The 56,566-nt window shown below is 64.1% G+C and carries 55 protein-coding genes (1 of these 55 cut by a window edge); 21 read left to right on the forward strand and 34 right to left on the reverse strand.

Going from position 1 to position 56,566, the window contains the following annotated elements; genetic code table 11:
• From H0485_RS13285 to H0485_RS13295, 3 genes are all read right to left on the reverse strand, one after another.
• A partial coding sequence (locus H0485_RS13285) for a GTP-binding protein (protein WP_226936321.1) occupies positions 1-349 on the reverse strand: 349 nt, incomplete at its 3' end.
• A 294-nt stretch (positions 350-643) separates the two neighbouring features.
• Positions 644-1,327, reverse strand: a complete 684-nt coding sequence (locus H0485_RS13290) for a hypothetical protein (RefSeq protein ID WP_226936323.1) — start codon at positions 1,325-1,327, stop codon at positions 644-646.
• Positions 1,328-1,537: 210 nt separating this feature from the next.
• A complete protein-coding gene (locus H0485_RS13295) occupies positions 1,538-3,853 on the reverse strand; it encodes a DNA topoisomerase IV subunit A (RefSeq protein ID WP_226936325.1) in 2,316 nt (771 codons plus the stop codon).
• A gap of 197 nt (positions 3,854-4,050) precedes the next feature.
• Between H0485_RS13295 and H0485_RS13300 the strand changes: the two genes are divergently transcribed.
• From H0485_RS13300 to H0485_RS13330, 7 genes are all read left to right on the forward strand, one after another.
• Entirely contained in the window at positions 4,051-4,719 is a 669-nt protein-coding gene (locus tag H0485_RS13300) for an SH3 domain-containing protein (protein WP_226936539.1), read from the forward strand.
• Between the two features lie 96 nt (positions 4,720-4,815).
• Positions 4,816-5,643, forward strand: a complete 828-nt coding sequence (locus tag H0485_RS13305) for an SDR family NAD(P)-dependent oxidoreductase (RefSeq protein WP_226936328.1) — start codon at positions 4,816-4,818, stop codon at positions 5,641-5,643.
• Positions 5,644-5,733: 90 nt separating this feature from the next.
• On the forward strand, positions 5,734-5,934 hold the full coding sequence (locus tag H0485_RS13310; RefSeq protein WP_226936330.1) for a twin transmembrane helix small protein: 201 nt from the start codon (positions 5,734-5,736) through the stop codon (positions 5,932-5,934).
• Between the two features lie 57 nt (positions 5,935-5,991).
• The gene (locus tag H0485_RS13315; RefSeq protein ID WP_226936331.1) at positions 5,992-6,570 is read left to right on the forward strand and encodes a cob(I)yrinic acid a,c-diamide adenosyltransferase; all 579 of its coding nucleotides are present in this window, start codon (positions 5,992-5,994) and stop codon (positions 6,568-6,570) included.
• A 351-nt stretch (positions 6,571-6,921) separates the two neighbouring features.
• Positions 6,922-7,683: an electron transfer flavoprotein subunit beta/FixA family protein gene (locus H0485_RS13320; RefSeq protein WP_226936333.1), complete on the forward strand. Its 762-nt coding sequence runs from the start codon at positions 6,922-6,924 to the stop codon at positions 7,681-7,683.
• Positions 7,683-8,594, forward strand: a complete 912-nt coding sequence (locus H0485_RS13325) for an electron transfer flavoprotein subunit alpha/FixB family protein (protein WP_226936335.1) — start codon at positions 7,683-7,685, stop codon at positions 8,592-8,594. The genes H0485_RS13320 and H0485_RS13325 overlap by 1 nt, the downstream gene beginning before the upstream one ends.
• Positions 8,595-8,709: 115 nt before the next feature.
• Positions 8,710-9,585 (forward strand): 3-hydroxybutyryl-CoA dehydrogenase, encoded by an 876-nt coding sequence (locus tag H0485_RS13330; protein ID WP_226936336.1) that lies wholly within the window; start codon positions 8,710-8,712, stop codon positions 9,583-9,585.
• A 96-nt stretch (positions 9,586-9,681) separates the two neighbouring features.
• On the opposite strand, the gene H0485_RS13335 is transcribed toward H0485_RS13330, so the two are convergent.
• The 7 genes from H0485_RS13335 to H0485_RS13365 are packed head-to-tail and all read right to left on the reverse strand — an operon-like array spanning position 9,682 to position 15,037.
• Complete coding sequence (locus tag H0485_RS13335) at positions 9,682-10,560, reverse strand: lysophospholipid acyltransferase family protein (protein ID WP_226936338.1); 879 nt, start codon at positions 10,558-10,560, stop codon at positions 9,682-9,684.
• A 60-nt stretch (positions 10,561-10,620) separates the two neighbouring features.
• On the reverse strand, positions 10,621-10,884 hold the full coding sequence (locus H0485_RS13340) for an HPr family phosphocarrier protein (RefSeq protein WP_226936340.1): 264 nt from the start codon (positions 10,882-10,884) through the stop codon (positions 10,621-10,623).
• Positions 10,885-10,895: 11 nt separating this feature from the next.
• Complete coding sequence (locus H0485_RS13345; RefSeq protein ID WP_226936342.1) at positions 10,896-11,291, reverse strand: PTS sugar transporter subunit IIA; 396 nt, start codon at positions 11,289-11,291, stop codon at positions 10,896-10,898.
• Complete coding sequence (gene rapZ, locus H0485_RS13350; RefSeq protein ID WP_226936344.1) at positions 11,288-12,193, reverse strand: RNase adapter RapZ; 906 nt, start codon at positions 12,191-12,193, stop codon at positions 11,288-11,290. Before rapZ ends, H0485_RS13345 begins: the two co-directional genes overlap by 4 nt.
• A 2-nt stretch (positions 12,194-12,195) precedes the next feature.
• Positions 12,196-12,621, reverse strand: coding sequence for an HPr kinase/phosphorylase (locus H0485_RS13355; RefSeq protein WP_255613612.1), 426 nt, complete (start codon positions 12,619-12,621; stop codon positions 12,196-12,198).
• Positions 12,622-12,650: 29 nt separating this feature from the next.
• Positions 12,651-14,339, reverse strand: a complete 1,689-nt coding sequence (locus H0485_RS13360; RefSeq protein ID WP_226936345.1) for a sensor histidine kinase — start codon at positions 14,337-14,339, stop codon at positions 12,651-12,653.
• On the reverse strand, positions 14,336-15,037 hold the full coding sequence (locus H0485_RS13365; RefSeq protein WP_226936346.1) for a response regulator transcription factor: 702 nt from the start codon (positions 15,035-15,037) through the stop codon (positions 14,336-14,338). Before H0485_RS13365 ends, H0485_RS13360 begins: the two co-directional genes overlap by 4 nt.
• Positions 15,038-15,390: 353 nt before the next feature.
• Between H0485_RS13365 and H0485_RS13370 the strand changes: the two genes are divergently transcribed.
• Positions 15,391-16,986, forward strand: a complete 1,596-nt coding sequence (locus tag H0485_RS13370) for a phosphoenolpyruvate carboxykinase (protein WP_226936347.1) — start codon at positions 15,391-15,393, stop codon at positions 16,984-16,986.
• 78 nt (positions 16,987-17,064) lie between these two features.
• On the opposite strand, the gene H0485_RS13375 is transcribed toward H0485_RS13370, so the two are convergent.
• The 6 genes from H0485_RS13375 to H0485_RS13400 all read right to left on the reverse strand — a co-directional run bounded on the left by H0485_RS13375 (position 17,065) and on the right by H0485_RS13400 (position 23,688).
• Positions 17,065-18,678 carry a 5-guanidino-2-oxopentanoate decarboxylase gene (locus tag H0485_RS13375; RefSeq protein ID WP_226936349.1) on the reverse strand — a complete coding sequence of 538 codons (1,614 nt, stop codon included), beginning with the start codon at positions 18,676-18,678 and terminating at the stop codon, positions 17,065-17,067.
• The gene (locus H0485_RS13380) at positions 18,675-19,487 is read right to left on the reverse strand and encodes an ABC transporter permease (RefSeq protein WP_226936352.1); all 813 of its coding nucleotides are present in this window, start codon (positions 19,485-19,487) and stop codon (positions 18,675-18,677) included. Before H0485_RS13380 ends, H0485_RS13375 begins: the two co-directional genes overlap by 4 nt.
• Positions 19,484-20,296, reverse strand: a complete 813-nt coding sequence (locus H0485_RS13385) for an ABC transporter permease (RefSeq protein WP_226936353.1) — start codon at positions 20,294-20,296, stop codon at positions 19,484-19,486. Before H0485_RS13385 ends, H0485_RS13380 begins: the two co-directional genes overlap by 4 nt.
• Positions 20,297-20,373: 77 nt before the next feature.
• Positions 20,374-21,486 (reverse strand): ABC transporter substrate-binding protein, encoded by a 1,113-nt coding sequence (locus tag H0485_RS13390; protein WP_226936355.1) that lies wholly within the window; start codon positions 21,484-21,486, stop codon positions 20,374-20,376.
• A gap of 66 nt (positions 21,487-21,552) precedes the next feature.
• Complete coding sequence (locus H0485_RS13395) at positions 21,553-22,629, reverse strand: ABC transporter ATP-binding protein (protein WP_226936357.1); 1,077 nt, start codon at positions 22,627-22,629, stop codon at positions 21,553-21,555.
• Between the two features lie 150 nt (positions 22,630-22,779).
• On the reverse strand, positions 22,780-23,688 hold the full coding sequence (locus tag H0485_RS13400; RefSeq protein WP_226936359.1) for a LysR substrate-binding domain-containing protein: 909 nt from the start codon (positions 23,686-23,688) through the stop codon (positions 22,780-22,782).
• A gap of 170 nt (positions 23,689-23,858) precedes the next feature.
• On the opposite strand from H0485_RS13400, the gene H0485_RS13405 reads away from it, so the two are divergent.
• Positions 23,859-25,472 (forward strand): zinc-binding metallopeptidase family protein, encoded by a 1,614-nt coding sequence (locus tag H0485_RS13405; protein WP_226936361.1) that lies wholly within the window; start codon positions 23,859-23,861, stop codon positions 25,470-25,472.
• A gap of 23 nt (positions 25,473-25,495) precedes the next feature.
• On the forward strand, positions 25,496-26,419 hold the full coding sequence (locus tag H0485_RS13410; protein WP_226936363.1) for a dimethylarginine dimethylaminohydrolase family protein: 924 nt from the start codon (positions 25,496-25,498) through the stop codon (positions 26,417-26,419).
• 116 nt (positions 26,420-26,535) lie between these two features.
• Here the strand turns inward: H0485_RS13410 and moaB are convergent, their stop codons facing one another.
• From moaB to H0485_RS13425, 3 genes are read right to left on the reverse strand one after another with little or no spacing between them, the layout of a single operon-like run.
• Positions 26,536-27,063: a molybdenum cofactor biosynthesis protein B gene (moaB, locus tag H0485_RS13415; RefSeq protein ID WP_226936365.1), complete on the reverse strand. Its 528-nt coding sequence runs from the start codon at positions 27,061-27,063 to the stop codon at positions 26,536-26,538.
• Positions 27,060-27,683, reverse strand: coding sequence for a LysE family translocator (locus tag H0485_RS13420; RefSeq protein ID WP_226936367.1), 624 nt, complete (start codon positions 27,681-27,683; stop codon positions 27,060-27,062). Before H0485_RS13420 ends, moaB begins: the two co-directional genes overlap by 4 nt.
• Before the next feature lie 6 nt (positions 27,684-27,689).
• On the reverse strand, positions 27,690-28,523 hold the full coding sequence (locus H0485_RS13425; RefSeq protein WP_226936369.1) for a uracil-DNA glycosylase: 834 nt from the start codon (positions 28,521-28,523) through the stop codon (positions 27,690-27,692).
• A 118-nt stretch (positions 28,524-28,641) separates the two neighbouring features.
• Here H0485_RS13425 and H0485_RS13430 point away from each other — a divergent pair, with 118 nt between their 5' ends.
• The 6 genes from H0485_RS13430 to H0485_RS13455 all read left to right on the forward strand — a co-directional run bounded on the left by H0485_RS13430 (position 28,642) and on the right by H0485_RS13455 (position 33,492).
• Complete coding sequence (locus H0485_RS13430; RefSeq protein WP_226936371.1) at positions 28,642-29,604, forward strand: aspartate carbamoyltransferase catalytic subunit; 963 nt, start codon at positions 28,642-28,644, stop codon at positions 29,602-29,604.
• Positions 29,605-29,606: 2 nt separating this feature from the next.
• Positions 29,607-30,095 (forward strand): hypothetical protein, encoded by a 489-nt coding sequence (locus H0485_RS13435; protein ID WP_226936373.1) that lies wholly within the window; start codon positions 29,607-29,609, stop codon positions 30,093-30,095.
• A gap of 121 nt (positions 30,096-30,216) precedes the next feature.
• Positions 30,217-30,843, forward strand: coding sequence for a hypothetical protein (locus H0485_RS13440; protein ID WP_226936375.1), 627 nt, complete (start codon positions 30,217-30,219; stop codon positions 30,841-30,843).
• A gap of 141 nt (positions 30,844-30,984) precedes the next feature.
• Positions 30,985-32,262 carry a dihydroorotase gene (pyrC, locus tag H0485_RS13445; protein WP_226936377.1) on the forward strand — a complete coding sequence of 426 codons (1,278 nt, stop codon included), beginning with the start codon at positions 30,985-30,987 and terminating at the stop codon, positions 32,260-32,262.
• 3 nt (positions 32,263-32,265) lie between these two features.
• Positions 32,266-32,883: a glycerol-3-phosphate 1-O-acyltransferase PlsY gene (gene plsY, locus H0485_RS13450; protein ID WP_226936541.1), complete on the forward strand. Its 618-nt coding sequence runs from the start codon at positions 32,266-32,268 to the stop codon at positions 32,881-32,883.
• Positions 32,884-32,895: 12 nt separating this feature from the next.
• Positions 32,896-33,492 carry an NYN domain-containing protein gene (locus H0485_RS13455; RefSeq protein ID WP_226936380.1) on the forward strand — a complete coding sequence of 199 codons (597 nt, stop codon included), beginning with the start codon at positions 32,896-32,898 and terminating at the stop codon, positions 33,490-33,492.
• Between the two features lie 30 nt (positions 33,493-33,522).
• Here the strand turns inward: H0485_RS13455 and H0485_RS13460 are convergent, their stop codons facing one another.
• The 3 genes from H0485_RS13460 to H0485_RS13470 form a co-directional block, all read right to left on the reverse strand.
• Positions 33,523-34,869, reverse strand: coding sequence for a glutamate--cysteine ligase (locus H0485_RS13460; protein WP_226936382.1), 1,347 nt, complete (start codon positions 34,867-34,869; stop codon positions 33,523-33,525).
• A gap of 121 nt (positions 34,870-34,990) precedes the next feature.
• The gene (locus tag H0485_RS13465; protein ID WP_226936384.1) at positions 34,991-35,545 is read right to left on the reverse strand and encodes a hypothetical protein; all 555 of its coding nucleotides are present in this window, start codon (positions 35,543-35,545) and stop codon (positions 34,991-34,993) included.
• Positions 35,545-36,270 (reverse strand): 16S rRNA (uracil(1498)-N(3))-methyltransferase, encoded by a 726-nt coding sequence (locus tag H0485_RS13470; protein WP_226936386.1) that lies wholly within the window; start codon positions 36,268-36,270, stop codon positions 35,545-35,547. The genes H0485_RS13465 and H0485_RS13470 overlap by 1 nt, the downstream gene beginning before the upstream one ends.
• A gap of 11 nt (positions 36,271-36,281) precedes the next feature.
• Here H0485_RS13470 and ubiA point away from each other — a divergent pair, with 11 nt between their 5' ends.
• The 3 genes from ubiA (at position 36,282) to H0485_RS13485 (ending at position 39,820) form a co-directional block, all read left to right on the forward strand.
• Positions 36,282-37,253, forward strand: a complete 972-nt coding sequence (gene ubiA, locus H0485_RS13475) for a 4-hydroxybenzoate octaprenyltransferase (protein WP_226936387.1) — start codon at positions 36,282-36,284, stop codon at positions 37,251-37,253.
• Positions 37,254-37,347: 94 nt separating this feature from the next.
• Positions 37,348-39,408, forward strand: a complete 2,061-nt coding sequence (locus tag H0485_RS13480) for an OmpA family protein (RefSeq protein WP_226936389.1) — start codon at positions 37,348-37,350, stop codon at positions 39,406-39,408.
• A gap of 82 nt (positions 39,409-39,490) precedes the next feature.
• A complete protein-coding gene (locus H0485_RS13485; protein WP_226936390.1) occupies positions 39,491-39,820 on the forward strand; it encodes a hypothetical protein in 330 nt (109 codons plus the stop codon).
• Positions 39,821-39,995: 175 nt separating this feature from the next.
• Here H0485_RS13485 and H0485_RS13490 read toward each other — a convergent pair whose 3' ends face one another.
• From H0485_RS13490 to H0485_RS13530, 9 genes are all read right to left on the reverse strand, one after another.
• Complete coding sequence (locus H0485_RS13490) at positions 39,996-41,285, reverse strand: YfbK domain-containing protein (RefSeq protein ID WP_226936391.1); 1,290 nt, start codon at positions 41,283-41,285, stop codon at positions 39,996-39,998.
• The gene (locus tag H0485_RS13495; RefSeq protein ID WP_226936393.1) at positions 41,282-41,818 is read right to left on the reverse strand and encodes an RNA polymerase sigma factor; all 537 of its coding nucleotides are present in this window, start codon (positions 41,816-41,818) and stop codon (positions 41,282-41,284) included. Before H0485_RS13495 ends, H0485_RS13490 begins: the two co-directional genes overlap by 4 nt.
• A 157-nt stretch (positions 41,819-41,975) precedes the next feature.
• Positions 41,976-42,494 carry a peptidoglycan-binding protein gene (locus H0485_RS13500; protein WP_226936395.1) on the reverse strand — a complete coding sequence of 173 codons (519 nt, stop codon included), beginning with the start codon at positions 42,492-42,494 and terminating at the stop codon, positions 41,976-41,978.
• 333 nt (positions 42,495-42,827) lie between these two features.
• Complete coding sequence (locus H0485_RS13505) at positions 42,828-44,306, reverse strand: NAD-dependent succinate-semialdehyde dehydrogenase (protein WP_226936397.1); 1,479 nt, start codon at positions 44,304-44,306, stop codon at positions 42,828-42,830.
• Positions 44,307-44,531: 225 nt separating this feature from the next.
• A complete protein-coding gene (locus H0485_RS13510; protein WP_226936399.1) occupies positions 44,532-45,008 on the reverse strand; it encodes an Hsp20 family protein in 477 nt (158 codons plus the stop codon).
• Positions 45,009-45,258: 250 nt separating this feature from the next.
• Complete coding sequence (locus H0485_RS13515) at positions 45,259-46,107, reverse strand: trypsin-like serine peptidase (RefSeq protein WP_226936401.1); 849 nt, start codon at positions 46,105-46,107, stop codon at positions 45,259-45,261.
• 177 nt (positions 46,108-46,284) lie between these two features.
• Entirely contained in the window at positions 46,285-47,580 is a 1,296-nt protein-coding gene (glcF, locus tag H0485_RS13520; RefSeq protein WP_226936403.1) for a glycolate oxidase subunit GlcF, read from the reverse strand.
• Positions 47,580-48,737: an FAD-binding protein gene (locus tag H0485_RS13525; RefSeq protein ID WP_435531504.1), complete on the reverse strand. Its 1,158-nt coding sequence runs from the start codon at positions 48,735-48,737 to the stop codon at positions 47,580-47,582. The genes glcF and H0485_RS13525 overlap by 1 nt, the downstream gene beginning before the upstream one ends.
• Before the next feature lie 6 nt (positions 48,738-48,743).
• A complete protein-coding gene (locus H0485_RS13530) occupies positions 48,744-50,216 on the reverse strand; it encodes an FAD-linked oxidase C-terminal domain-containing protein (RefSeq protein WP_226936405.1) in 1,473 nt (490 codons plus the stop codon).
• Positions 50,217-50,379: 163 nt separating this feature from the next.
• Between H0485_RS13530 and H0485_RS13535 the strand changes: the two genes are divergently transcribed.
• Together H0485_RS13535 and H0485_RS13540 are read left to right on the forward strand one after the other, a co-directional pair.
• A complete protein-coding gene (locus tag H0485_RS13535) occupies positions 50,380-50,793 on the forward strand; it encodes a CopD family protein (RefSeq protein WP_226936407.1) in 414 nt (137 codons plus the stop codon).
• A 94-nt stretch (positions 50,794-50,887) separates the two neighbouring features.
• A complete protein-coding gene (locus H0485_RS13540) occupies positions 50,888-51,586 on the forward strand; it encodes a DUF599 domain-containing protein (RefSeq protein ID WP_226936409.1) in 699 nt (232 codons plus the stop codon).
• A 46-nt stretch (positions 51,587-51,632) separates the two neighbouring features.
• Here the strand turns inward: H0485_RS13540 and H0485_RS13545 are convergent, their stop codons facing one another.
• The 3 genes in view from H0485_RS13545 to H0485_RS13555 are tightly spaced (each overlapping or abutting the next) and all read right to left on the reverse strand, a layout consistent with a single transcriptional unit that may run on beyond the window.
• Positions 51,633-53,726: a hypothetical protein gene (locus tag H0485_RS13545; RefSeq protein WP_226936543.1), complete on the reverse strand. Its 2,094-nt coding sequence runs from the start codon at positions 53,724-53,726 to the stop codon at positions 51,633-51,635.
• The gene (locus tag H0485_RS13550) at positions 53,726-56,563 is read right to left on the reverse strand and encodes a DUF4159 domain-containing protein (RefSeq protein ID WP_226936410.1); all 2,838 of its coding nucleotides are present in this window, start codon (positions 56,561-56,563) and stop codon (positions 53,726-53,728) included. Before H0485_RS13550 ends, H0485_RS13545 begins: the two co-directional genes overlap by 1 nt.
• Positions 56,563-56,566, reverse strand: partial view of a DUF58 domain-containing protein gene (locus H0485_RS13555; protein WP_226936412.1) — the 3' end only. Its footprint extends 869 nt past the window's final position; only the last 4 of its 873 coding nucleotides appear in the window; the start codon falls outside the window, past its right edge — the gene reads right to left on this strand; the stop codon is at positions 56,563-56,565. Before H0485_RS13555 ends, H0485_RS13550 begins: the two co-directional genes overlap by 1 nt.

The raw sequence follows: 56,566 nt of genomic DNA on the forward strand, positions 1-56,566 counted from the left end.
GCAGGATGTGCTCGCGGGTCTGCGGCATCGGGCCGTCAGCTGCGTTCACCACGAGGATCGCGCCGTCCATCTGCGCCGCACCGGTGATCATGTTCTTAACATAGTCAGCGTGGCCGGGGCAGTCGACGTGGGCGTAGTGACGGTCAGCGGTTTCATATTCAACGTGCGAGGTCGAAATGGTGATGCCGCGTGCACGCTCTTCCGGCGCGCCGTCGATCTGATCGTAGCCTTTGAAGTCACCAAAATATTTGGTGATCGCAGCGGTCAGCGTGGTTTTGCCGTGGTCAACGTGGCCGATGGTGCCGATGTTGACGTGCGGTTTGTTCCGTTCAAACTTTGCCTTTGCCATAGGGGCCACCCTTAATTTCTGCGGGCCCCGGCAGGGGACCCTAGCTTCTCTCGGGCGGCGATCTATAACTGCGGGCAAAGAAAATCAAGGGTTGCTCGGGGAAAAGCCGGGGATTTGAACGCGATTTGCGCCGCTGTGCCGCCTCTGACGCAGCGCCAGAGAAAAAGCCCCGGACAAGCCCGGCTTCCGGCCCGGCGAGGCGGCTGCGCCAGAGCCTGCCGCGCCGCACGCAGCCGCGGCTTTCCGCCCCCGGCTGCGTGCGGTGCGGCGGAGCAAAGCCGCGCCGCGCCTCCCTCAGCGGCCGAAGTTACTTTTGCCCTTCTGCGCCGTTTTTCCTTCGGCAGCCGCATCAGCCTCTGCCGCCCTGGCCGCAGCTTTATCGGCTTTGCTCTGCCCCTCGATCTGCAGTTCGCGCTCTGCCATCAGCGCCTCCTGCTGCGCTTTGGTCATGCCAAACCATTCGGGATGTTCGAGCAGCCAGCCCTCGACCTTTTTGGCCGCGTTAAAGCTCAGCGCTTCCATCTGCTGCGCCTTAGTGCTGGTCAGCCCGGTGCCGATCACCGTCTCACCCGACAGACTTTCGAACACAGTGAAGGACTTACCCTCGGGGTTCAGTTTGGTCGCCGTGGCGTCATCCCAGATATTGGCCGTGATCGCGAGCACCGATTTCGGCGCGGCCACCACCGGAATGCCGGGCGGTGCCAGCGCATAGCCATCGACCGAAATGCCGATATTATAGATACGGCTGCCCTCATAGCGGCCAAAGCGCGCCGCCACCGCCTCTTTCATCGAGGCCTCCCATTCGGCCGGGCTGGCATCGCGCGAGATCGGCACTTTCTGCACATTCTCGGCCACGATGATATTATGACCCAGAACGAAGTCTCCCAGCGGCACCGGCGGGTCCTTCAGGTCATTTTTACCACCGCAGGCGGCGAGCAGAATGAGGGCAGTCAGGCAGGCCGGAAGACGCAGAAACAAAGCCAGGCTCTCCTATATATGGCCGCGCCGACCGGCGCGCCCGTGTCCTGTCAGCGGGGATAAACGACTGTAGCCGCTGCCGCAACCGGACTGCCGGGCGAGCGGCGGCCCGCCTCCGGCCTGGCCTGAAGCCTGAAGTTTGCGCCTGAAAGAAAAACGCCCGGATCCTGAAGGGCCCGGGCGTCAGATCTGAATCAGGCAGCGCCTCTCTCAGGCAAAGCGATTGTCCCGCGGGAAGCCACGCGGCGCCATCTTGCCCGTTCCGGCGCGCGGCCCCAGCCATTCGCTCAGATCGGTCTCGCTGCGGGTGCGTCCGGCCGGATCCTTCCAGCTGAGACCGTCGCTGAGCGCAAAGGTGATCGCATCAGACAGGCCACCGTCTTTGTATTTCTGCAGCCGCACGCCCTTGCCCTTGCCCATTTCCGGCAGCTGCTCGAGCGGGAAGACCAGCAGTTTGCGGTTTTCGCCCACCACAGCGACATGATCGCCGGTGATCTTGCGGCACAAAGCCGATCTGGCGCCATCTTTCACCGTCAGCACCTGTTTTCCGGCCTTTGTCTGCGCCACCAGCTCTTCGGCGCTGACCACGAAACCATCGCCCGCGGTCGAGGCAACGAGATATTTCTCGCCCGCGCGGAACAGGATCATATCGGTGATATCGGTGTCATTGGGCAGATCGACCATCAGCCGCACCGGCTCGCCCATGCCGCGCCCGCCCGGCAGATTGGCGCCGATCAGGGTGAAGAAACGCCCGTTCTCGGCCACCAGCAAAATCTTATCGGTGGTCTCGGCATGGAAGGCAAAGCGCGGCCCGTCACCGTCTTTGAACTTCTGCTCAGCCGAGAGATCGACATGGCCTTTCAGCGCCCGGATCCAGCCCATTTTCGAGCAGATCACCGTGATCGGCTCGCGCTCGATCATCGCCTCAAACGGCACATCCTCAATCTCACCGGCATCGGCAAAGGCCGAGCGCCGCGCGCCCTCGGCCCAGGTCTTGCCGAACTTTTTGCGGATTTCTTCCAGCTCCTGGCTGATTTTCTTCCACTGCCGTTTATCGCTTTCCAGCAGATCGGCCAGTCCGGCGCGTTCCGCCATCAGCGAATCACGTTCCTGACGCAGCTCAATTTCCTCGAGACGCCGCAAAGACCGCAGGCGCATATTGAGGATGGCCTCGGCCTGGATCTCAGAGAGTTCCCCCTCGGCGCCTTTGGCCAACGGCTGAGGCGCCCGGTAGTCCTTCTCTGACAGCGCGCGCGGGAAGGTTCCGCCCCAGCTCTCGCGCATCAGCGCCTGTTTGGGATCCTCATCATAGCGGATGATATCGATCACCCGGTCGAGGTTCAGATAGGCGATGATAAAGCCTTCGAGCACCTCAAGGCGGTGATCAATTTTTTCAATGCGATGCCCGGAGCGGCGGCGCAGAACATCGCGGCGGTGATCGAGGAAGGCCCGCAGAATTTCCTTAAGCGAGCAGACCTTAGGCACCCGGCCATCGATCAGCACGTTCATATTCAGCGAGAACCGGGTCTCGAGATCCGAATTGCGGAACAGCATGCCCATCAGCACCGCCGGATCGACATTGCGCGCCCGGGGTTCAAGAATGATGCGGACATCCTCGGCGGATTCGTCGCGGACATCAGCCAGCAGCGGCACTTTTTTCAGCTGGATGATCTCGGCCAGCTTCTCGATCAGGCGCGATTTCTGCACCTGATAGGGGATCTCGGTGATAACGATCTGCCAGGCGCCACGGCCCAGATCCTCAATCTCCCATTTCGCCCGCAGGCGGAATGCACCGCGCCCGGTCAGATAGGCGTCACGGATCGACTCGCGCGGCTCAACAATCACCCCTCCGGTCGGAAAATCCGGGCCCGGGATGAAGTCCATCAGCGCCTCGACACTGATCTCAGGGTCTTTCAGCATAGCCTGGCAGCCGAGGATCAGCTCATCCAGATTATGCGGCGCGATATTGGTCGCCATGCCCACGGCAATCCCCGAGGAGCCATTGGCCAGAAGATTGGGGAAAGCGGCGGGCATCACCACCGGCTCTTCCAGAGTGCCGTCGTAATTCGGGCGGAAATCGACCGCGTTCTCGGTCAGCCCTTCCATCAGCGTCTCGGCCAGAGCGGTCAGCCTGGCCTCGGTATAGCGGCTCGCGGCGGGGTTATCGCCGTCAATATTGCCGAAATTGCCCTGGCCATCCACCAGCGGATAGCGCACGTTGAAATCCTGTGCGAGGCGCGCCATCGCATCATAGATCGCCCCGTCGCCATGCGGGTGGTAGTTGCCCATCACGTCACCGGAAATCTTGGCCGATTTCCGGAAACCGCCGGTCGCAGTCAGCTTCAGCTCACGCATCGCATAGAGGATTCGCCGGTGAACCGGCTTCAGCCCGTCACGCGCATCGGGCAAAGCCCGGTGCATAATGGTCGAGAGCGCATAGGTCAGGTACCGCTCACCAATCGCACGCGACAGCGGCTCGGCTACGGTAAGACCATAGGATTGGATATCGTCATCTTCTTCGGACATGTATCTTGTGTATGCGCCCCCCGTTTCCGGGTCCAGCCCCCTTTCTGACCTGAGCCGTTTCTGCCGCTCTGCCTGGCGGAAACCGCCCCTTCGCCTGTGGCTTCAGCCCCCCTGATCTCCTCAGGATTTTATACCTGACGATTTCTTACCCTTGTGTTAAAGCTCACGCTGCTGCTGCCTGAAATCTGGTGTTTTCAATGCTTCGCCCGACATTATTGCTGTCTGCGACCCTCTTTGCCGTTTTGCTGATCGCCGGCCGGGACCATGGCCAGCTGCGCCCCGGCCTTGCCGCCGCCGAGGCCAGTGGCCAGCCAGTCATCGCGCTCAGCCGCAGTTTCTCTCCCACAGTGGCCGTGGCAGCGGCGGATCAGCCGGTGAAATCTACCCTGAGCGATCTGCCGCCGCCGGTTGAGCTGATTGCTGCCCCGACCATCGGCACCCTGCCCGAGCCGGAAACCGCCCTGCCCGAAGCGCAGCCGGTTTTCACCCTTTCAGCACTGCCTGGCCTTGAGGGTGCAGTCACGCCCCTCGCGCCGCAAACCCCGGCAGCATCAGAGCCCTCGCTCTATGCCGATCCAAGCGATGGCGGACGCCTTGTCACGAGCAGCACCCTGTTACAGCCCCTTGATGAGGCACTTGCTGATGAGGCGCCTGGCACCGCACGCGAGTTGCGGGTGGTTCAGGCCAGCTCAGCCAATGTGCGCCTCGGCCCCTCGACTGACAGTGAAGTGGTGGGCCGGCTCTATGGAGGCGAGGTCGTGCAGGTGGTCGGGACCAGCGACAGCGAATGGGTCGAGGTCTCCATCGAAGGCGACGGCATTCACGGCTTTGTCGCCGCGCGGCTGCTGCTGCCGGTTGAAGACTGAGGCCGCCACCCCGGGCCCTGGCAGCCTGCGTCCTATCTGCCATTTGACCTATGCCCGGCCTGCCCCTAATCCTTTGAGAAAAAAGCGGGCAGATTTATGGATAAGTCGATTCTGATCACCGGATGCTCCTCGGGCATCGGGCTGGATGCCGCGCTCGGGCTGAAAGCGCGCGGCTGGCGCGTCTTTGCCACCTGCCGCCAGGAGGCGGACTGCGCCCGGCTACGCGATCAGGGGCTGGAGAGCTTCGCGCTCGATTACGCCGATGAGGCAAGCATCAGCGCCGCCGTGGAAGAGCTGCGCAGCCGCAATAATGGCCGGCTTGGCGCGCTGTTCAACAATGGTGCCTTTGCCTGCCCCGGCGCGGTAGAGGATCTGCCGCGCGGCGCTCTGCGTGAGATTTTTGAGGTTAATCTCTTTGGATATCAAGATCTTACCCGTCGCATCATTCCCATGATGCGCGAAGCAGGTGCTGGCCGGATCATCAATTGCTCCTCGGTGCTGGGGCTTGTAGCCATGAAATGGCGTGGCGCCTATGTCGCGACCAAATTCGCCATGGAGGGCATGACCGATGTGCTGCGGCTGGAAATGCGCGGCACAGGCATTGAGGTGGTGTTGATCGAGCCCGGGCCGATCACCTCGCGCATTCGCGAAAACTCGATTCCGCATTTCGAAAAATGGGTCGACTGGGAGCATTCTGCCCGGGCCGAGGAATATCGCGGCCTGCTGCACCGGCTGTATCATTCAAAAAACGCGCCCGACCGCTTTGAGCTGCCGCCCTCGGCGGTAACGGCTAAACTGGTGAAAGCGCTGGAAAGCCCGCGTCCCGCTGCGCGCTATTATGTGACCAAAGCCACGACGCTGATGGCCTTTGCCCGCTGGATTTTGCCCCGCCCCGCGCTGGACTGGCTGATCACGAAAGGCTGATCCCCCGGCCCGGCTGCCGCCTGCGGCACTTTCGCGCTTCGCATTTGCAGGCTTTGCGCCTAAAATGCGGCACAGAACAGGAGCCTTGCCATGCTGAACGATCCGCTGTTTCTTGCTGCTGCGTTTATGGCGCTGGTCGTCGCGGCCATTCTGATGTTTGGCATCGGCGTTTTCGCCAGGGGCGGCGAATTCAACCGCCGCCATGCCAACCGGCTGATGCGCTGGCGGCTGATAGCGCAATTCATTGCCGTGGTCCTGATTGTCGCCTTCGCCTGGTTCATGCGCGGCTGACCGGATTGACCAGGGTTCGGACTGGTCGCGCAAACGCGCGGCCTGAGGGAGAGAACTATGGTCGTTTTGTCGAAAATTTACACCCGCACCGGCGATAAGGGCGAGACCGCTTTGTCCAATGGCGCGCGGGTGGCCAAGCATGATCTGCGGGTCTCGGCCTATGGCACCGTAGATGAGACCAATGCCACGGTTGGCCTTGCCCGGCTGCATGCCGGGGGTGAGATTGCCGAGGGGCTGGCCCGTATTTCCAATGATCTTTTCGATCTGGGCGCGGATCTTGCGACCCCGGATCAGCATCTCGACCATACGCTTTCCTATACCCCTCTGCGTATGGTCGCCGCTCAGGTCGACCGGCTCGAGCGCGAAATTGATGCGCTGAACGCCCGTTTGCAGCCGTTGCGCAGCTTTATTCTGCCCGGTGGCTCGCCGCTTGCGGCCCAGCTTCACCTCTGCCGCACCGTCTGCCGCCGCGCCGAGCGGCTTGCAACCGAGCTGGCGGCACATGAAGCGGTGAACCCTGAGGCGGTCCGCTATCTGAACCGTCTGTCAGACTGGTTCTTTGTCGTCGGCCGTATCGCCAATAATGACGGGGCTGATGATGTGCTCTGGGTGCCGGGCCTGACCCGGGAGAACTGAACCTTCCCCCCCAGTCCCTGCGAACGGCCCCCGCCGGGGGCCAGTTCCCTTCAGGGCTGCAGAAACAGCCGGTTTTTCTCGCCGCGCCCACAGCTGTGCTGCGGGCGTTCTCGCAGGGATACCCGCCCCCCGAATTTGGGCTGCGTCAGGCAGGTGGACAGGGGCAATCCCTTTTTTTCCCGGGACCGGTATGCAGCAGGGCTGATCGGAAACGGGCATCACTAACGCGACGTTGTGCGATGGTATCGGTCGCATTTGCTCTGTTTAAACGCCCCCCCCTGCGCTAACACTCCTGCCGGGAGCTTGTGAGGGCCGGTAACGCCCCCCCCTCAGATCAAGGAGATATGCCGCATGAAGGTCCTAGTACCTGTCAAACGGGTGATTGACTACAACGTTAAGGTTCGCGTGAAGGCCGATGGCTCGGGCGTTGATCTGGCCAATGTCAAAATGTCGATGAACCCTTTCGATGAGATTGCTGTGGAAGAGGCGATCCGTCTGAAGGAAAAAGGGATCGCCACCGAGGTGGTCGTGGTCTCGATCGGCGTCAAGCAAGCCCAGGAAACCCTGCGCAATGCGCTCGCTATGGGCGCAGACCGTGCGATCCTGATCGAAGCCGCCGCCGATGTTCACACCGATATCGAGCCGCTCGCCGTTGCCAAGCTGCTGGCAGCCGTGGTGAAGGAAGAGGCCCCGGGCCTGGTCCTCGCCGGCAAGCAGGCGATCGACAATGATATGAACGCCACCGGCCAGATGCTGGCGGCGCTGCTCGGCCAGGCCCAGGCGACCTTCGCCTCGGAACTGGTGATTGAGGGCGACAAAGCCAAAGTCACCCGTGAGGTCGATGGCGGCCTGCAGGTCATCGAAGTGAAGCTGCCGGCGGTCGTCACCGTCGATCTGCGCCTCAATGAGCCGCGCTATGCCTCGCTGCCGAATATCATGAAGGCCAAGGCCAAGCCCCTCGCCACCAAGACCCCGGGCGATTACGGCGTTGATGTTACCCCGCGTCTGACCGTGGTGAAGACCACCGAACCGGCCGGCCGCAAGGCAGGTGTCAAAGTTGCTTCGGTTGAGGAGCTGGTGGCAAAACTCAAAGACGAAGCGGGAGTGATCTGATGGCTGTTCTCCTGATTGCAGATGTCAACAATGGCCAGCTTGCTACCGATTCGGTTGCCAAAGCACTAACGGCAGTAAAATCGCTGGGCGAGGTCCATATCCTCGTGGCAGGTCCGGCTTCGGCTGCGGCCGAAGCGGCAAAGCTTGAGGGCGTGGCAAAGGTGCTGAATGCGGGCGAGCTGAATGGTCTTGCCGAGCCGATGGCCGCCCTGGTCGTGTCGCTGGCGGGCAATTACAGTCATATCCTCGGCGCCTCGACCGCTTATTCGAAGAATATCCTGCCGCGCGTCGCAGCGCTTCTGGATGTGATGGTGATCACCGATGTGACCGCCGTTATCGATTCTGAAACCTTTGAGCGGCCAATCTATGCCGGCAATGCGATTCAGACCGTAAAATCTTCGGACGCGAAGAAGGTCTTCTCGGTGCGTACGGCTGCTTTCGCGGCAGCGGCTGAGGCGGGTGCGGCTGCGGTTGAGACGGTGGCGGATCTTGCTGACGAAGGCCTGTCGGGCTTTGTCGAAAACCGGGTGGCGGCCTCGGACCGCCCGGAGCTGACCTCGGCGAAAATCGTGGTTTCGGGCGGCCGTGGTGTCGGTTCGAAAGACAGCTTCGCGATCATCGAGCAGCTGGCAGACAAGCTGAATGCCGCCGTGGGCGCCAGCCGTGCAGCGGTCGACAGCGGCTTTGCCCCCAATGACTGGCAGGTCGGCCAGACCGGCAAGGTGGTGGCCCCCGATCTCTATGTCGCGGTCGGCATTTCGGGCGCGATCCAGCATCTCGCCGGGATGAAAGATTCGAAAGTCATCGTCGCGATCAACAAAGACGAAGAGGCTCCGATCTTCCAGGTGGCCGATTATGGCCTCGTCGGCGATCTGTTCAGCCTCGTGCCGGAGCTGACGGCAAAGCTCTGAGCTTTCAGAGCTGATTTATTCGCAAAGGGGCGCCGGCGGCGCCCCTTTTTTCTGTGGGGATTGCGGTAGCCTCAGGCTGCGCTTAACCTCGCATCTGCAGAATATGAGGCAAAATATGGCTATTCAGACAGTCGGAATTGTTGGCGCCGGGCAGATGGGCAGCGGGATTGCCCATGTCTTCGCGCTTGCCGGCTATGACGTCCTGCTGAACGACGTGAATGCGGATTCGCTCAGCAAAGGCCTCGACACCATCCGGCGCAATCTGGAGCGTCAGGCCAGCCGGGGCAAAATCACCGAGGCGGAGCGCGATGCCGCGCTTGCCCGAATCCGCACCACGCTGACCCTGGCAGAGCTCGGCCCGACCGATCTGGTCATCGAGGCCGCAACCGAGCGTGAAACCGTCAAACAGGCGATTTTCGATGCGCTCCTGCCGCATCTGAAACCTGAGACCATCCTCACCTCGAACACCTCTTCGATTTCGATCACCCGCCTCGCCTCGCGTACCGACCGGCCTGAGAAATTCATGGGCTTCCATTTCATGAACCCGGTGCCGGTGATGCAGCTGGTTGAGCTGATCCGCGGCATTGCCACTGACCAGCCGACCTATGACGCGCTGCTGGAAGTGGTGGGCAGGCTGGGCAAAACCGCAGCCTCGGCCGAGGATTTCCCGGCCTTCATCGTGAACCGGATTCTGGTGCCGATGATCAATGAGGCGGTCTATACGCTTTATGAGGGCGTGGGCAATGTGCGTTCGATTGATGAGGCGCTGAAGCTTGGCGCCAATCACCCGATGGGGCCGCTGGAGCTGGCCGATTTCATCGGCCTCGACACCTGCCTTGCCATTATGAACGTGCTCTATGACGGGCTTGCCGACAGCAAATACCGCCCCTGCCCGCTCCTGACCAAATATGTCGAGGCAGGCTGGCTGGGCCGCAAGACCCAGCGCGGCTTTTATGATTACCGCGGCGAAACCCCGGTTCCGACACGCTGAAACGAAAAACGGGGGCCCTGCCCCCGTTTTTTATCTCAGCCAGCGGGCATTGCCACAGTGCCGGGTCAGGGTAGGGTCAAGCCCCCCCCCCCGCATTCAGATTTTCTTTGCCAGATCCAGCGTATGCTGACGCAGCCAGGCGAGGAAGCCGCGCGGATTGCCCTCCCAGTTCTTCAGCTCCTCGGCCGGGATCGGCTCACCGATCACCGGGCGCTGCGCTTTAAACAGGGATCGGCGGATTTCATAGAGCAGCAGCCCCTGACGGATGGTGTCCGAAATTTTATTGGCGATCAGGAAGATACGGCTGTTCTGACCAGGGAAATAGATCGGCAGAATGGTGGCGCCCGTGGATTTCACGATCTTATGGGTGAAGACATTCCATTCCGCCTCGACTGCCGGGCCGAAGAAGGTCTCAGACATCGCAACCTTTCCGGCCGGGAACAGGATGATCACCCCCCCCGCCTTCAGATGCGCCATGGTCGCATTGCGCATTTTTAGCCCCTCTTCGCGCGCATTCTCTTCATGCGGGAAGGGCACCGGGATCATGAATTCTTCGACCTCGGGAATGCCGGTCAGCAGCGAGCGGGTCAGGATTTTGAAATCCGGCCGCACCCGGGCCACCATCTCGGCCATCACCATCCCATCGACAAGGCCGGAAGGGTGATTTGCCACCACCACCACCGGGCCTTTGGCCGGGATGCGGGCAATCTCGGCCTCGGGCGTGTCGATGCGGATGCCCATATGGCGGATCGCCTTGGGCCAGAACGGGGCGCCAAAGGGCGCTCCGGATTTCTCGAAACTGCGGATCAGCCGCAGCAGCGTCACCTTCGCCGTCAGCCATTCGATCGCGCGGATGCTATTGGCCTTGAAGGGGTTCTTAAAGGTGCCGGCATAGGACAGCCGGCGCATATCATAGGCCTTGTCCGGCGCAGATGAAGCGGGTGCCTGTTCTGGTTTTGGGGGTTCTTCGGTCACGGAACGGCAATCCTCAGCGTCTGGCCGGGGTCACGAGAACCGAGCCCGGGGCAAGGGCTTTCAATAATCCTCTCCGAAGCGGGCGGCAACCAGAGCCTCAAGCGCATCGGCGAGTTTCTCCGCTTCGGGACCCGAGGTCGTCACGGCAATGCTGGTGCCACGCGATGCCGCGAGCATCAAAAGCCCCATGATCGAATCACCCGAGACCTCCATCCCGTCCTTCTCGACCGTGGCGCGGGCATCATGCGCCTCGACCGTCTCGACAAATTTTGCCGAGGCACGGGCATGCAGCCCCTTTTCATTGACGATTTTAAACTGACGCAAGCCCCGCCCCCTCAGGCACCGCCCCCGAGATCGAGGCTGTTGATATATTTGCGCCCGGCATCAAGCGCCGCTGTCACAGCGACGCTGACCGGCAGATCACGCGATTTCGCCAGTTTGATCAGCATTGGCAGGTTTGCGCCATAGACAATACGCCGTCCCGAAGCCGTACAGGCCGGCAAAGACAGGTTTGAGGGCGATCCGCCGAACATATCGGTGACCACGACCACCCCCTCACCGCTATCCACCGAATTGGCGGCTGCGATAATCTCAGCCTGTTTCAGGCTGCGATCATGCTCATCCTCGATAGCGATGGCGATCATGCCAGTCTGTGGTCCGACCACATGTTCGACGGCGGAGAGATATTCCCGCGCCAGCCCGCCATGAGCGACGATGACAATCCCGATCAACTATCTGACACCTTGCCAGCTGGGGCGGCATTTGCCGCGGCCTTGCGTTCCAGTTCCCTGTGCCGTTTTGACACCGGCCAACCCTCTTGTGCAAGGGCAGTGCCGATCAGCTCTGCCAGTGCAACCGAGCGATGTTTACCGCCGGTGCAGCCAAAGGCAATGGCCAGATGTGCCTTTCCCTCCTGCAGATGCGCCGGCAGCAAAAACCCGATCAGATCCTGCAGCTTGCGGACGAAAGGCTCAAAGTTCGGATCCGTGCGCAGATAGGCCAGAACCTCAGGGGCGCGGCCATCGAAATCGCGCAGATGCGGCTGCCAGTGCGGATTGTTCAGAAAGCGGCAGTCAAAGACCATATCCACGCCGCGCGGCAGGCCACGGCGATAGCTGAAAGACTGCACCGAAACGGCAAGCCTGCCACTGCCGCCCAGATCGAACCAGCGCGACAGCTCGGCCTTCAGATCATGCGGCGAAAGATCAGTCGTATCAATCAGATGATCTGCCCTGGCCCGGATCGGTGCCAGCAGATCGATCTCGCGCTCGACGCCCTGATCGGGGCTATCCCCGGCCAGGGGATGGCGGCGGCGGGTCTCGGAATAGCGCCGGACCAGCTCTCCGGCCTCGCAGTCGAGATAGAGCACCTGGAGCACCACTGCCGGATTGCGCCCCATAGTATCGATCAGCTCGACCAGGGCGCCGGCATTGAAATCACGGTTGCGGATATCAAGACCAAGCGCGATCGGACGTTCGGGCGGGGCCCCTTCCAGCAGCCGCGGCACCAGGCTGAGCGGGATATTATCAACCACCTCATAGCCGAGATCTTCCAGCACATGGACCGCTGTGGTCCGCCCTGCCCCGGAGGGTCCCGTGACAAAGACAACACTGATTTCCGGACCTTCGCCCATAACTACTCCTGCCGCCCGCCTTTCATCCAGGCGAGCAATCCTTCTGCAAGATGGTCATTCTGTGCGCCCAGCACAAGCGGAAGGAGACAGCCGGCAAGGCTGATTGTACGGCGAGGCGGCAATCGGTCCTGCTCTGGCTGAGCCAGATCGACCACCAGAACAACCTCAGATGGTATCGCGGCCGGACTGCGCAACAGGCCGATGCCGCGCGCCTCGATCAGCCCGCGAATCGCTGCCGAAGGGCAAAAAGCGATCAGCCTCACGCCCTCACGCCGTAAGCCGGTCTGATCATCTGAAATCAGCCCCGCGCCATAGGCCATAAGCTTCAGCGCGAGGGCCGATTTCCCCGACCCCGAAGGCCCGAGAATCAGCAGGGCTTTGCCGGCAATCGCAATGCAGCTGGCATGCAGGATCATGCTCTGTGCCATGCTCTCTACCGGATCCGTCACCGCCCGGCTCAGACCGGCAGACCGACAACGAAGCGCGCGCCAAGCGGGGGCGAAGCGGCATCGACGCCGGGCTGACGGATATTCTCGGCCCAGATTACCCCGCCATGCGCCTCGACGATCTGTTTTGAGATCGACAGGCCAAGGCCCGAATTATTTCCGAAATGGGTTTCCGGCCGGTCGGAATAGAAGCGCTTGAACACCTTGGTCAGGGCCTGTTCCGGAATGCCCGGCCCGGTATCCTCGACCACCACCAGCACACGGTTGTCGCGCTGGCGCGCCCAGACCCGCACCGCATCCCCTTCCTCGCAGAAAGAGATGGCATTGGTGATCAGATTGACGAAGACCTGCGCCAGACGCGCCTCAAGCCCGCGGATCACGATCCGGTCCGGCGGCAGATCCGAGATGAAATCGACGCCATCCTCTGCGGCCTGCTGGCCCAGATATTGCGACAGATTGCCAAGGGTGCGGACGAGGTCAAACTCCTCCTCCTCTTCTTTCACCAGCTCGGAATCGAGGCGCGAGGCATTGGAGATATCGCTGACCAGCCGGTCGAGCCGGCGCACATCATGCTCGATCACATCCAGCAGTTTCTCGCGGTGCTCTTCCTTACGGACGAAGCGCAGCGAACCGACCGCCGAGCGCAGGCTGGCGAGCGGGTTCTTGATCTCATGCGCCACATCGGCCGCGAACTGCTCATTGGCATCGATCCGGTCGTAAAGCGCCGAGACCATGCCCCGCATCGCCACCGACAGCCGGCCAATCTCATCGGGCCGCGCCGCCAGATCCGGGATCCGCACCCGCCCGGTCGAGACCTTGCCGCCATCGCGGTCACGCCCCACTTCGGCCGCTGCGGCCAGATCCGACAAAGGATTGGCAATGGTTGAGGCCAGCACCAGCGACAGACCGACCGAGGTCAGCAGGGCGACGAGGAAGACCTGCAGGATCTGCTCGCGCTCATAGCGCACCAGCGCGTCAATCTCGCCCGCAGCCGAGGTCAGGGCGATGGCGCCGATCATCGCATCGCCGCTGCGGATCGGGGTTGCCACCGAGAACAGCGTCCCGCCTTCGGCATCGGGGCCGGTGACCGAACGGGTCTGACCGGCGATCAGATCGGGCAGCATATCCCGCGCCAGGGTCTCTCCATCAAAGGCCTGTTCCGGCGGGCGGCTGAGCGAGAGCACAACCGCGACCCCATCCCAGACCGAGTTCAGGAAATCAGTGATCAGCGTCGGGCGCGGCTTGCCCGCCGCCGCACTGGCCGGGCCGGTACGGCTGGCCAGAAGATTGCCCTCGGTGTCAAAAACAAAGGCATCGACGCCCGGCGCAAGGCTGATCCGTTCCAGCACCGCAGCCGGTGCCTCTGGTTCGGCACCTGCACTGCGGCTGGTCTCAAAGATGCTGGCGATCAGCTCTGCCTCACGGATCAGCCCGGCCTCACGCGACAGCACAAGGGAATCGCGGAACGGGTTGAGAAACAGCACCCCGGCCACCAGCAGCACCAGGGCCATCAGGTTAAAAATGATGATCTTGCGGGCCAGCGGGCTGCGATTGAGCGAGACGAAACCGCCGCGGGTGCGGCGGTCGCGCTGCTCATCAGGAATGCTGTCCGGAGAATCCCAGTCCTCGCCCAGCAACACATCCCCGGCTTTGGGTTTGCGGCTGGCCTGCTCCGGATCAAGGCGCGGGGTTGCGCTCATTCTTCGTTATAGCGGTAGCCGATGCCATAGAGCGTCTCGATGGCGGTAAATTCCTCATCCACCGAGCGCATTTTCTTGCGCAGCCGCTTGATATGGCTGTCGATGGTGCGGTCATCGACATAGACCTGATCATCATAGGCCACATCCATCAGCTGATCGCGCGACTTCACAAAGCCCGGACGCTGGGCAAGCGCCTGCAGCAGCAAAAACTCGGTCACGGTCAGCGAGACATCGCGCCCCTTCCAGCTGACGGCATGGCGCAGCGGATCCATGCGCAGATTGCCGCGCTCAATCACCTTATTCTCTTCGGTAACCGGCGTATCCACCCCGGCGCCCGCCTCCTGGCGCCGCAGCAAAGTCCGGATCCTTTCGACCAGCAGGCGCTGGCTGAAGGGCTTTTTGACGTAATCATCGGCCCCCATACGCAGGCCGAGCACCTCGTCGATCTCATCATCCTTGGAGGTCAGGAAGATAATCGGCATCGAGGTCTTCTGGCGCAGGCGCTGCAACAGGTCCATCCCGTCCATACGCGGCATTTTTATATCCAGCACCGCCATATCCGGCATGCGCCGGCTGAAGGCATCAAGCGCCGACTGACCATCATTATAAGTTTCGACCTCAAAGCCCTCGGCCTCAAGCGTCATCGATACCGAAGTCAAAATATTGCGGTCGTCGTCGACTAAAGCAATTCGCGACATGACTGATCCTGCTCTGCTCAATAAATTTTGCGTCATTCTCTGCTGCCCAGGTCACGGAATCAATATAAATCCGAATCACTCCCTCCGCACTCGCCTCAAAGCGGAGCGGATTCGCCACAGGCATGTGATATCTGCCCCAGCCGGCGCCTCAGCGCAAAATGGTTGCGCTAACCTGAGCGTGATTGCGCTAACTACACGAAATCGCGCTATTTTCCTTTCCGGCGACCATGATATAGCCCGCCACATGGTCAACCAGGGTTGGCCTTTAGTGCTTTGCACCCATGGCCCGGGTGCAGCCTTACCCTCACGCCGCGCGGGAGGCCCGCGGCAAACGGAGCTTGCAGCAGATGACTATGAACGGACGTGTGAACCCTAAACGTACGTTGGAACACCAGGGCATCAAAGGTGCCGCCGCCGTTCACTATAACTATCTGGAGCCTGCACTTGTCGAAGCCGCGGTCAGCCGCGGCGAGGGCCATCTTGGCAAGGGCGGCGCTGTTCTCTGCAATACGGGGAAATTTACCGGCCGCTCGCCGAAGGACAAATTTGTCGTGCGCAGCGCTGCCACCGAAGACAGCATCTGGTGGGAAAACAACGCCCCGATGACGCCGGAGGCCTGGGCGCTGCTCAAAGCGGATATGCTGGCCCATATCGAAGGCCGTGAGCTTTTCGTCCAGGATCTTTACGCTGGCGCCGATGCGGCCCACCGCGTTGACGTGCGTATGGTCACCGAGCTGGCCTGGCATAACCTCTTCATCCGCCACCTGCTGCGCCGCCCCGAGCGCGCCGAGCTTGATGCGTTTGAGCCGGAATGGAGCATCATCAACCTGCCGTCGTTCAAAGCCGATCCGGCCCGCCACGGCTGCCGCAGCGACACGGTCATCGCGCTGAACTTTGAGGAAAAAACCGTTCTTATCGCCAATACCGCCTATGCGGGCGAGAATAAGAAATCGGTCTTTACCATCCTGAACTACCTGCTGCCTGCCAAGGGCGTGATGGCGATGCATTGCTCGGCCAACCATGCCATCGGCAATCCCGATGACACCGCGATCTTCTTCGGCCTGTCGGGCACTGGAAAAACCACGCTTTCGGCAGATCCCTCGCGCATCCTGATCGGCGATGATGAGCATGGCTGGTCGGATGAGGGCACCTTCAACTTTGAGGGTGGCTGCTACGCCAAGACCATCAATCTCTCGGCCGAGGCCGAGCCCGAGATCTATGCGACCACGCATCGCTTTGCGACCGTGATCGAAAACATGGTCTGGGACAAAGACACGTTTGAGCTGGATTACGAAGACAATTCGCTCACCGATAATATGCGTTGCGCCTATCCGCTGGATTACATCTCCAATGCTTCGGCAACCGGCCTTGGGGGCCAGCCGAAGAATGTGGTGATGCTGACCTGTGATGCTTTCGGCGTGCTGCCTCCCATCGCCCGCCTCACCCCGGCCCAGGCGATGTATCACTTCCTCTCGGGCTTCACCTCGAAAACCCCGGGCACCGAGCGCGGCGTGACCGAGCCGACCCCGACCTTCTCGACCTGCTTCGGCGCGCCCTTCATGCCGCGTCGTCCCGAGGTTTATGGCAAGCTGCTGCAAAAGAAGATCGCCGAAACCGGCGCCGAATGCTGGCTGGTCAATACCGGCTGGACCGGCGGCAAGCATGGCACCGGCAAGCGTATGCCGATCAAAGCCACAAGGGCTTTGCTGACGGCCGCGCTCGACGGCTCGCTGTCGAAGGCAAAATTCCGCAAGGATCCGAATTTTGGCTTTGAGGTTCCGGTTGAGGTGGCAGGCGTCGATGCAACTCTGCTGAACCCGCGCGAGACCTGGGCCGATCAGGCCGCCTATGACGCGCAGGCCAGGATCCTGGTCGATATGTTCTCGAAGAACTTTGCTCAGTATGTCGAGCATATCGACGAGGATGTGAAAGCCGCGGCAATCGGCTGAACTGTTCGATAAGTGAAAATCAAAAGCCCCGGATCCGTGCTGATCCGGGGCTTTTTGTTCGTTCTTTCCCTGAAACCGTCAGACGATGCCGGTCTGTCTGCGCAGCTCATCGCCAAAGATCAGCATGGTGGGGCCTTTGCGCGATGCCCCCGCCTTCAGGAAATCCGGCAGATCGGCAAGCGCGCTCACCCGTTCCACATGCCAGCCCGAGGCTTTGGCAATCGCCGCCAGATCGGGCGTATAGATATCGACGCCCAGCGGCGGGATATTCTTCGCCAGCATATAGCTTTTGATCTCGCCATAGCCCTTATTGTCATGCAGCAGCAGGATCACCGGCAGCTCAGCCTCGGTTGCCGAGGCCAGTTCCGAGAGCGAAAACTGCAGCCCGCCATCGCCTGAGATCGCCACCACCGGCCGGTCATCGGCCAGTTTCGCGCCAATCGCGGCCGGCAGACCATAGCCGAGCGTGCCATAGCCCGTGGCCGAATTGAACCAGCTGCCCGGCGTCGCGGCGGCAAAGCCCATATTGCCGGCATAGACCAGCTGGGTGCTGTCACCGACAAACCGCGCCTCAGGCAGGGTGTCGCGCGCCAGGTCGAGCAGGGCCAGATCCTGTCGATAGGCCAGAGGCAGCGGCCCGCGCGCCGCTTCCGCCCGGCCTGCCGCCGCCGCGCCTGCGCCACATGCACCGCCCAGCGGCAGCGCTTCGGCCAGCACCGCCTCCACAAAGGCACTGGCATCGCCGACGATCCGGCTGCCCCCAGCCTCACCCCGCACCATATGGCGCGGGTCCAGATCGACCTGCACCACCCGCTTCGGCAGCTCGAACCCGCCATCCTCATTCATATCGTAATCGGTCGGTCCGAATTCGGTGCCAAGCGCCAGAATACCATCGGCCCCCCGGATCAGCGCCCGCACTTCGGGCAGAGAGGGCGAACAGGCCACCGCCAGCGGATGGCCCGGCGGCAAGAGCCCGCGCGCATTGGTGGTCATCACCACCGGCGCATCCAGCCGTTCCGCCAGATCCTGCACCCGGGCGCCCTTCGCGCCGCCCCCGGCCAGAATGACCAGCGAACGGCAGGAGGCCAGGCGTTCCCCCGCCTCTTCCAGCGCGGTGCGTGAAGGGGCAGGACGATGGATCTTCGCCACCTCGCCTACCAGCAGATGCCCGGCCGGGGCCAGCATCACATTAATCGGCAGCTCAATATGCACCGGGCGCGGGCGCCCGCCCTCAAACACCGCGAAAGCCTCAGCAAGCACCGATTCCAGCTCTTCGGGCGCATTGACCGTGCGTGAAAAGGCCGAGACGCCGGAGACCAGGGCCTGCTGGTCCGGCAGCTCATGCAGCCAGCCGCGCCCCGACCCCATCCGGCCATGCGCATTCACCGTCGAGATCACCAGCATCGGCACGGAATCGCCGTAGGCCTGGCCCATAGCCGTGACGATATTGGTCATGCCAGGCCCGGAAATGATGAAACAGACCCCGGGTCTGCCGCTGGCACGGGCATAGCCATCGGCCATAAAACCGGCGCCCTGCTCATGGCGGGGGGTGATATGGCGGATCCCGGACCCGGCAAGGCCACGGTACAGCTCAACCGTATGTACGCCCGGGATGCCGAACACCACCTCCACCCCACGGGCGCGCAGGAGCCGCGTCAGATAGACGCCGGTGGAAATATCATCTGTAGTCACGTCTCACTCCTTCCCTGCCGCAAAGCGACAGCCGTTCTGACCAGCACCACCAGCACCACAATGGCAATCAGCACCACCGAGATTGCGGCAATCGCCGGATCGATATTATCGCGCAGCCCCATCCACATCATGCGCGGCAGCGTCACCGCATTCACCGAGGTGATAAAGAGCGTGACCCCGATCTCCTCCCAGGAGAGCACGAAAGTCAGGAAAAACGCGGTGATCAGGCCAAAGCGGATATTGGGCAGGATCACCCCGAAAATCCGGCGCCCCAGCCCCGCCCCCATCGAGCGGGCCGCAAGGTCAATACGGCGGTCAACCTGGCCCAAAGCCACGCTCAGCAGCACCACGGCAAAAGGCGCGACCATCACCACATGCGCCATCACGACGCCAAAGAACGTGTCATAGCCGACCACTCCATTCCATTGCCCAAGCGTGGTCAGGAAGAAATAGAGGGTCAGGGCCGAGACCACCGGCGGCGCCACCATCGGCATCAGCGCCAGCCCCATATAAAGCCCGGCAAAGCGCGGCCGCAGCATCCAGATCCCCAGCGCGAACAAAGCCGCAAGGCTGGTGGCGATCACGCTGGTCACAAGGCCAATCCTGACCGAAAGCCAGATCCCCTGGCCCCAGGCCGGGTTATCAAGCAGCGCCTGATAATGGCGCAAAGACCATGTGCCCCCCGGCAATGAGAGGTAGCGGTTCGGGGTAAAGCTGACCGGCACCACCGCAATCAGCGGCATCAGCAGGAACAAAGCGACGAAACCGGCCAGGATCGTGGCGAGCAGCGAGGGTTTGAGACGGATCATTGCGGGCCGCCTTTCGCATATTTCATCGTCAGCCCCATCAGCACCGCAATCGCCGCCATCAGAATGACCGAGATTGCCGCCGCAAGGCCCCAGTCCGGGCTCTGGAAGATGCGCAGCCAGATCAGTTCGGCCACCAGAACCGAACGCCCGCCGCCGAGGATGGCCGGGGTGACAAAGAAGCCAAGCGAAAACACAAAGACCAGAAGCGCCGCGCCAAAGATCCCGCCCCGGGTCATCGGCACGAAGAGCTGCCAGAAAATCCGGCTGCGCGAGGCGCCCATGCCGCGCGCAGCCAGCAAGACCCGCTCATCCACCGCCCGCATGGCCGAGGCCAGCGGGAAGACCGCGAAGGGAATCAGGAAATGCACCATGCCAACCACCACGCCGAATTCATTGCGCACCATGGTCAAAGGCTCGCTCAGCAGCCCCAGATCCTGACCAAGCGTATTGAGAATGCCGCGGTTTGACAGCATTGCCAGCCAGCCAAAGGCCCGGGTCAGCACCGAAATCCAGAAGGGGATCAGAATGCACAGCTCGACAATGAGCCGCATCACCGCCCCGCCCCGGATCCAGATCAGCGTGATGGCATAGGCCATAATCAGCGTGACCACCGTCACCAGGGCGCAGATCCGCAAGGTGCGCCAGAGCACGCCAAGGATCAAAGGATCACTGAGCGCGGTCTGATACTGGCCCAGCCCCGGCTCTGGCAGGGTGACGCTCCAGCGCATCACCCCAAGAAAGGGGATCAGATAGGCTGCCACCAGAAACAGCAGCAGCGGCGCCAGCAGGATCAGACGAGAGCGGGTCATATCGGCCCCCCAGAGGTGGTGCTTGGATCAGAAAACACCGCGCGGAACCTCAGTTGTCCCGCGCGGCCCTGCCCGGCTCAGGCCGAGATGATCTTCAGATATTCATCGAGGGTGGGGCCGTAATGTTCCTCATACCAGGCCATATCCAGCGGGATCTGCCCGGCGGCATTCTCGGCCGCGACCGGGTTAAACCGCGCATCCTCTGCCGGGATCAGCGCATCGGCTGCCGGATTGGCCGGCCCCTGGCCCAGCATATTGAACATGACAACCTGCTTTTCCGGGGCCTGAACCGAGGCGAGGAACTGCATCGCCGCCTCGGTCCCGCCGGGATTGCCCTTCAGCACACCAAGCGAACCGGGCGAGATCATGCCATCGGTCCAGATGAATTTCACATCGCCGCCGCTGTCTTCCTCGATCAGCCGGCCACGGGTCGACCAGATGATCGCCATCGAGGCCTCGCCCTCGAGCAGCAGGCTCTGGCTCTCGGAACCGCCGCCCCAGTAGCCGACCACATGCTCCTTGAACGCGGCCAGCTTCTTATGCGCGCGCGGGATATCCAGCGGGTAGAGCTGATCTCTGCCGACGCCATCGGCCAGCAGCAGCGCCTCCCAGACCCCGGTACCCCATTTGTAAAGCGCACGCTTGCCTGGAAAATTCTCGGTGTCGAAGAAGTCTTTCAGATTTTTCGGCGGGTTATCACCATATTTGGTGGAATCGTAAGCGATGACATATGAGAAGAAATACGAGGAAGAGGCATATTCCCAGCCAAAGCCCTCGCGGAATTTCGTTTTATCGACCACATTATAGTCGATTTTCTGCATGATATCGCGCTTGCCGAGCGCCTCGGCCGAGAAAGCATCGACATCGACCACATCCCAGGTCGGGCTGCCGCTTTCCACCTGGGCCTGGATCGCGCCCTCGGTCGGGCCCGAGCCATCCAGACGGACGGTAATGCCGGTCTCTTCCTGGAAAGGTTTGCCATAGGCCGCATCATAGGCGGTCATCGCATCGCCGCCCCAGTTCACCATCACCAGCTCTTTGGTCTGAGCATCGGCCCGGCCGGCAAGGCCGAGGGCAGAGCTGCCCAGCAGCATGGCAAGGCCGAGGTTGAAATCACGCCGTGAAATCCGGCCGGCTTTCGCCCTTGCCGCCAGGATTTCCAGCTGGTCTCGCTGAAACGCACCGTTCATTCTGTATCTCCCTGTCAGGATGTGAGCCGGTGGCCGCTCTGCTGGCGGTCCTTACCGGCGGGGTAATCAGAGCAGAAAACCGCGACCCGCCTCCCAGGAGGTCCAGAGCTCTGCGCCCGGGTTCAGGCCCTCGGGCAGGCTGGCCGTGGGCCGCTGCAACACCACCGGCACGCCGCCGGCCGTGGTCAGCGCCAGACGGGTGGTCGCGCCGAGATAGGTCAGATCGCTCAGCCGCAGCGGGATGGCATTACCCTCCGCCGGTTGCGCAAGGCTCAGCTCCATATATTCCGGCCGGATCGCCAGATTGCTGCCCTGGCCCGGCGGCAGGCGGAGGCTGCGGCCCTCAAAGCCTCCGGCCTCCAGCGGCAGAATATTGATATCGCCAAGAAATTCCGCAACGAAGCGATTGGCAGGCCGCTCATAGATCTCGCGCGGCGGAGCGATCTGCTGCAGCTGGCCGCGCTCAAAAATGGCAATACGCGACGACAGGGCCAGCGCCTCTTCCTGATCATGGGTCACGAAAACAAAGGTGGTGCCGGTATCCTGGTGGATACGCCGCATCTCTTCCTGCATCTGGCCGCGCAGATTCTTATCCAGCGCCGAGAATGGCTCATCAAGCAGCAGAACCGGCGGCGCATAGGCCAGCGCCCGCGCCAGAGCCACGCGCTGCTGCTGCCCGCCCGAGAGCGACGCGGGCTTTTTATGGCCATGTCCGCCCAGCCCGACCATTTCCACCATTTCCTTAACCCGGGCGGCAATATCTTTAGCCGACCGCCCCTGAACCTTCAGCGGAAAGGCGATGTTTTCCTCGACCGTCAGATGCGGGAACAGCGCATAGCCCTGGAAAACCATGCCAAAACCGCGCGCCTCGGGCGGGGTTTCGGTAATATCGCGGCCATTCAGCGTCAGCCGGCCCGCACTGGCCGGCTCAAAACCCGAAAGCACCATCAGGAAGGTTGTCTTGCCCGAGCCGGAAGGGCCAAGCAGGGTCAGAAACTCTCCCCGACCGATGGTCAGCGTGATATCCTTCAGCGCGGTAAACCGCCCGAAGCTTTTGCCGATACCGCTTGCGCCAATCTCTGCTGCCTCAGTCAATGCGCTGCCCTTGTCGCTATGCGAAATCCGCTGTTCGGTCCTGCTCACCCGGCCCTGCGTGCTGACCGGGGTATTTTTCTGCGGTTCAGACCAGCCTCGCCGCTAGCCGGATCCGGTGATCTGAGCCAGCCTGGAATGGCTGGCCTGCGAAAACAATAGAAAGTTTTTCGCGGCTTCAGGAAATGAAATTTGTCTTTGTCAGAGACGCCGATCAGTAAAGGCATCTTTACCGATCAGAGACTCCATCAGCCATTCCCTGAAAGCCGCCACCGCCGGATTGCCGGTTTTTTCGGGCGGGATCACCATGAAATAGGAGCGCGCCGAGCGCACCGAAAGATCAAAGGGCCGCACCAGCTGGCCGCTCTGCATGGCATCCTGGCAGATAAATTCATCGCCCATCGCCACGCCCTGCCCGCCCAGCGCCGCCGAATAGACCAGATTCATATCGGAAAAACGAATGCCCTGCTGCGCCATCGGCTCGGGCAGACCGGCAAGGCGGAACCAGGTCTCCCAGTCCTCATAATCGCCCAGATGCAGCAGACTGGCACTCAGCACCGTCGCCGGATCCCCCTTCAGCTCAAAGCGGTTCAGATAGGCCGGGCTGCAAAGCGGCGTAAAATCAACATGCTGCAGCAGTTCAACCTCCATCCCCGGCAGATTACCAAGGCCAAAGGTAATGAAAATATCGACATCCGGATTGGACACATCATCCAGCCGCCGCGGGGTCAGCACCGAAAGTGCAATATCCGGGCAGGCCTCGGTAAATCCCGCCACCTTGCCGCAGAGCCAGCTTGAGGCAAAGCCCGGAGGACAGCTGACCGTCAGCGCACCGCTTAACCCACGTGAGGCATTGCGCATCGCCGAGCCCGAGATCATCGATAAAGCCCGGCGGATATCCAGCGCATAGGCCAGGCCCTGGGGCGTCAGCTCCACCCTGGTGCCGATCCGGTTCATCAGCCGGAACCCCAGATCGCGTTCGAGCAGCCGCAGCTGATGGCTGACCGCGCTGCGTGTCAGGTTCAGCTCATCCGCCGCCTGCCAGACCGTGCCATGCCGGGCAAAGCTCTCCAGCGCACGCAGGGCCTGGGTCGAGGGGATACGCGCCATGGTTGAGATCCTGTTTTATCCCGCCACATCCGCGAGGTGAATTTCGTTTCACGTTCGCGCGAAAAGCTTTCACTATCTGAACCCGCCGCACCACTGTTAGCCATAGAAAAAGCACCAATCCAGCGCATCAGCCCGATGGATTGCGCAAATTCTGACAGACAGGCGCCCCGATGACCGCAGCCCCCCTTCCCGCCCTCACCGCAGCTCAGCAAACCGCTCTTGCCGCCCTCGCCGCCAGGGCGGGCGAACATTCGGACTGGTGCGCCACGATTTTCGGTTTCGGCGAGACCGCCTGGCGCGAATATCGCTCGGCCGCCTGGTATGTGGAACGGTTGCGCTCCGAGGGCTTCACGGTGGAGGAAGGCTCGGGCGGCATGCCCACTGCCTTCTGCGCCACCTGGTCAAATGGCGAGGGGCCGGTGATCGGCATGTATGCCGAATATGATGCGGTGCCGGGCAATTGCCAGGCCGCCTCGACCCGTCGCGAGCCGCGTGCGGGCCTGGGCTTCCAGGCCGGCGGCCATACTGATCCACATTCGGGCCTTGGCATTGCCGGCCTCGCCGCTCTGCTGGCCACCAAAGCGGCAATGGAGCAACACGGCATCAGAGGCGGGCTGCGCTTTACCGGCGAGCCGGCCGAAAAGGTGCGTGGCTCCAAGCCGATCCATGCCGCGAAAGGCTATTATGACGGGCTGACAGCCATGCTGTCCTTCCACCCGTTCTACATGCTGCCAATGTGCAATACCGTGCGGCTCGACACCCATTGTGGTGCCGCCTATGCGATGATCTACCGCTTCATATGCGACGCGCCCGAGGCCTGGGGCGCGGGCATGATGGCCTCAGACGGCGCGCCGATCCCGCAATCGCATTCGGCGGTGCGCGCGCCTGGCGCGGGCGAGGCGCTGATCCAGATGTTCAATGCCTCAAAGGCTTTGCGCGAATCGATGCTGCCGCATCAGGGCGGCTGGTCAATCTCTGAGGCGGTGCTGACCGCAGGCCAGGCCACCGCCGATAACCTGCCCGCGGGCCTCGCCGAGATCCAGTATATGATCCGGGTGCCGACCCTCGCCATGGCCGAGGCGGTGACCTCGGTGCTGGACCGCAATGCCCGCCATATTGCTGAGATGACCGGCTGCCGGGCCGAGCGGCACTGGGTCTGCAAATCGCGTCCCGGCCTTGCCAATCACGCCATTGCCGGGGCGGTCTGGCAGGCGATGCAGCAGGCGGGCGCGCCGCAATGGGGCGAGCCCGCCCGCGAGATCGCCCGCGACATCCAGCGCGAACTGGGCCTTGCGCCAATGGAGCGCCCCTTCATCGCCGAGATGGAGCGGTTGCAGGATCCGCGCGAGGCCGAGCGCATCCTGCGCCAGGACCTGCCGCCCTCGCAGCTGAATTCCACCTCGGATGACTATACCGATATGAGCTGGCAGGTGCCGACCGCGCGCTTTTATATCGCCCGCCCGGCGCTGCAGGCCCCCGAAGGCTATAGCTACCCGGCCTGGGTGATGAATGCGCTTGGCGGCATCCCCACGACCATCGACCCGATGGTCGCCAAAGCCGCTGAAGTCCTCAGCCTCTCGGCCCTGCGCATCCTGACCGATGCCGGTCTGCGCGCAGAGATGCAGGCCGAATTTGACGCCCGCACCGGCGGCGGCATCGGCGGCAGCGCCTGGATCCCGCCGCTCTGCGACTACCCGGCACCGGTTAATTTCCGTTGGCCCGAATATGTCACCACGCCGCGCGGGCGCGACTGGTGGATCCCCTCATCCATGCCCGGCGCCTGACCGGCAGCTCAAGGAGAAAGACGATGAACGTACAGACCCGTAATGAGCCGTTTTCGCTGCAGCGCCGCAAGGCGGGGGGCGGCACCGCGCCGCTGAGCCACTGGGGGTTTCAGAATGAAACCGATGCGCTGACAGATGTGCTGCTCGGCGATCCGGCCTATCTGCGCCATATGGCGACCTCCTCGCTGTCGCGCAAACATCTGCGCGAGAATCCCTGCAATATCCAGATCGCCCAGGCCCAGCATAAAGAGCTGAAAGCGGCCTATGAGAGCTTTGGCGTAACCGTCCATACCGTGCCGCCCGAGCCGGAACTGGCGATGCAGGTCTATACCCGTGACAGCTCGGTCATGACCCCCTACGGCGCGGTGATCACCGCGATGAGCCAGCCCTGGCGGCGCGGCGAGAATTACGCGGCGATCCGCCATTATGAAAGCCTCGGCATCCCGGTCTATGACATGGTGACCGCCGGCACGTTTGAGGGCGGCGATTTCAATGTGATCGAGGAGGGCGTGCTGCTCATCGGTTGCGGCGGCGCGCGCTCGAATGAGGAAGGCTCGCGCCAGGTCGCCTCCTGGTTTGAGCAGGAGGGCTGGGAGGTCCGCCTCGCCTTTATCGACGAATATTATGTGCATATCGATCTGATGGTGGTGCCGGTTGCACCGAAACTGACCGCGGTCTGTCTCGCCTGCACCGAGCCGGGCATCGTCAGCTGGCTGAAAAACAAAGGCCATGAGATCATCGATGTGCCCTTCGAGGACACGATGGCGCTTGGCTGCAATTTCATGTCGCTCGGCGGTGACCGCATCATCGCCCCGACCAGCTCGCAGAAACTGATCGGCCAGCTGAAGGCACGCGGCTTTGACGTGGCCGAGGTCGAAACCGCCGAGATTTCCAAAACCGGCGGCGGCATTCACTGTATGGCTCAGGCCCTGCGCCGCGCGCCCTGAGACCGGCATGAGGGGGGCGCGGCCCCCCTGCCCCCCCGGGATATTTTCAGACAGATGAAGGGCAGCAGAGCCGCGCGCTTTTCATCTGTCCTTAAATATCCCCGCCGGAGGCCCTGTTACTTGCGGCGTTTATGCTCTTCGAGACGCGGGAAGATCTCGACGAAATTGCAGGGGCCGTGCCGGTAATCGAGCTGTTTCACCAGGATCTCATCCCAGGCATCCTTACAGGCCCCGGTCGAGCCGGGCAGCGCGAAGAGATAGGTTCCGCCCGCCACCCCGGCACAGGCGCGGCTCTGCACCGCCGAAGTGCCGATCTTCTGCATCGAGACGATGGTGAAGACGGTCGAAAAGGCGGTGATTTCCTTTTCATAGACATCGTGATGCGCCTCGACGGTCACATCGCGGCCGGTCAGCCCGGTGCCGCCGGTGGAGATCACCACATCCACCTCCGGATCGGCGATCCAGGCCCGCAGCTGCGCCGCGATTTTTGCGCGATCATCGGTCAGAATGGCGCGGGCTGCCAGCAGATGCCCCGCCCCCTCCAGCCGCGCCACAAGGCTATCGCCCGAGCGATCCTCGGCGAGGCCCCTTGTGTCGGAAACCGTCAGCACCGCAATGCGACAGGGGATAAATTCGCGGCTCATGCACGCTCCATCACAGCCAGGCGCAAAGCCAGCCCGGCGAAAACAAGGCCAGAAATCCGGTTCATTGCCCGGGCAAAGCCCGAAGACTGCGCCAGTTTCGCGCCGATCCGCCCGGCAAAAAGCCCAACCAGCCCGTTGATCAGCAGCCCGCCGGCACAGATCACCAGGCCGAGGATCAGAAACTGCGGCAGAACGGCCTGCGCCGGAGAGACGAATTGCGGCACGAAGGCAAGGATGAACAAAGCGACTTTCGGGTTCAGCAGATTGACGACCAGCGCCTCACGGAACACCCGCAACGCCGGGGCCGGGCTGACCCGGCCGGGCTGCGGCGGGCCTGCGCGCCAGGATTTCACCGCCAGCCACAAAAGATAGAACACCCCGCCCCAGCGGATCAGCTCAAAGGCCGCCGGATGCGCTTTCAGCAGCGCCGCAAGACCGAGCCCCGCGATCAGAACATGGACAAAACAGCCCAGCGCAATGCCCAGATTGGCCGCCATCCCCGATTTTGCCCCGCCGCGCAGCCCCTGGGCCAGCACAAACATCATATCGGCCCCCGGCGTCAGATTCAGCGCCAGCGCGGCGGGCAGAAAGGCCAGAAGCGTCAGCAGATCAACCGGCATGGCCCCTCAGCCCTTCCCGCGCAAAAAAGCCTGCAAAGCCAGCAGATCCGCCCAGGCATCGCGTTTTGCCTCCGGGCTTTTCATCACCATCGAGGGATGCAGCATCGGCAGAACCGGCTTGCCATAGGCCTTCAGCCATTTGCCCCGCGCCCGCAGAACTGAGCGCTGCCCGGTCAGCGCCTCCAGCGCCACCGAGCCCATGACCACGATCACATCCGGATCGGCGAGCGCGATATGGCGGGCGGTAAAGGGCATCAGCATCGCGATATCGGCGGGATCAGGGGCGCGGTCGCCGGTCGGCTTCCAGAACACCACATTGCTGAGATAAAGCGCCTTCGCTGCATCCGGGGTTTCCCGCGCGAGGCCAATCGCGGCGAACATCCGGTCGAACAGATGGCCGACCTGACCGGCAAAGGGGCGCCCGGCAATATCTTCCTCACGCCCCGGCGCCTCGCCCAGCACCATTACCCGCGCTGCCGGATTGCCTTCGGCAAACAAAGTATTGCGCGCGCCTTTTTTCAGCTCGCAATGCGGGAAAGCCCCGACCGCCGCCTTCAGCGCCTCCAGACTGCCCGCCGCAGCGGCTGCGGCCTCGGCCAGCGCCACCGGATCCGCTTTCGGAGCGGGTGGGCTCTCTTCCAGAGTGGCCCCGCCCCTGAGCTGAGACTTGGCCACGGCCTGATGCGGCTGAGATGCATGCGGCGCGGGCTTTTCAGCCACCACCTCATAGCGATTGACCGGCGCCTCGCCCAGCGCTTCGTCAATGCCGCAATCGAGCTGCCATGCCAGTGCAGCAAGGCTTGCTTCCCAGTCGGCGCAGATATCGGCTTCGAATCCCATGGCCCAAGACTAAGCCCCGCCCCGGGCCACAGCAATCCCGATTGCTTTACCCCGTCCCGCTTGCCCCGCACCCCCGGCTTTGCCATAAGCGGAAACGTAATCTCAGGGATCTTTGCCCATGGCCTTCCGCGCCCGTCACCTCCTGGGGATCGAACAGCTTTCACCGCTCGAGATCACCACCATCCTCGATCTTGCTGACCGCTATGTCGATCTGAACCGCAAAACGGTGAAACAGAGCGATGCCCTTGCCGGTATGACGCAGATCAACATGTTCTTCGAGAACTCGACCCGCACCCAGTCGAGCTTTGAGATCGCGGGCAAGCGGCTTGGCGCTGACGTGATGAATATGAATATGGCGACCTCTTCGGTGAAGAAGGGCGAGACGCTGATCGATACCGCCATGACGCTGAACGCCATGCATCCCGATCTTCTCGTGGTGCGCCATGCGGCTTCGGGTGCGGTGAACCTGCTGGCGCAGAAAGTCGATTGCGCGGTGCTGAATGCCGGCGACGGCCGCCATGAACACCCGACCCAGGCTTTGCTCGATGCCCTGACCATCCGCCGCGCCAAAGGCCGGATTGAGCGGCTGACCATCGCCATCTGCGGCGATGTCACCCACAGCCGTGTCGCGCGCTCGAACCTGATCCTGCTGGGCAAGATGGGCAATAACCTGCGCCTGATCGGCCCGACCACGCTGGTGCCCTCGGGCTTTGCCGAGCTGGGCGCCGAGATCTATGAGGATATGCGCGAGGGGCTGAAAGGCGCCGATGTCGTGATGATGCTGCGGCTGCAGAAAGAGCGGATGGATGGTGGTTTCGTGCCCTCGATGCGCGAATATTACCACCGCTTTGGCCTCGATGCGGAAAAGCTCTCCTATGCCAAACCCGATGCCATCGTTATGCATCCCGGCCCGATGAACCGCGGTGTCGAGATCGATGGCGAGATTGCCGATGACATCAACCGCTCGGTCATCCAGGACCAGGTCGAGATGGGCGTCGCGGTGCGCATGGCCTGTATGGATCTGCTGGCCCGCAATCTGCGCGCCGAGCGTGGCCGCAAAATCGCCGAGACCTATATCTGAGCGTGGCACAGGATCCGGCCAGCCCTGAGGCGCCCGAGCAGCTGCTCTGGGAAGGGCGGCCGCATCCGCTTTATCTGTGGCTGCTGGCGCTCGGCGGGCTGGCGATCGGGCTGATGCCGCTCTGGTCTCTGACCGATCCCGGCCCCTGCAGCCATGACTGCCCCGGCACAACGAGCTGGTGGCTCTTTGCGGTGCTTTCAGGCCTCATCGGACTCATTTCTTTGCCGGTGGTGGTCCTGCTGCCCTTCGGCGGGCTGAAAATCCGCTATCAGCTGACCGACCGGCGTTTTATCATCCGCCGCAGCCTGCCAGGGCGGAAGTCGAGGCGCGATCTTGCGCTGGCGGAACATAGCTTCGGCGCTGGCCGGGGCAATCAGATCTGGATCCGTAACACCACTGCCGGGCGTGGCACTGTGACCATATTGTTCTGCCTGACCCGGAGCAGCCGTGATGCCTTGCGCGATGCTTTACCTGAAGGAACCTGGCAATGACCCCGAGCAACCCCAAGAAGCCTAAATCTGACGCCAGGATGAGCGGCATGGTCGCCACCGCCGCCCTGGTGGTGCTGGCGCTGCTGACCGTGGTCTTCGTCTGGGTCGGAGGCTGACCGCCTTGACCGATCCCGATCAGTCCAGACCGCCGCCGCCCGGCTGGGAGGATATTCTTGATCCCGGCGAAGTGATCCTCTGGCAGGGTCAGCCCGAGGCGCGGTTTGATCTTTCGATCCTGATCCGGCCCCAGGTTCGCGCAAACCTCATCATGAGCGGCTTTGCCCTGTTCTGGCTCACCCTTGCCTTCTTTATGACCTCAGGCGCGCCCTTTGTGGTGCGGCTGTTTCTGATCGGTATTGGCCTGTTCACCTTGCTGCAGCTGCTCGGCCAGAGCATCGCCCCGGCGCTTTACCGCTGGCTGCGGCTGCGCGGCTCTTATTACACCCTCACCGACCGCAATGCCTTCATCGCCACCTCGGTCCTGGGTCGCAGGGGGCTAGAGCGCTATCCGCTCGACAGTCAGCTGAGCCCGCAACTCGAGGAAGGCCTGCCCGGCAGCGTCTGGCTGACCCGCCGCAAGGCTGAGGCCGGAGCGCTGTTTCGCGGCGATCTGCCGGGCTATTTCGCCAGCCTTGCCCGCAGCGGTGAACAGATCGGCTTTGAGCAGATCCCCGGGGCCCGCCGGGTGTTTACCCTGGTCCGCGACACCATCGCCGCCCGCCAGCCACCGCGCGGGCGCCGGGAATGAAAGCCCCGCAATAACAGGCCCGCCCTGCGTGAACAGGATCTACACCCGCGCTGGTTTTCAGCGTATAGCCGATAAGACAGCGGTCTCAGACCTGCCCCGGCAGCCCTGGCGCCCTCACCTTCATTCCCGTCCGGATCCGCAATGACCGTTCTCCATTTTACCAATGCCCGCCTGATCAACCCTGAAACCCTGTCTGATGCGCCCGGCAGCCTGACCGTGGTCGATGGCGTGATCCGCGAGGCCTGCAAAAAGCCCGCCAAAGGCGCGGTGGTGATCGATTGCGGCGGCAAATGCCTTGCGCCGGGGATCATCGACTGGGGGGTCAAAATCGGCGAGCCAGGCGAGCGTCACCGCGAGAGCTTCCGCTCGGCCGGTCTGGCGGCTGCCGCCGGTGGCGTCACCACCATCATCGCCCGCCCCGATACCAATCCGGCGATTGATACCCCCGAAACCCTGGAATTCGTGACCCGCCGTGCGGCAGAAAGCGCGCCGGTGCGCATCCGCCATATGGCGGCGCTGACCAAGGGCCGCGACGGCCGCGAGATGACCGAGATCGGCTTCCTGCTCGATGCCGGTGCCCTGGCCTTTACCGATGTGTTCCGCGTCTCGGCCGACAGCCGCGCGCTCTCGCGCGCCATGACCTATGCCCGCTCGCTCGGCGCGCTGATCGTCGGCCATCCCCAGGAGCCGGTCCTGTCAAAAGGCGGCGCGGCGACCAGCAGCAAATTCGCCAGCTTCCGCGGCATTCCCGCCGTCTCGCCCATGGCCGAGCGCATGGGGCTTGAGCGCGATCTCGCGCTGGCCGAGATGACAAAGGTCCGCTACCACGCCGATCAGATCACCACCGCCCAATCCCTGCCCGCGCTGGCGCGCGCCAGAGCAGCAGGGCTTGATGTGACGGCGGGCACCTCGATCCACCACCTGACGCTCAATGAGCTGGATGTGGGCGATTACCGCACCTTCTTCAAAATGACCCCGCCGCTGCGCTCGGAAGAGGATCGCCAGGCCATTATCGCCGCTCTGGCGGATGGGCTGATCGATGTCATCGCCTCGTTCCACAGCCCGGCGGATGAGGAATCAAAGCGCCTGCCGTTTGAAGAGGCCGATGCCGGTGCGGTCGGGCTGGAAACCCTGCTGCCGGCGGCCATGCGGCTCTATCATGCCGGTCATTTGAGCCTGCCGCAGCTGTTCCGCGCCCTGGCGCTGAACCCCGCAAGCCGCCTTGGCCTGGCCCAGGGCCGCCTCAGCGAGGGCGCGCCCGCCGATCTGGTGCTGTTCGACCCGGATGCCCCCTTCCTGATGGACCGTTTCAAACTGCGCTCCAAATCCAAAAACACCCCCTTCGACGGCGCACGGATGGAGGGTCGGGTGCTGGCCACCTGGGTTGGCGGCGCCGAAGTCTTTCGCAGCGGAGAGTGAATGATGCCTGAACTGATCACCCCCGGCACGACCCTGGCGCTGGTTGCCCTCCTCGCCTATCTGCTCGGCTCGGTGCCCTTTGGCGTGATTGTGACCCGGGTCATGGGGCTTGGCGATCTGCGGCAGATCGGCTCGGGCAATATCGGCGCGACCAATGTTCTGCGCACCGGCAATAAGGGCGCGGCCCTGGCCACGCTGATCCTTGACGGTGCCAAAGGCGCGGTGGCGGTGCTGCTCGCAAAAGCGCTGATCGGTCAGAATGATGCGATGCAGCTGGCAGGGCTTGCCGCCTTCATCGGCCATATCTTCCCGGTCTGGCTGAAGTTTAAGGGCGGCAAGGGCGTCGCCACTTTCCTTGGCACGATGCTGGCTTTGTCCTGGCCGGTCGGGCTTTGCATCTGCGCCACCTGGCTGGCCTGTGCCTTCCTGACCCGCATGTCCTCGGCCGCGGCGCTGCTTGCTGCCGCCACCTCGCCGCTCTGGCTGGTGCCCTTTGAGCGGGGCGATCTGCTGATGCTGACCCTGGTGCTGACGGCACTGATCTATATCCGGCACTGGGGCAATCTGGCCCGGATCAAAGCCGGGACCGAGCCGAGGATCGGCGCAAAGAAACAGGCCTGAGGGAAACGGCAGATGGCAGAACTGGCAGAATTATGGCCCCTTCTGCTGCCTGCTGTCCTGCTCGGGCTTATCCTCTGGCTGCGCCATCTCTGGCTCAGCCGCCCTGCCCCCGCGCGCCGCCGACGCATCCGCCCCTCGCGGCGCGCCGGCCATGGCGCGCCACGGCGCGGCAAGCAGCCCCCTGCGCCACGACCGGGATGGCGCAAAGGTCGCCGCGATCTGGCGGTGATCGACGGCTCAAATCTGATGTACTGGCGCGACAATCAGCCTGACCTGACCCCGGTCCGGGCGGCAGCCCGCGCCTGTAAGGCAAAGGGCTATAAGGTCGGCGTCATCTTCGATGCCAATGCCGGTTATAAGCTTTACAACGCCTATATGCCGGCGCACCGCCTTTCGGCTGAGCTTGGCCTGCCGCCGGATCAGGTCTTTGTGGTGCCGAAAGGCGAACAGGCAGACCCGTTCCTGCTGGATTTTGCCAGCGAAGAGGGCGGTATCATCCTCTCAAATGACCGCTTCCGCGACCGTATTGCCGCCTATCCCAAATTAAATACCCCCGGACGGCTGGTCCGGGGGCATTGGGATCAGGGCGAAATTCATCTGAATTTCTGAAAGTTCCGCAGCCTCCCGGCCCGGAGCCGCTCAATAGCTCGAAGCGGCATAGAGGGGTTCGAGCGAGCCGCCCCATTCGTCTTTGTACAGATCAAGCCAGCGGTCGGCCTGGACCTTGCCTGCCTTCAGGCTGGTCACCAGCGGTGCGAGCAAAGCCTCTTCGCCATAGCCGCGCGCGCTGAGCCCGGCATGGGACAGCGAGACCGCCGCCTGTGCCAGATCGGCGATCCTCACATCGCCCGCCACCCCCTGCAAAGCATCGACCGAGGCGGCAATGCGCAGCTCTTCGCGGCTGGCCTGATCGAGATGGCGCACCAGCTCCCAGGCCGCATCCAGCGCCGCATCATCATACATGATCCCGGTCCAGAAGGCGGGCAAAGCCAGAACATGCGCCCTATCGCCACAATCGGCGCCGCGCATCTCGATATATTTCTTCACCCGCGCTTCCGGGAAGACCGTGGTCAGATGGTCGGCCCAGTCCGACAGGGTCGGCTTCTCGCCCGGCAAAGCCGGCAGCTCGCCCTTCAGAAAGTCGCGGAACGACTGACCCAGCGCATTGTGATAAACCCCGTCGCGATAGACGAAATACATCGGCACATCGAGCACCCAGTCGACATAGGCCTGGAAGCCCATGCCCTCATCAAAGACGAAGGGCAGCATTCCGGTGCGGCTGTTATCGAGGCCGCGCCAGATCCGCGAACGCCAGGATTTATGGCCGTTCAGCTTGCCGTCAAAGAAGGGCGATGAGGCGAAGAGCGCGGTTGCCACCGGCTGCAGGGCCAGCGCCACCCGCATCTTCTTCACCATATCCGCCTCGGAGGCGTAATCGAGATTCACCTGCACCGTCGAGGTGCGGTACATCATCTGCGTGCCATGGGTGCCGACCCGGCCCATATAATCGGTCATCAGCCGGTAGCGGCCCTTGGGCATCACCGGCATATCCTGATGCGACCATTCCGGCGCGGCACCGATTCCCATGAAACGGATGCCCAGATCTTCGGTCACCGCCGCAACTTCGGCAAAATGCTGATCCAGCTCGGCTGCGGTTTCGGTCACCGAAACCAGCGGCGCGCCCGAAAGCTCAAACTGCCCGCCCGGCTCGAGGCTGATGTTCGCGCCATTGCGCGTCAGCCCGATGATATTCTCGCCCTCTTTCACCGGCTGCCAGTTAAAGCGTTGTTCCAGACGGGAAAAAATCGTCGAGATCGAGCGCTCACCGGCATAGGGCAAGGGGCGGCGGCTGTCGGTCAGCCAGCCGAATTTCTCGTGCTCGGTGCCAATGCGCCAGTCCGAGGCAGGTTTACAGCCGCTTTCCAGCAGCCCGGCCAGCTGGGCGAAATCTTCGATCGGGCCGCCACCGGACTGGGGTATCGACATCAGGGCTAACTCCGGTTGGTGGCTCTTTATCTTTGCGCGCGGTTTCGCGGGCCTGACCTGTCCCTTTGCCGGGGCTTTTTGTCAAGAGAGGGAGGCCCGCTTCATCATAAAGGCCGAGGCCTCAGACCTGGCGCAACCCGCTGCCTTTGCGGCTCCAGACCCGGGTTTCCTGTAAATTCTGCACCGGAAGTGAGCTGCCCGTCGCCCTTGCAGTGCCACGGTCCAGCGCCCCGACCAGGGCGGCTGAATTCAGCCCTGGCAAAGCCGAAAGCGCATCGAACAGCCGTTCCGCGCCCGAGGCCTCGAGCGGCACCAGCATCGCCTGGCCCGAAAGATCTTTCAGCCGCCAGACCCGGCGGCCCTGCAGTTCCAGCAGATGCAGATCAGCAAGATCATTCAGGCTGATCTCACCGCCGAGGGTGGGATGCAGAAACCTCAGCCGCCCCTCGTCGATCTCGACCAGCCCCGGCGCCGAAGGATCGCCCGCAAAGCGCATCCGCCGCCAGGCGAGCAAAGCCCATGAGGCACCGAGCGCCGTCAGGCTGCCACCGAGGATCAGGGTGATCCAGCCCGGATGGCTGATGAGCCAGAGCCCGGCGAGACTGAGCAGACCGCCCTCCAGCACCCCGGACCAGCGCCTGAACAGCGTCAGCACTTCGGGGCGCAGGAAAGCCATCAGCGCCAGTCTCCGAAACGCGTCTGCCAGAGGGTGATCGCCGCCATGGCTGCCGTTTCAGCGCGCAGGATGCGCGGCCCGAGCGCGATCGGGGTGACAAAGGGCAAAGAGTGCAGAAGCTCCCGCTCCTCGGGGGTAAAGCCGCCCTCGGGCCCGATCAGAATCGCGGCAGGCGCGCCCGCCTCGCCCCGCCAGGCCTGATCCTCTCCGGCGCGGATCTCATCGGCCCAGTAGATGCGCCGCTCTGCCGGCCAGTCTGTCAGCAGCGCCGCCAGCGGCGTCAGCGCCGCCACTTCCGGCACCGAGGTCGCGCCGCATTGCTCGGCTGCCTCAACCGCATGGGCCTGCTGCTTATCCTGGCGCAGCCGCTCGGAATTCATCCGCCGGGTCGAAACCGGCAGCACCCGCGCCACGCCCAGTTCCACCGCCTTTTCGACGATGAAATTTGTGCGCTCTTTTTTGATCGGGGTGAACAGCAGCCACAGATCGGGCGGATAATCCTGTGCCCGGCTCTGCTCACGGCAGATCAGGGTGCCGCGACGCTTATTCGCCTCGCCCACCTCGGCCAGCCATTCGCCATCGCGTCCGTTGAAAACATGCACCACTGCCCCTGCGCCAAGGCGCATGACAGCAAAGAGATAATTCGCCGCCCCCTCTTCAACGAGGATGACTTGCCCCTGCCCGAGGGGCTGCTCTAGATAAAGTCTGACTTTCGGCCCTGCCATAGAGGCAAGTTATGATCCCCACGAATGAAATGCCAGAGGCCGCGCGCGGCCATGTTGCAGATGCCGCCCGCGGCAACTGGGTGGACCGGCTGGCCCCGCCTGCCACCCGGCCCTGGCTGCGGCTGTCGCGGGCGGATCGCCCGATCGGCACCTGGCTGTTGTGGATCCCCTGCCTCTGGGCGGTGGTGCTTGCCGCCAATGAGGGTGGGGGCTTTGCCTGGTCTGACCTCTGGCTGGTGATCTCTTCCGGCATCGGTGCCTTTCTGATGCGCGGCGCGGGCTGTACCTGGAATGACATTACCGACCGCAATATCGACGGCGCGGTGGCGCGCACCCGCTCGCGCCCGATCCCTTCGGGTCAGGTGACGGTGAAAGGGGCGCTGCTGTGGATGGCCGCCCAGGCGCTGATCTCGGCGCTGATTTTGCTGAGCTATAACTGGCTCTCGGTCTGGCTTGGCGTGGCCTCGCTGGCGCTGGTGGCGATCTATCCTTTTGCCAAGCGCTTCACCTGGTGGCCCCAGGTCTTCCTTGGCCTCGCCTTCAACTGGGGGGCGATTCTGCTCTGGGCCGCGCATTCGGGTGAAGTGCCGCTGGCCGCGGTGATCCTCTGGCTTTCGGGCATTTGCTGGACGCTTTATTATGACACGATCTATGCGCATCAGGATAAAGAGGATGATGCGCTGATCGGGGTGAAATCCACCGCCCGGCTGTTTGGTGACAACAGCCCGCGCTGGCTGCTCGGTTTTCTGATCCTGACGATTTTGCTGATGATGGCAGCGATTATCCTGACAATTCCCGCCTCGCGTGGCCCGGCTCCGCTGCTGACCGCCCTGGTCGGGGTCTGGCTCTTTGCGCTGCATATGGGCCTGCAGATGCGGCGCATGGATCTGGATGATCCGGCGGTCTGTCTGCGGATTTTCCGCTCAAACCGCGATGCCGGGCTGATCGCTGTGCCATTTCTTGCCGTCGCCGCTCTGCTCTGATTGATCCGCCGGGGCAGAGGGCCTAGGAAGCTGACAGCGGCCTGATGGCATTCTTTCCTGCCCGTATAGCGGGTGTTCCCAGACTGAGACCCCCTTGCCCCAGCGAATTCTTTCCCTCCCCCGTGTCGCCCTGGCCATTCTCGCCTTCATTGTGGCGGGGCTGACGATGCTGGGGATCTCGCTGGCGACGGTGCTGATGATCGAGAGCCGTTCAGCCAGTGTGATCCGCGAGCGTCTGACCGAGGCGCGGATCGACTGGGTTGAGGTGGCGACCGATGGTATGCTGGTGCAGCTGAGCGGCACCGCGCCGAATGAGGCCGCGCGCTTTCGCGCCCTGAACCTCGTCGGCACGCTGATCGACAGTGGCCGGGTGCGCGATCTGCTGGATGTCACACCAACCACCGCCATCCAGGCGCCGCGTTTCTCGGTTGAGATGCTGCGCAATGATGACGGTATCCAGCTTGGCGGCCTGATCCCGGCCGCCGGCGAGGGCAATGGCTTTGACCTTGACAGTCTGATGGAGGCAGCCGGCGCCCTGACCGCTTCGGGCAGCGAGCCCGCCAATATGCTGCAGACCGCCAACTGGCCCGCCCCCGAGGCCTGGGAGGATTCGCTGCGCTTCGGCATTGATGCGCTCGGCCTGCTGAAACGCTCAAAAATCTCGGTCTCGGCCGGGCTGGTTGAAGTCACGGCCATTGCCGACAGCCCCGCCGAGAAGCGCCGTTTTGAAACCGAGCTGGACCGGCGCAAACCCGCGGGCGTGACGCTGGAGGCCGCGATCTCGGCGCCGCGCCCGGTCATCACCCCCTTCACCCTGCGCTTTATCAAAGATGCCGAGGGGCTGCGCTTTGACGCCTGCTCGGCCGATACCGAACGCGCCCGCTCGGCGATCCTCGCCGCCGCCGCTGCCGCCGGGATGGAGGGGCCGACGATCTGCACCATCGGCCTTGGCACCCCGACGCCACGCTGGGCCGAGGCCGCCGTGGCCGCGATCCGGGCCGTCGCCTCGATGGAAGCCGGTTCGGTCACCTTTAAGGATGCTGATGTCACTTTCGCCGCCGGCGAAGGCGTGACCGAAGCCGCTTTTGAGAACAGCCTCGGTGATCTGCGCGCCGGCCTGCCCGATCTGTTCTCAATCGACCCGCTGCCGCCGACCCCGGAGGCCGAGGCGCGTGGCCCGGCCGAATTCACCGCCCGCCTGCTGCCCTCGGGCCGGGTCGAGCTGCGCGGGCGTCTGGTCGATGAGCGCCAGCAAAACGTGGTTGAGGCCTTTGCCCGCGCCGCCTTTGGCGCCTCGAATGTCTATGTCGGCACCGTGCTTGATCCCACCCTGCCCGATGGCTGGCCGGTGCGGGTGCTCTCAGGCCTGGAATCCTTATCCCAGCTGGAAGAGGGCAATCTGCTCGTGCGCTCGGAAACCGTCGAGGTGAAGGGCGTGACCGGCAGTATGGATGCGCGCGGCCGGGTCACGCAGATCCTGTCCTCGGGGCTGGGCCAGGGGCAGAGCTTCCGCGTTGATGTGAAATATGACGAGAAGCTTGACCCGCTGGCGGCCCTGCCGACACCAGAGGAATGCGCCGCAGATGTGGCCAGGCTGATGCAGGGCTCAAAGATCACCTTCCAGCCCGGCTCGGCCGAGATCGTGCCCGATGCCTCGCCGCTGGTCGGCAAAATCGCCGAAGTGCTGCTGACCTGCCCGGGCATCGCGCTGGAAATTGCCGGACATACCGATTCCCAGGGCTCGGCCGGCGGCAATCAGGCGCTGAGCCAGGCCCGGGCCGAGGCAGTGCAGATGGCCCTGCTGGGCCGCCGCGTCGATACGTCGAATATGATTGCCAAAGGCTATGGCGAAAGCACCCCGATCGCCGATAACACCACCGAACAGGGGCGCGAGGCCAATCGCCGGATCGAATTTACCCTGATCGGCGGCACGCCCGCTCCGCAGGCAGCGGAAAGTGACACCGAAGCAGATGCGGCTGCAGAGACTGCGGCTGACGACGCAGCCAGACCGGAGGCAGCGGCGCCACCCGCCCCGGTCAGCGCCGGGGCAGAAGCGGCGGAGCCAGGCCCGGATTTCTCGCAAGATACCGGCCCCTCCCTCGCCCCCGAGGAAAAAACCATCCGCCCGCGTACCCGCCCGGCCGATAAGAACTGAACCAGGACTGCGAAAGCCTGGCCCCGCTGCCCGGGATATGGCACAAAAACAGCGCCGAAAGAGCCGAGGGACTGACCGCCGCATGAACCGCACCGAATTTGTAATCGCCACCTCGATCATTCTCCTGCTCGCTTTCGGTATGGGCTGGCTCTGCCACTGGCTGCTGCATCGCTTCTCGCGCAATGCCGGAACCGATCTGTCCGAGCTGGAGCGGCTGGCCCAGTCGCTGCATGAGGCCGAGGAAGAACGCGATCAGGCCGTGCTCTATCTCGAGACCCGTGAGACCGAGCTGAGCAATCAGATCGCCCAGACCGAGGCCGAGCTGCGCGCGGCCATGGAGGGGCTGCGCGATGCCCGCCAGCAGGGCGAGGAAATGCGCGCCTATATCGAACGGATGCATGCCAACAGCTGAGAGCTGAGAGCTGAGAGCTGAGAGCTGAGAGCTGAGAGCTGAGAGCTGAGAGCTGAGAGCTGAGAGCTGAGAGCTGAGAGCTGAGAGCTGAGAGCTGAGAGCTGAGAGCTGATCTGCGGCAAAGCAAAAGCAAAGCAAAATCTCCGGCAGGCACAGGCCCGCCGGAGATTTTTAGTCAGTCCGGAAGGCTGTCTGCGCGGCGGATCAGCCGCACCGCCTCAGCCCTTGCCCCTTCGGGATCTGCACCGCGCGAGGCCTCGGCCAGATCCGCCGCCTGCCGCAGCGACCAGGTCTTAACCGCGCTGTCGCCCTGCAGGATCAGCGCAAAACCGGCGATGGCCGCGGCAAAGCGTGCATCCGCATCCGCCGCCTCGCGCCCGGTAAGCGGCTGTTCCCACAGGGTGGGCGCAGCCGCATTGCCGTTAAGGCGCAACAAAGCCAGATCCGCACCCGGCGGCTGATCAGGCTTACCGGCCAGTTCAACCTCATAAAGCGCGGTCATCTGCAGCCCCCGCCCGGGCCTGTCCCGGCTGTCATGGCCCAGCAGCCGGTAGCTTGTCACCTGCTGCGGATCCCAGATCACCGACAGCTCCGGCGCCGCCTCCTCTGCCGCGAGGCGGCCCCCCAGACTGCCGGTCAGGCTGATGCTGACCAGATAGCGCGCCGGATCCCAGGGGGCAGGCTGCACGGCCACCTGGCTGGTGAAAGCCGCATCGGCCCCGGCCTCGTCAGGGCCATAGTCGAAAGCATTGACCAGCGCCCCGGGGCTGATCTGTCCCGGCCCGGGCCAGTAGCCCAGGTCAAGGCTATGTCCCAGAGCCTGCCATGCGGACGGCTCTGGCTGCAGCGACAGGCTGGGGACCGGCGCATCGGCACTCTGGCGCAAGACGGCCCCGGCCAGATCCTGATCCGCCAGCCCCCCGGGCGCGGCAGCTTCGGCCATCGGGGCGGGCTGCGGCAGGGCCAGCAGATCTGGTGCCGCCGGGGGCACGGCCCTTTTGCGGCTCATTTCCGCGACCGGCGGCGCGGCCTCTGCCGCCCGCGCCACCGCACCGGCTTCGGCATCCGCCTGAGCGGCTGAGCTGGCATTGCCAGCCGCCGGGGCGGAAAGGGGCTGTTCCGGCGCGGCGGGGGCAAGCACGGCCCCGCGCTGCGGCAGCACCTCGCCCAAAGGCAGGATCACCGCCGCCCCCAGCGCCAGGGCTGCAACCGATGTCGTCGCCGTCAGCGCGGGCCTTGAGAGCAGCACCCGCAAAGCAAGGCGCAGGCGCGATATCCGCGCCGCCCCGGCCGCAGCCAGCCCCGCCCCCGCAGCCGCCACCGCGGGAGGTTCCGCCTGCGGCGCCCGCCGGGCACGGTCAAAATTCTCAACCGCCAGTGCAATCGCACGGGCACGCGCCCCCGGATCGGGCGCCGGGGGCGCAGCCTTCAGGGCGGCGCGCAGATCAGTCAGTCCATCCATCATCCGGCCTCTCTCGCCGCAAGGACGCGCAGGCGCTTTTTCACCTCAGACATACGCCAGGAAATCGTCCCCTCCGAGACCCCGAGCACGAGGCCCGCCTCGGCCTGGGTCATCTCCTCGCCCAGAACCAGGGCCACCGTGTCGCGCAGTTCAGGCGAGAGCTGCTGCATCGCCGCCGCGAGCCAGGCCCCGGCCTCGCGCCCGCTGGCAATCTCATCCTGGCGCGCCAGTTCCCAGTCGCCCCAGCCCTCTGAGGCCCGGGCCCGGCTCTGCTGGCGCCGGCGCAGATCATGCGCGGCATTGACCACAACCCGGTAGATCCAGGTGGTGAATTTCGCCTCTCCGCGCCAGCCGGCCAGTTTGGCCGGCAAAGCGGCGCAGATATCCTGCGCCAGATCCTCGGCATCGGCGCGCAGCCCGGTCATCCGCCAGGCGAGGCCAAAGATGCGGTCGTAATGCCGGTTCACCAGCGTGGCAAAGGCCACCCGGTCTCCGGCTGCTGCCGCAGTGGCGAGCGTTTCATCAGGGGTTTCCATCAGCATAGTGCTAGTCAGACGCGGGCCATCAGGCAATCCCTGGGGGCGGGTGAAAAAAATTACCGGCGGGCTTTGCCCCCGGCGCCGGATATGACACTCCCCCGCAGCCCGGGCAGGGCGCGGGGGACCAGATGCGGCAGGCCAAAAGGCCGCGCATTCAGTAGAGCAGCCCGTCATAGACCGCGAAAGCGCCGCCGGTGGTGCGCAGATTGCCCCCGGCCCCGCTGTCGCGCGCCCATTCCGTAACTGCAGTATAGGTGCCGGGGCCAAAGACGCCGTCGATGCCGCCATTGTAATAGCCCGCCCGGCGCAGCTCGCGCTGGATCGCCTTACGCTCGCCGGGGCTATAGGTCTTGAAGGCCTGGGCTGCCGGGGTCGAATGCACCGAGCTGTAGCTTTTGGTCGAGCGGCGCGGCGCCTCATAGCGCGGTTCATAGCGGGGCTCATAGCGCGGGCCGGAATCGACATAGCGCCGGGGCTCTTCATAATAACGCGGGGCCTCGGTGGCGCGGCGATGCCGGCTGCCTTCGATCAGCTGATCGACGAGCACTGCGGCGGCAACACCGGCAACGAAGCCCTGTTCTTTCTTGCCCCAGGCCAGAGCAGGCATTGAGGTCAGCGCAACCGAGGCTGCGGTCAGGGCCGTCACAGCGAGAATGCGAAAACGCGGCAGCATGGTGATCTCCTTCCGATCTGATGCGGGCGCCGCCGCCTGGCCCGGGCAGAGGGACCAGAGGACGACAGCGATGCGATCAGAATGGCAAGGGGCCGCCTGTCAGGCAAAATCAGCGGCGCGTCAGGCGAAAACAGCGCGGTGCTATCTGATAGCAGCCGCCTTTTCAGTACCTTAGCACAAAAGAAAAGGGGGCGCTCGCGCCCCCTCTGATCCCCTGCGGGGCTCATTCACCCCCTGAGGATATTTGTCGACAGATGAAAGCGGCTCAGCTGGCGCCGGAACATCCCCCCGAAGATCAGGCCGAGGCCCTCAGGCCCCTGCCCCGCAGCTGCCTCAGATCGAGAGGCAGATATATTTCATTTCGAGGAAGTCTTCGGCGCCGTGATGGCTGCCTTCGCGGCCAAGACCCGATTGCTTGACGCCGCCAAATGGCGCGACCTCGGTCGAGATCAGGCCGGTGTTGACGCCAACGATGCCATATTCCAGCGCTTCCTGGACGCGGGTGATGCGGCCGATATCGCGCGAGTAGAAATAGGAGGCGAGGCCGAAGATCGTATCATTGGCATAGCCGACCACTTCCTCTTCGGTCTCGAAACGGAACAAAGGTGCCATCGGGCCGAAGGTCTCATCCTGGGCCACCAGCATGTCCTGGGTGACATCGGTCAGGATGGTCGGCTCGAAGAAGGCACCGCCCAGAGCATGGCGTTTGCCGCCCGCCACCACTTTCGCCCCTTTCGAGGTCGCATCAGCGATATGCTCCTCGACCTTCAGCACCGCCTTTTCATTGACCAGCGGGCCGAACTGCACCGGCTGCGACAGGCCATCGCCTACCGTACCTTTCGCCAGAGCCGCCGCCAGCTTCTGGGCAAACGCATCATAGACCGCGGACTGGACATAGATGCGGTTGGCGCAGACGCAGGTCTGACCATTATTGCGGAATTTCGACAGCATCGCGCCTTCGATCGCCTTGTCGAGATCGGCATCATCAAAGACGATGAAGGGAGCATTGCCGCCCAGCTCCATCGAACATTTCAGCACCTGATCCGCCGCCTGACGCAGCAGGATACGGCCGACATTGGTCGAGCCGGTGAAGGTCAGCTTGCGCACCGAAGGGTTCTCGCAGAATTCCTTGCCGATATCCGAGGACCGCGCCGAGGTGATCACCGCGAAAATCTCGCCCGGAATGCCGGCGCGCTCGGCCAGTACCGCCAGAGCGATGGCCGAAAGCGGGGTCTCGGCCGCCGGCCGGCCCACGAAAGCGCAGCCCACCGCCAGAGCCGGGCCGCATTTGCGGGTGATCATCGCATTGGGGAAGTTCCAGGGCGTGATCGAGGCAACAACACCGATCGGCTGTTTGATCACGGTGATGCGTTTATCGGGCTGATGGCCCGGGATGGTCTCACCATAGATCCGCTTGGCTTCCTCGGCGAACCATTCGATGAAGGAGGCGCCATAAGCGATCTCGCCTTTGGCCTCGGCCAGCGGCTTGCCCATTTCGGCGGTCAGAATGGTGCCGAGATCATCCTGGTTCGCCATCATCAGCTCGAACCATCTGCGCAGGATCTGGCTGCGCTCTTTACCGGTGCGCGCCGCCCAGGCCTTCTGGCCCTTTTCGGCTGCGGCAATGGCCCGGGCAGCCTCGGCCCGGCCGAGGTTGGGCAGGCGGGCAATCACATCGCCGCGCGCGGGGTTGGTCACCTCAAAGGTCGAGCCGTCATCGGCCTCAATCCATTCGCCGGCGACGAAAGCTTTTTCGACCAGAAGCGAAGGATCCTTCAGGAGCGCGCGCAAATTGGTGACGGTATCAAGCATGGAAACCTCCGCAGAATTCTTTGCAATCCGGGTGGCAGGTATAAGGCCACTTGTCCAGTTCAGAGCGGGGTTTAGGTCCAGTTGCAGCGCGATTCCGGCACCGGCTGGCGGCATCCTGACACCCCAGCCTTTGCTCTCGGCCCCCTGCCTTTGCCCGCGGCCAATAGAAAAGGCGCGCCGGTTGCCCGGGCGCGCCTTCAGGGTCAGCTGAGGGGCTGCTGGAAGTCAGTTGACGCTGGCTTCCAGCTTGCCCTCAAGCGCGGGCCTGGCCGGGTTCAGCGGGGCCGCAATCTCAATCCGGCGCGGCTTCATCGCCTCGGGGATCTCACGCACCAGGTCGATATGCAGCATACCATGCTCATGGCTGGCGGCCTCAACCCGGACGTGATCGGCCAGCGCGAAACGGCGCTCAAAGGCACGGGTGGCAATGCCGCGATGCAGGAAGCTGCGCTCACCTTCCTCAGCCGATTTACGGGCCGAGACGAAGAGGCTGCCTTCCTTGACCTCAACCGAAAGATCTTCGGGCGAGAAACCTGCGACGGCGATCGAAATGCGATAGCCGTGATCAGCGGTTTTCTCGATATTATAGGGCGGATAGCCGGGCTGTGCGACATCGCTGGCCAGCACACGGTCCATCAGATCGGCCACGCGGTCAAAACCAACGGTGGCACGGTAAAGCGGTGCGAAATCAAATCCGCGCATGATCATCCTCCAGAAAGCGATGCTCGTCTGATTGCCCTCCCCCGCAGGGGCCGGGCGGTTGACCGGGCCCGTCATGGCACCCGGTATGAGCATGATCTGGGAAGGCTTTCGCCGGGTTTCAAGGGTCAGATCCAGGCAGATATTCCGTCTGGCCCGGCGCGCGGTCTTGCTGCGGCACCGCACGGTTCAGGGCCCGAGGAATTCAGGGATCTCCGAATTCAGGGCCGTCAGAATTCAGGGCCGCCAAAATTCAGGGCCGGACAAATTTTGCCCCGCCGCCGGCGCCGCCGCTGCTGCCAGCCGCCCCGCCCAACAGGATGCGCACCCCCTCGCCGCTGTTGGGCCGCGCCTCAGCCGCCCGGGCCAGCTCAAGCCGCAGATCGCTGAGCGCCTCTTCCACCGGCACCGCAAGCGCGACTTTCTGGCCGCTGTAATCCGCCTTGGCCGAGATCACCGAGACCACCTCGGCGCTGCCATCCTCGCGCCAGGAAAACACCGGCGCCCCGGAGGAGCCGAAATCAATATCGCAGGTCAGTACCAGCGCCGCCGTATCGACCACCATCACCTGACAGTCGCGCTCGATCGAGGGCACTTCGGCCCGGTCCTGGGCATAGGAGACCACGCTGACCGCATCGCCGGGCCGCGGGCGCGCTCCGGTGGCAAAGGGCGTCAGCTGCGGCAGCAGGATCGGCTGATCCAGCTCCAGTAAAGCCACATCGAACCCGACGCGCTCAATCTCTTCGGCCACCGAATAGATGTAATCGGGCAATGCGACCGAGCGGCGGATGCCACGGTAAGCCTCGGCCCTGCCGTTACGCCAGCCCGCCTGGAAGGTGATGCTCTGGTCGCGCAGCCGCAATCCGGTATCGCGGTCAAACAGGCAATGCGCGGCGGTCAGCACCAGCTGCGGCTCGATCAGCACCCCGGTGCAGAAACCGCGCGAGCCGAGCACCAGCTTGCCCACCGCCTGCCAGCCCCGCGCCTCATCGGCGGTGCGCATACCAACCGGGGCCGAGGGCAGGCCCCCCTTCCCCTCGGCGCACAGCGCCCCGGGCAGCAGCAGCAAAGCGAGGCACAAAGTTGCGGTCAAACGAAACATCACACCAGATCCTGTTGGCCCCGGGGCCTGGTCGGGAGGCGGCCCCGACCTGCCGTTCAGCCAGTATTCGGGCCGATCATTCCGGCGCTTTCACGGCAAAGACAAGGAGCGCAGGGCAAAGCCTGCGCCGCTGTGGCCGCGCCGCCTCGCCCTGGTCCCCGGCCCCTGGACCCGTCCCTAGGCCTCACCAAGCGCTCCCGGACGCGGCCCGCCGCTGGCCCAGTCCAGCAGTTCAACCGTATGCACCACCGGCAGCTGCGTTGCCGCCCCGATCTGGATCATACAGCCCAGATTGCCCGCCGCGATCACCTCGGGGGCTTTTGCCTCCAGCGTCGCCACCTTCCGGCGCTGCAGCTCGGCCGAGATCTGCGGCTGCAACAGATTATAGGTCCCGGCCGAGCCGCAGCACAGATGGCTGTCCGCGGGCTCGACCACCTCAAACCCCGCGCGGCGCAGAAGATCCTTCGGCGCGGCACGGATCTTCTGGCCATGCTGCAGCGAGCAGGCAGCGTGATAGGCCACACGCAGACCGGGCGGCTGTGCCACTGGCGGCAGATCAAACCCGGCCAGCAGCTCGGTGACATCTTTCGCCAGCGCCGCCACCCTGGCCGCCGCTTCGGCCATAGCGGGATCATCCTGGAACATATGGCCGTAATCTTTCACCGTGGTGCCACAGCCCGAAGTATTGATCACCACCGCATCCAGCGCGCCCTTTCCGGCTTCGGCGAGCACCGCCGCTATCAGCGCCGTTGCGGAGTGTTTCGCCCGCGCGCTCTCGCCCATATGCGCCGCCAGCGCGCCACAGCACCCCGCGCCTTCGGCAATCACCACCTCGCAGCCCGCCCGGCGCAACAGCCGGATCGTCGCGGCATTGATATCGGTGTTCAGCGCCTTCTGGGCGCAGCCGGTCAGCAGCAGCACCCGGGCTTTTCGCACCCCTTCGGCCGGGTAAAGCTGCGGGTCATCGCCGCGCGAGACCGGCGGGATCTGCTTTGGCACCATTTCCAGCATCGCGCGCAGCCGCGCATCCGGGATCAGGCGACGGAAGGGCCGGGCGATTTTGCCGCCCAGAAGCGCCAGGCGGAACCGCCCCGGATAGGGCAGGAGCCGCACCAGCAGCCCGCGCAGCAGCCGGTCGGCCAGCGGTCGGCGCCAGGTGCGGGCAACATGGTCGCGACCCGCCTCGATCAGATGGGCGTAATCGACGCCGGAGGGACAGGTGGTCATACAGGCCAGACAGCCAAGACAGCGGTCGATATGTTTTGCCACCCGCGCATCGGCGGGGCGGCCCTGTTCGAGCATTTCCTTGATCAGATAGATCCGGCCCCGCGGGCTGTCGAGCTCATCGCCGAGCACCTGATAGCTTGGGCAGGTGGCGGTGCAAAAGCCGCAATGCACGCAGCTGCGCAGGATCTTATTGGCGCGCGCCAGCCCCGGATCGAGAAGTTGCTCGGGCGTGAAATGCGTCTGCATCAGAGGGGCGCTCCGCTGTTGAAAAGACCGCGCGGATCAAATTTTGCCCGCAGCGCCTGGCTCAGGGCGCGGAGGCCCGCGGCTTCGGGCTGGCGCGGCGAGACCAGGGGCCAGAGGCCGGGCGGGGCTTTCACCAGCCGCGCATGCCCCCCCTCACCGGCGCAGAAATCCTGCAGCAACTGCAGCGCCGCCGCGGCTTCACCCGGTTCGGGCGCGCGCAGGGCCAGATGCAACAGCCCGCCGCCCTGATCAATGATCACGTCATGCCCCTCCACTTCCGCCAGAGCCGCACGACAGGCGGCAAGACGGGCGGGCCGGATCGCGGCTGAGATCACCAGGGCATGCGCGGCGAAATCCTCCAGATCGCGGATCCGCCGCCAGAGCGCCTCAGACTGCGCCGGATCGGTGATTTCCTCGATCTCTGCCGCCCCGCGCAGCAAATCACGCAGCCGCTGCAGCCGGTAGCTGACCGAAGGAGCAAAACCTTCAAGCCGCAAAAAAAGGCTGAAGGGCGCGCCGGGCTGCCCCGCCAGAAGCGCGGCGCCGCAAAGCTCAAAAGGCGAGGCCAGCGCCCGCGCCATCAGCGCCTCGGGGTCTGTCGCCCCATGCAAAACCAGCGTGGCCGAGGTTTCGGGCAGGGGCTGCAGCCGGAAGGCGATCTCGCTGATCACCCCGAGCTGGCCGCGCGCGCCTGCCAGCAGTTTCACCAGATCATAGCCGGTGACATTCTTCATCACCCTTCCGCCCGAGCGGGTGATCACACCATTTCCATCAACAAAGCGCAGTCCGATCATATGGTCACGCGCCGCGCCCGCCTGAAACCTGCGCGGACCAGAGGCGTTTTCCGAGGCTATACCGCCAAGGGTTGAGCCGCCCTCGCGGCCCAGAAGCCGGGTAAAATCCGGCGGTTCAAAGCCCAGCCGCTGCCCCTCGCCCGCGAGCATCGCCCCGATCTGCGCCAGCGGCGTGCCTGCGCCCGCAATGAGGGTCAGCGCCGCCGGTTCATAGAGGCTGACCCCATTCAGCCCGCGCAGATCCAGCAGCTCTCCCGCCGTATAAAAGGGCGCGCGCGTGCCGCCGCCGCGCAGGGACAGCGGCGTTTTCTGTCCGGCAATCTGCTCTGCCAGCTCTGCCTCACTTGCGGGCCTGATCATCATCTGTCCTTAAATATCCCGGAGGGCTGCGCCAGCAGCGGCAGCAGCGCCACCGCCGCGCCGGCTGGCCGAGGCGGCCAGCGGAAACACCTTGGCCGGGTTCATCAGCCAGCCGGGATCAAACACATCCTTGACCCGCATCTGCGCCTCCAGATCCGCCGGGGTGAACTGCACATCCATCAGATCGCGTTTTTCCACGCCGACGCCATGCTCACCCGAGAGACAGCCGCCCGCCGCGACGCAAAGCTTAAGGATCTCGGCCCCGAGCGCCTCGCAAAGCTCCTGATCGCCGGGTTTATTGGCATCATAAAGGATCAGCGGATGCATATTGCCGTCCCCGGCATGGAAGACATTGGCCACCGCCAGCCCGTATTCTTTCGACAAGTCTCCGATCCGGCGCAAAACCTGTGGCAGGGCTGAGACCGGGATCGTGCCGTCAAGGCAGATGTAATCGGCAATCTGCCCCATGGCGCCGAAGGCCGATTTGCGGCCGAGCCAGATCCGCCCGGCTTCATCTGCATCGCGGGCCTCGCGCAGCTCCAGCGGGTTATGGCGCAAAGCCACGCTGCGGATCCGGGCCAGCTGGTCGCGGATCTCGCCCTCGCTGCCCTCGACCTCGATGATCAGCAAAGCCTCGCAATCGGGATAGCCGGCTTTGGCAAAGGCCTCGCAGGCGGTGATACAGGGCCGGTCCATAAATTCGATCGCCACCGGCGAGAGACCGGCGCGGATGATATCGGCGACGCATTCCCCCGCCACCTCATTCGAGTCAAAGGCCAGCAGCATCGGCAGGGCGCCTTCCGGCTTTGGCAGGATGCGCAGCCAGGCCTCGGTCACCACGCCGAGCTGCCCCTCCGAGCCGCAGATGACGCCGAGCAGATCCAGATCCGCCGCATCATTCCACGGCCCGCCGATCTGCAGCACCTCGCCGCTCATCAGCACCAGGGTCACGCCGAGCAGGTTATTGGTGGTGACGCCATATTTCAGACAATGCGCGCCGCCGGAATTCATTGCGATATTGCCGCCGATAGCACAGGCCAGCTGGCTCGAGGGATCGGGAGCATAGAACCAGCCCGCCTCGCCCACCGCCGCTGAAACTGAAAGATTGGTCCGCCCCGCCTCGACATGCACGGCGCGGCTGGCGTAATCGACCTCCAGCATCCGGTTCATCCGCGACAGGCCCAGCACCACCGCATCCGCGGTCGGCAACGAGCCCCCGGCGAGCGAGGTGCCAGCGCCGCGCGGCACAATGCGCACCCCCTCGTCATGACAGATGCGCAGCACTGCCGCGACCTCGGCGGTGCTGGCGGGCAAAGCCACGGCCAGGGGCGGGCAGCGCCAGGCGCTCAGCGCATCGCATTCATAGGCGCGTACCCCGGTCTCATCCGAGATCAGCGCCCCTTGCGCCAGCACAGAGGCCAGTTTTGCGACAATGTCACCTTTCCGCGCCAGGATGCGCGGATCGGGATCCGGCATTTGCACCGCTCCCCTCCCCCTGCTGATTTTCCGTCCTCGCATTCATGGCTAAAGCGCAGCCCGGCGTGACGCAAGTTTTTGCATCAGCCCGGGGGCGAAGATGCGGCCTTTTACACCCTGGCACTTTCCCCTCTTGTGAAGCGGGCGGAAACTCGGCACCTCTGGGCCTATGGACTGGATCAAAATCATTCACATTCTGGCCGTCATGGGCTGGATGACCTCAATCTTCGCCGTGCCCCGCGCGCTGATCTACTGGAAGCGCGAATGGCAGCGGCTGGGCGAATTTGGCCCGCTCGGCGATCTGACGATCCGCCTCTACCGCTTTTCCGCCGGGCTGATGGTGATTGCGCTCGCCACCGGCCTCTGGCTGGTGATCGGCTACTGGGGCATGCAGCCCTGGCTGCATCTGAAGCTGACCCTGGTGCTGGCCCTGGTGATCCAGTATATTCTGACCGGGCGTATGGTGATGCGCGCGCGCCGGGGCGAGTTCCGCGAGAGCGATCTGTTCTTGCGTATTTTCAACGAGATCAGCGTTTTCGCGGTGATCGCTATCCTCTGGGCTGTCGTGGTCAAACCCTTCTGAGCCCGTTCTTTTCTCTCCCCCCGCTGCGGGGGTGTTCTGCCTGAGTGACTGAAAGCCCGTGTTACCGATCCCCTCTGCCCCCGGAGGCCCCGCAATGTCCTCGCTGCAAACTCTGGCTGATATCACCACTGCGGAATGGCTGGCGCTGGCGCTGATTTTTCTGGCCTGGTTCGGCATCGGCTGGCTGGTGGAGCATCCACCCCGCGCCCGGCCCTCGGTCACCATCCTGATGCAGGCCTACCGGCGCGACTGGATGCATACCTTCATCACCCGCACGCCCCGGCTGTTTGACGTCTCGCTGATTGCCTCGCTGCGCCAGGGCACCACTTTCTTCGCCTCGGCCTCGATGCTGGCGCTTGGCGGCGGCTCAGCGATGATCGGCAATTCGGGGGCGATGCGGGAACTGGCAGCCGATCTGCCGATTGCCACCGGCCATATTGATCTGGCGCTGAAAATGCTGCTGCCCATGGCCTTTCTCGCCAATGCGCTGCTGAAATTCATCTGGGCGCACCGGCTGTTTGGCTATTGCGCCATTCTGATGGCGGCCGTGCCCAATGATCCGGATCATCCCGAGGCGATGCACCGCGCCGAACAGGCCGCCGATATCAATGGCACCGCCGCCAAAAGCTATAACCGCGGCCTGCGCGCGATCTATTTTGCGCTTGCCGGTCTCGCCTGGATCCTTGGCGAAGCGGCGCTGGTTCTTGCCACGCTGATCACCAGCGCCACACTTTTGCGCCGGGAATTCTGGTCGCAGTCGCGCGAGGTGATCCTCGACCGCCGCTCAGAGTGAGACCCGGACAGCTGAGGCGCCGGTCAGAGTAAGCGGCGCGCGCGGCTCAGCGCTTTGCGCCCCGCCGCCCCTCAATCAGCCAGGCCGCAATCGCAAGCCCGGCCGCCAGCATGAGCCAGGCCCAGCCCGGCAGCAAAGCCGCCTGACGCAACTCCAGGGTCACATAGGCCTCACGCGGGGTGAGGCCGATCCAGCCGCGCCCGGAGGCCGGGCGACCCTGTGCCACCAGACGCAGCTCGGGCAGGCCGGGCTCCAGCCGGGTCAGGCTGCCCCAGGCCCCGCTGGCCCCCGGTTTGGGCGCCAGAAGCGCCGTGCCATCGGCGATGGTTTGCTCAAACTCTTTCGGGCTGGCCGGGCCGATGCCGATGACCCGGGTCAGATCGCCCTGATCGAGACGGTAAAGCCCGGTCGCCGGCGCTTCCCAGATCAGCTGATATTTCCCCGCCGAAAGCTGGCGCATGTCATGGCTGGTCACGCTGCCATCCGGCGCGGTCAGGGTGACCGGCCCGGGCGGGGTCTCTCCAACCGTGCGCCGGGTGATGGTCAGCACATTGCCGCTCGCCGTGGCGGTCAGCGCCTCTTCCTCGAGATCGGGCTCTTTCAGCATCCAATGCGCCAGCCGGCGCAGAAGTTCGAGCTGCGGCCCGCCGCCCTCATAGCCCCGGCCCCAGAGCCAGGCATGATCCGAGGTCAGCACCGCGATCCGCCCCTCATCGACGCGGTCCAGCACCAGCAGCGGCATACCATCCGGCCCCTCCATCACCGTCTGGCCCGAGAATTTCTCGACCTCGAGAATACGGAACCAGCGGCCCCAGCCCGGCTCATCCCCCTCAGCCGCAAGCGGCGCGAATTTCTCCAGCCCCTCGGTCACCGGATGGCGCTGGCCCAGTTCGGTGATCTTCGGACGAAAGCCGCCCTCGACCACCTGCGCGGTCGGCGCGACCGGCAGCACCTCGGCCAGAGGCGAGCGATAGAGGCTGTCGACCGCCCCGAATTCCGGCCCCGAGGCCACCAGAACCGTGCCGCCATTGCGGATATAGCGCACCACATTATCAATATAGGACATCGGCAGAATGCCCCGCATCCGGTAGCGGTCAAAGATGATCAGATCGAATTCCTCGATCTTTTCAACGAACAGCTCACGGGTGGGGAAGGCGATCAGCGACAGCTCATCCACCGGCACCCCATCCTGCTTCTCGGGCGGGCGCAGAATGGTGAAATGCACCAGATCAACGCTGGCATCGGATTTCAGCAGGTTGCGCCAGACCCGCTCACCGGCATGGGGCTCGCCCGAGACCAGCAGCACCCTGAGCCGGTCACGCACGCCGTTGATCTGCACCACGGCGCTGTTATTGCGCGCGGTCAGCTCGCCCGGCGTGGCGGCAATCTCAAACTGCAGCACATTCAGCCCGCCATGCGGCAGGGTGACCGGCAGTTCCAGCGGCTCATTCACCGGCACGGTATAGCTCTGCGGCTCCTCGGCATCGACGGCGATGGTCAGCTCGGCATAGGCTGGCGCAGATGCGGGCACCCTGCCCTGATCCTCAACCATCAGCTCGAGCCGGAATTCCTCGCCGATAATGGCAAAGGCCGGGGCATTTTTCACCACGAGGCGGCGATCCCAGTCCTGCTCCTCGCCGGTCAGCAGCAGATGGAAGGGCGCGGGCAGATCGGGGCGCATCTCCAGATCATGCACCCTTCCGTCCGAGATCAGGATCACCCCCGCCACCCGTGAGCGCGGCACTTCAGCCAGCAGCCCGGCCATGGCATTCATCGCGAGGGTTCCGGTATTCTCGGCCCCGTCCCCGATGCGCCTGACCCGCAATTCGGTGTTTTCCAGCGCCGCGACCCGGCTTTCGATCCGCTGCAAAGCAGCCCGACTCTGCGCGCCCCGCTCACCAAGGCCCTGGCTGGCGCTGTCATCGACCAGCACCAGGACAATATCGGAAAGCGCCTGACGCTCTTCGCTTTGCAGCGAGGGCCCGGCAAGGGCCGCCAGCAAAGCGCCAAGCGCGAAGCTGCGCAGCAGCCAGCCCGCGAGGCCGCGCCAGAGCGCAAGGCCCAGCATCACCAGCGTCACCCCTGCCAGCAACCAGAGCAGCCCGGTCGGGATCAGCGGTGCAAAGACCAGATGCGGCATCATTGGCCCAGCCTCTCAAGCAGAGCAGGCACATGGACCTGGTCAGATTTATAATTGCCGGTCAGCACATGCATGATCAGATTGATGCCAAAGCGCCAGGCGATCTCGCGCTGCTGCTCTCCGGCGGCGCCGCGCCCGACCGGCAGCAAGGGTATACCATTCGCATCGGTGGCCCAGGCCGCCGCCCAGTCATTGCCGCCGATCACCACCGGGGTCACGCCGTCATTGAGATTACGGAAGGGCGCGCCTTCCTCCTGATCCGCGTCTTCGGGTGCGGCCTCGACCCAGATCGTACCCTCGCTGAAGCGGCCGGGGAAATTCTGCAGCAGGTAGAAGGTGCGGGTCAGAACGTGATCTTCGGGGATGCGCTCCAGCGCCGGAATATCCAGCCCCGCCGCGATACGCTGCAGCGCCTGGCCCTCGCCGGTGGCCGCGCCATAACCCGCGACCCCGGCATCGCGGGTGTCAAACAAGATCATGCCGCCGGTGCGCAGAAACTGGTTCAGCTTCGCATAGGCGGCGTCGGAGGGGGTCGGAGCATCCGCCGTAACCGGCCAGTAGAGGAAGGGGAAAAACGCCAGCTCATCACTTTCCGGATCGACGCCGATCGGCGGCTGCGGCTCGATCGAGGTGCGCTGCCAGAGCCGGTCGCCCAGACCGGCAAGCCCCGCTTCAGACAATTCGTCAATCTGCGGATCGCCGGTTTTCACATAGGCCAGAGCCACGCCATAGGTGGCCTCAATGGCGAAATCATCGCCAGGCTGCGGCCCTTCGGGCAGAGCGCCCGCCGGATTGCTGTCCCCGCGGAGCGCGGGGCTCGCAGGGCTCTCCTGAGCCCGGGCTTCCGGGGCGGCAAACGGCAGGAAGGCCAGGATCAGCAGCGCCGCCGTGCCGCGCCGCCAGCCTGACAGCCGCCCGGCCAGCCAGAGCGAGGCCAGGATATCGGCGAGCAAAGCCAGCAATCCGGCCGAGAGGAACCCACCCTTCAGCGAGTGTTCAGGCAAAGCCGCCAGCCCCTCTGGCACCACACCCGGGGGCCAGAGCGCCGGTTCCAGCCTGGTCTCAGCCGCGATGACATTCAGCGCCACGCGGCGCTCCTGTCCGGCATAAAGCCCCGGTGGCCAGGCCGGGCCTGGCCCCTCAAGCATTGCTTTCGCCAGATCCTCCCCCGGCACGCCCGCCACCTCGCCCGCATCGCGCTCTTCGCCCCAGGCGTTCAGCATCATCTCCGGCACCCAGAGCTGGCCGGCCAGATCCCTGGCCTCGGGCAGCGAGGGGCGGGTCGAGATCGCCAGCCGCTCCAGCATCTGCATGAACAGGCCCGACAAAGGCAAAGTCGACCATTCGGCATTGGCGGTGACATGGATCAGCACCACCTGGCCCTCGCCCAGGATCTTGCGGGTGACCAGCGGTGTGCCGTCATCAAGCGCGGCAATGGTGCGCCCGGCCAGTGTCGGATCGGGCTGGGCCAGAACCTGTTCGGCGATCTGCACATCATCGGGAATGGCGAGGCCAAAGAAGGGGCTGCCCTCCGGGAAAGGGGCCAGCTTTTTGGCATCGCCCCAGCTCAGCGCGCCGCCGAGCGAGCGACCGCCCGCGCGCAGCCGCACCGGCATCAGCGGATCCTCTTCAAACCGGCTCAGATCCGACCCCGCCAGCCGCGGCCCGGCAAAGCGCAAAAGCAGCCCGCCCTTTTCAACCCAGACCTCCAGCGCCTCCTGCTCGGTGGCGGTCAGCCGCGCCACATCGGCGAGGATCACCACATCCGGGCTGGCGGGCAAAGCGGTTGAGAGCGGCGCCTCGATCAGATCGGCAACCGGGGCCAGCGCCTGGCGCAGGTAATGCAAAGGCGAAAGCAGCTGCAGCCCCTCGGCCTGGGCCCCAGGCGAGATCAGCGCCACTTTACGCCGCTTCAGACTGTCATCGGTCAGCGTCACCGCCCCGGCCGAGCGCAGCCCGGCAATCTCAAAGCGGGTGAGGCGGTTGCGCAGTTCCGGCGGCAGGTCGGTTTCCGCCTCGGCCCGGCTCTGGCCCGGGGCAAAATCAAGCCGGATCCGGGCCAGTTCGCGCTCAATCCCCGCCGGATCCGGGCCGCGCCCGATCACCTCGATCTGCGCTGCTGCCCCGCTTTGCAGCCGCGAGGCGGCGACAATCACCGCGCCCTCGCCGAAGCGCACCGGGTGCAAAGCATAGAGGGCCGCACCGCCCTCAATCACCGTCAGATGGCCTCTGGCGCTGAAAACACCGGCCAGCCTGTCGCGCCCTTCATGCGCCAGCCCGTCCGAGAGCCAGAGCGTGTCGAAATCCCCGGCCGGAAGCATCGGGACCCAGGCCTCTGCCCCCTGGGGCGCATAGGCCGCAGGCTCCATCGCCGAGAGCCGCCCGGTCCAGGCCGCGGCGCTGCGGAAGCTGATCGCTTCGGGCAGATCGGTCAGCCGGATCACCGCCACGATGCGCCCGTCGCGCCCGGCCTCGTCCAGCACCTGGCCCGCGCGCTCAATCCGGCGCGTCCAGTCGCCCGCCTCGGCCCAGCCACCATCCAGCACGATCAGCAGGGGGCCGGAGCCCGCCGGTTTCGGCTCGGGATGCAGCACCGGCCCGGCAAAGCCAAGGATCAGCGCCGCAATCGCCGCCATGCGCAGCAGCAAAAGCCACCAGGGTGTCTTATCCGTCTCGGCATCCTCATCCTGCAGCCCCAGCAGAAGCACGACGCCGGGAAAGCGTTTGCGCAGCGGCGCCGGAGGCACGGCGCGCAGCAAAAACCACAGCACCGGCAAAGCGATCAGCCCCCAGAGCAGCCAGGGTGTCAGAAAACCGATCGGGCCGAACATGACCATCAG

The sequence above is a fragment of the Pseudogemmobacter faecipullorum genome, assembly GCF_020539525.1.
Classification (GTDB): domain Bacteria; phylum Pseudomonadota; class Alphaproteobacteria; order Rhodobacterales; family Rhodobacteraceae; genus Pseudogemmobacter; species Pseudogemmobacter faecipullorum.

Excerpts from the sequence above, each read along its gene's own strand:
- H0485_RS13295 (WP_226936325.1), bottom strand. The coding sequence starts at position 3,853 with ATGTCCGAAGAAGATGACGATATCCAATCCTATGGTCTTACCGTAGCC.
- H0485_RS13300 (WP_226936539.1), top strand. The coding sequence starts at position 4,051 with ATGCTTCGCCCGACATTATTGCTGTCTGCGACCCTCTTTGCCGTTTTG.
- H0485_RS13305 (WP_226936328.1), top strand. The coding sequence starts at position 4,816 with ATGGATAAGTCGATTCTGATCACCGGATGCTCCTCGGGCATCGGGCTG.
- H0485_RS13310 (WP_226936330.1), top strand. The coding sequence starts at position 5,734 with ATGCTGAACGATCCGCTGTTTCTTGCTGCTGCGTTTATGGCGCTGGTC.
- H0485_RS13315 (WP_226936331.1), top strand. The coding sequence starts at position 5,992 with ATGGTCGTTTTGTCGAAAATTTACACCCGCACCGGCGATAAGGGCGAG.
- H0485_RS13320 (WP_226936333.1), top strand. The coding sequence starts at position 6,922 with ATGAAGGTCCTAGTACCTGTCAAACGGGTGATTGACTACAACGTTAAG.
- H0485_RS13325 (WP_226936335.1), top strand. The coding sequence starts at position 7,683 with ATGGCTGTTCTCCTGATTGCAGATGTCAACAATGGCCAGCTTGCTACC.
- H0485_RS13330 (WP_226936336.1), top strand. The coding sequence starts at position 8,710 with ATGGCTATTCAGACAGTCGGAATTGTTGGCGCCGGGCAGATGGGCAGC.
- rapZ (WP_226936344.1), bottom strand. The coding sequence starts at position 12,193 with ATGGGCGAAGGTCCGGAAATCAGTGTTGTCTTTGTCACGGGACCCTCC.
- H0485_RS13355 (WP_255613612.1), bottom strand. The coding sequence starts at position 12,621 with ATGGCACAGAGCATGATCCTGCATGCCAGCTGCATTGCGATTGCCGGC.
- H0485_RS13360 (WP_226936345.1), bottom strand. The coding sequence starts at position 14,339 with ATGAGCGCAACCCCGCGCCTTGATCCGGAGCAGGCCAGCCGCAAACCC.
- H0485_RS13365 (WP_226936346.1), bottom strand. The coding sequence starts at position 15,037 with ATGTCGCGAATTGCTTTAGTCGACGACGACCGCAATATTTTGACTTCG.
- H0485_RS13370 (WP_226936347.1), top strand. The coding sequence starts at position 15,391 with ATGAACGGACGTGTGAACCCTAAACGTACGTTGGAACACCAGGGCATC.
- H0485_RS13380 (WP_226936352.1), bottom strand. The coding sequence starts at position 19,487 with ATGATCCGTCTCAAACCCTCGCTGCTCGCCACGATCCTGGCCGGTTTC.
- H0485_RS13385 (WP_226936353.1), bottom strand. The coding sequence starts at position 20,296 with ATGACCCGCTCTCGTCTGATCCTGCTGGCGCCGCTGCTGCTGTTTCTG.
- H0485_RS13390 (WP_226936355.1), bottom strand. The coding sequence starts at position 21,486 with ATGAACGGTGCGTTTCAGCGAGACCAGCTGGAAATCCTGGCGGCAAGG.
- H0485_RS13400 (WP_226936359.1), bottom strand. The coding sequence starts at position 23,688 with ATGGCGCGTATCCCCTCGACCCAGGCCCTGCGTGCGCTGGAGAGCTTT.
- H0485_RS13405 (WP_226936361.1), top strand. The coding sequence starts at position 23,859 with ATGACCGCAGCCCCCCTTCCCGCCCTCACCGCAGCTCAGCAAACCGCT.
- H0485_RS13410 (WP_226936363.1), top strand. The coding sequence starts at position 25,496 with ATGAACGTACAGACCCGTAATGAGCCGTTTTCGCTGCAGCGCCGCAAG.
- moaB (WP_226936365.1), bottom strand. The coding sequence starts at position 27,063 with ATGAGCCGCGAATTTATCCCCTGTCGCATTGCGGTGCTGACGGTTTCC.
- H0485_RS13420 (WP_226936367.1), bottom strand. The coding sequence starts at position 27,683 with ATGCCGGTTGATCTGCTGACGCTTCTGGCCTTTCTGCCCGCCGCGCTG.
- H0485_RS13425 (WP_226936369.1), bottom strand. The coding sequence starts at position 28,523 with ATGGGATTCGAAGCCGATATCTGCGCCGACTGGGAAGCAAGCCTTGCT.
- H0485_RS13430 (WP_226936371.1), top strand. The coding sequence starts at position 28,642 with ATGGCCTTCCGCGCCCGTCACCTCCTGGGGATCGAACAGCTTTCACCG.
- pyrC (WP_226936377.1), top strand. The coding sequence starts at position 30,985 with ATGACCGTTCTCCATTTTACCAATGCCCGCCTGATCAACCCTGAAACC.
- plsY (WP_226936541.1), top strand. The coding sequence starts at position 32,266 with ATGCCTGAACTGATCACCCCCGGCACGACCCTGGCGCTGGTTGCCCTC.
- H0485_RS13455 (WP_226936380.1), top strand. The coding sequence starts at position 32,896 with ATGGCAGAACTGGCAGAATTATGGCCCCTTCTGCTGCCTGCTGTCCTG.
- H0485_RS13460 (WP_226936382.1), bottom strand. The coding sequence starts at position 34,869 with ATGTCGATACCCCAGTCCGGTGGCGGCCCGATCGAAGATTTCGCCCAG.
- H0485_RS13465 (WP_226936384.1), bottom strand. The coding sequence starts at position 35,545 with ATGGCTTTCCTGCGCCCCGAAGTGCTGACGCTGTTCAGGCGCTGGTCC.
- H0485_RS13470 (WP_226936386.1), bottom strand. The coding sequence starts at position 36,270 with ATGGCAGGGCCGAAAGTCAGACTTTATCTAGAGCAGCCCCTCGGGCAG.
- ubiA (WP_226936387.1), top strand. The coding sequence starts at position 36,282 with ATGATCCCCACGAATGAAATGCCAGAGGCCGCGCGCGGCCATGTTGCA.
- H0485_RS13485 (WP_226936390.1), top strand. The coding sequence starts at position 39,491 with ATGAACCGCACCGAATTTGTAATCGCCACCTCGATCATTCTCCTGCTC.
- H0485_RS13490 (WP_226936391.1), bottom strand. The coding sequence starts at position 41,285 with ATGATGGATGGACTGACTGATCTGCGCGCCGCCCTGAAGGCTGCGCCC.
- H0485_RS13495 (WP_226936393.1), bottom strand. The coding sequence starts at position 41,818 with ATGGAAACCCCTGATGAAACGCTCGCCACTGCGGCAGCAGCCGGAGAC.
- H0485_RS13500 (WP_226936395.1), bottom strand. The coding sequence starts at position 42,494 with ATGCTGCCGCGTTTTCGCATTCTCGCTGTGACGGCCCTGACCGCAGCC.
- H0485_RS13505 (WP_226936397.1), bottom strand. The coding sequence starts at position 44,306 with ATGCTTGATACCGTCACCAATTTGCGCGCGCTCCTGAAGGATCCTTCG.
- H0485_RS13510 (WP_226936399.1), bottom strand. The coding sequence starts at position 45,008 with ATGCGCGGATTTGATTTCGCACCGCTTTACCGTGCCACCGTTGGTTTT.
- H0485_RS13515 (WP_226936401.1), bottom strand. The coding sequence starts at position 46,107 with ATGTTTCGTTTGACCGCAACTTTGTGCCTCGCTTTGCTGCTGCTGCCC.
- glcF (WP_226936403.1), bottom strand. The coding sequence starts at position 47,580 with ATGCAGACGCATTTCACGCCCGAGCAACTTCTCGATCCGGGGCTGGCG.
- H0485_RS13525 (WP_435531504.1), bottom strand. The coding sequence starts at position 48,737 with ATGATGATCAGGCCCGCAAGTGAGGCAGAGCTGGCAGAGCAGATTGCC.
- H0485_RS13535 (WP_226936407.1), top strand. The coding sequence starts at position 50,380 with ATGGACTGGATCAAAATCATTCACATTCTGGCCGTCATGGGCTGGATG.
- H0485_RS13540 (WP_226936409.1), top strand. The coding sequence starts at position 50,888 with ATGTCCTCGCTGCAAACTCTGGCTGATATCACCACTGCGGAATGGCTG.
- H0485_RS13545 (WP_226936543.1), bottom strand. The coding sequence starts at position 53,726 with ATGCCGCATCTGGTCTTTGCACCGCTGATCCCGACCGGGCTGCTCTGG.
- H0485_RS13550 (WP_226936410.1), bottom strand. The coding sequence starts at position 56,563 with ATGGTCATGTTCGGCCCGATCGGTTTTCTGACACCCTGGCTGCTCTGG.